The sequence below is a fragment of the Fructilactobacillus sp. X3R2C1 genome, from assembly GCF_059901235.1.
Map to the genome: position 1 here is coordinate 57432 of NZ_JBWXVA010000002.1, position 57671 is coordinate 115102.

Here is a 57671-nt window from a genome sequence, read left to right on the forward strand (position 1 = left end):
TCTACAATGTGCTAAGTTTGGTGAGTCAACTGATAATGCTGAGTTATACGTCACTGATGTGCCTTGTTTGCAGTGTACAAAGATGTTACTTCAGGCCGGGATCATTAAAATCAAGTATTTAAGAAATTATCATAACAGTGAGTATGCTAAAAAGTTATTGGACATGAAACATGTCTCTTTAGAAAAAGTTGATGTTAATCAAAATGATGTTAATAATCTACCGTTTGAATCATTCTTATCCGTCGATAAATAATTAAAAAGAATTTTTTGGTTTTTACATCCATTTTGTGGGTGCTTGGTGCATTCGCATTTTTTGGAAATCACGTAATTGGAATTGTTTTATTAATTTTATGGTTGATTCGTATCTTTCTTTTAAGAATTCCCCGTTTCTTTTCAAAAAGTGTCATCTCACTGCTAATTCCACTGATATTTTTTGGAATTTGGCAAAATCACATTAACCGACAAGTTAGGGTGATACCTAAGACAGAAACGACTTCGACTTGGATAGCTAAGGTCCATCCAGATGAATTACAGCTTCATGGAGATACGTATAGTGGAGTTGTAGAAATTCCCCGGCTAAAACAGCGGGTATTAATTTATGGGTTTGTAAAAAATAAGAGTGAAAAAGATGCTTTGCTTCATCTTAATCACACGAGCGAATTTATTATTGATGGCCAACTTAGTTTGATTGATTCACCACCCAATTTTGCTCAATTTGACTCCAAGAGTTTTAATCGCGCTAAGGGAATTGTGAGTGAAATTAAATGTGATCAAATTAAATACCGTCAGATTTGTAGCAATCAAGGTTTAGGTGATCGGGTTCACGACTTAAGGTTTCAAATGATTAAAACGTGTGATCAATTACCTAAACATCTACGGATGTACGTTTTGGGTATCATTTATGGAAGTCGGAGTAGTGATTTTAGAGAAGAACTGACCGGGGTCCAACGCTTGGGCCTCATCCACTTATTCACAATTTCGGGGATGCACGTTTATTATTTAATTGGTTTGATTACGTGGATTATGACGACTTTGCGATTGAGAAGGGAGCAGGTTAATTCATTCTTAATCATTTTTCTTCCATTTTACTTTGTAATTGCTGGTGCAGGAGCTAGTTTACTTCGGGCAATTATAATGGCCGAAGAACGCTTGGGTCTAGATAAAGTGTATCTTGACATATCTCCCTTAGATATCTGGTCCAGTGCGGTGATGATCAACTTGCTGATTAATCCATTGTTTATTTTTCAGTTTGGGTGTCAGCTTTCATATTTATTATCACTTGGGTTAATCCTGACGAAAAACTGTGGGTTTTTAAAACAAACTATCCTACTTAACTTAATTAGTTTACCGATTATTTTGTATCATATGTATGAATGGCATGCATTATCTTTGTTTGCCAATCTGTTATTTGTCCCTTTCTTTTCAACCTTTATATTTCCGATTGTGTTAATTGGATATTTGCTGTCATTTTTAAAATTTGATTTGATTGTTTCATTAATTGATACAACCTTAAAGACATTTGACCAGCTTTTAAATTTTCTTTCAAGGCTTCCAGGAAATTTGGTGATCGGAAAACTAAACGTATGGATCGTTTTATTAATGGTAATAATTTCTTTACTACTCATTGAAAAAGTAACTATGAAGCGAATGATTCTTTTAGTGTTATTTTTTAGCATTGGTTTTGTGATGATTCATTTTCCAATGAATGGAGAAGTTGATGCATTTGATGTTGGTCAAGGGGATAGTTTTCTTGTTAGAGAGCCATTTAATCGTTCGATTACGTTGATTGACACTGGCGGAAAGCCTAATTTCTTTGGCAAACAGAAGCGGGCCAAAATTTATCAAGCCAATGATACTTCAATCCAATATTTAAAAAGCATTGGGATTTCAAAACTTGATAATGTTTGTTTAAGTCATCAAGATGCTGATCATGTTGGTGATTTGCCGGCCTTCTTAAGTAAAATGAAGGTTGATCGGGTTTATGTTCCGTGGGGGATGACTAATAATCAAAGCTTTTTAAGGCGAATTAGACCGTATCAAGGACAGTTTCAGTTGCTTGATGCCAAGGATGGAAATCGAATTAAAAATTCCCCATTTCAAGTTGTTCATCCGATGAAAAGTGGGTCTGGTGAAAATCAAGATTCCATGGTACTTTTTGGTAAAATTGGCGGTTTGAAGTGGATTTTTATGGGTGATTTGAACCGAGAGGAAGAACTTAAGATTATCCAAAAATATCCTGATTTGCGAGTTGATGTGATCAAGCTAGGTCATCACGGAAGTAGGACTTCATCCGATCCTAGATTTATCAGGGCAATTAATCCTAAAGTTGCTCTGATATCTGCGGGTCGTCATAATCGTTATAATCATCCAAATCAGGAGACTATTGATACAATGAACCAACAACATGTTGCAATTATCAGTACCAAAAAGAATGGTATGATTAGATATAAATTCAAAAATAATAACAAAGTTGGAAAATTTGAAACAAAGTGGAAGGTGGCACGTCGTTGAGTGTCGTAGAACAAGTTAATCAGATTGATAGTGATCCTAAATCAATTTATTTAATCCTTGGAAATGATGATTATTGGATCGATATAATTCAAAAGAAACTAAAGTCTCTGATCCCAAATGATGAACGGACAATGAATTTTGCTACTTACGATATGGAAGAAACATCGCTTTCCGTTGCACTAAATGATGCGATGTCAATTCCTTTTTTTGGGAAAAAACGACTAGTCTTCATTAAGAATCCGTATTTTTTAACCGGTGAAAAAAATAAAAGCAAAACCGTTCATCATTCAGAAGAACTCATAAATTATTTGAAGAATGCTCCTGATGAAACAACTTTAGCTTTTTTTGCTCCATACCAAAAGTTAGATGCTAGAAAAAAGGTTAGTAAGGAGCTTTTAAAACGTGCGGAAGTAATCGACTTAAATCGGTTTTCTGAAAGGGAAATTAAGCACTTAGTGCAAAGTAAGATTAAGAACAGTGGATATTCGATCGATCGAAATGCACTTGAAGAACTTCTTTCTCGAACTTCGGGTAATTTGGCTAGTGTTATGAATGAATTAGATAAACTCTTTTTATACAAAATCAATGATAAAAAAATAACGCTTGATGCGGTCGATTCGTTAGTATCAAAATCGATGGATCAAAACGTTTTTGATTTAATTAATTATTTAATGAGTGGTAAAACAACGCAAGCAATCGAGTTTTATCATGATTTAATTTCTCAGAAGCATGAGCCAATTCAAATCAATGCAATTTTAGTTAGTCAGTTCAGATTATTACTGCAAGTTAAAATTTTAGATTATTTTGGCTATAGTCAGGGGAATTTAGCAAGTTCTTTACGGGTCCATCCGTATCGAGTAAAATTAGCAATCAGGAACAATCGCAAGTATCCTAGAGAATATCTACGAGATGCATATATTAGTTTGGTAGAAATTGAAGAGCAACTGAAAAGTACGAGTATTGATCCAGAATTGTTGTTTGAAATGTTTGCCGTTAAACTAAATCAGAGTATAAAAAAAGAATCCGATTAATCGGATTCTTTTTTAGTTGTCGTTTTTAGCAAGTTTATTTGCTAAATGAGACTTCTTACGATTAGCGTTATTAGCTTTGATAAGACCCTTAGATTTTGCATGGTCAATTGCTGCAACAGCACTGCGGTATACACTATCTAAATCATCGGCACCAGAAGCTTCAGCTTTTTCGAATTTTTTGATTGCACTTCTCATTTCGTTCTTTTGAGATGCGTTTTTCTTTCTAGCTTCTTCGTTAGTTCGCATACGTTCGATAGCAGATTTAATTACTGGCATTAAGTTCACCTCCACCTTGTGAAATAAATTCAATTATTCACATCTTTTGACGTTCCTAATTATACAAAATCCATTGATTAATTGCAATAGCACTAAAAACAAGACTAATTTTTTAATGATAACTTGAATAACGCTTTCTTTTAGGTTATATTAAATAAGTAACTTAATCTTAGTTTTGCGAGTCACTGACGTATTACTCAGATTGAGGGATTAGATTAGAAAGGTGGAATGTAATAATGGCTTTAACTAAAGAACAAAAGAACGATATTATTAAAAAGTTTGCTCAACACGATGGTGACACGGGCTCGACAGAAGTACAAATTGCTGTACTGACTGCTGATATTAATGAAATTAATGGACACATGAAGACCCACAAAAAGGATTTTCATTCACAACGTGGACTTATGAAGAAGATCGGTCACAGAAGAAATCTTCTTGCTTACTTACGTAACAATGATGTACAAAGTTATCGTAAATTAATCAAGGAATTAGGATTACGTCGTTAATCTTGATTTTAATAGGGCGGATTTTTTCCGCTCTTTTTTTATACATAAATAATTTAGTGCTTAATATAAATATGTTACACTGTTAACAGATATCATGAGCGCTTAGAGGCCAAGCTTCGCATAAAATAGTTAATTTTAATCGTAAGTAATTTTTTGAGAGGAACAAGTAATTATGAAAAAGAACATCAAAATCATTCCACTGGGTGGAGTGAGAGAAAATGGCAAGGATCTTTATGCTATTGAAATTAATGATAATAGTATTTTTATTTTGGATTGTGGACTAAAATACCCTCAAAACGAAATGTTAGGAATTGATTTTGTAATCCCAGATTTTTCGTATTTAAGGGATAACGCCGATAAAATTGTCGGGGTCTTTCTTACCCACGGTCACGCAGATGCAATTGGTGCACTTCCATATTTTTTAAGTGAATTTAACGTTCCCGTGTTTGGAACGGAGTTAACGATTGGTTTGGCAAAGTTGGCGGTTGCCGATAATAAGAAGACTAAGAAATTTAATGATTTTCACGTCATTAATAGTAAAAGCGAAATTGTATTTGAGGATGGCACGGTTAGTTTCTTTGATACCACTCATTCAATTCCTGACTCAGTTGGGATCGTGATTAGTACTGAACTCGGAAACATTGTTTATACTGGTGATTTTAAATTTGATCAGACTGCTGCTGACGGGTACAAAACGGATTATTCAGCTCTTACTGATATTGGTAAAGAACACGTGTTGGCACTTTTAAGTGACTCAAGAAATGCTGACAATCCGGAAGAGAGTACTGACGAGAAAGAGATCAGAGACTATCTCTATGAAACCTTTCACTATCAGAAAGGTCGTGTGATCGTTGCCTGTCTTGCTAATAATATTTTAAGAATTCAAGAAGTATTAAATGCTGCGTCTAAGTCAGGTAGGAGAGTTTATCTAACCAGCAAGGGTCTAGAAGAGGTTATTGATACTGCGTTGAAACTTGGCAAGTTAACGTTACCTTCTGACGATTTGTTTATTGAATCTGCAAAAGAGTTAGAGCAAATGAATCCGCATGAAGTTTTGATTCTACAAACCGGTAAGAACGGTGAACCAATGGAATCACTTCAAAGAATGGCCGATAACCGAGACAGAGACGTTGATATTCAGCCAGGTGACCTGGTCTTGATTGCTACCAGTCCATCCCGTGCAATGGACACTCCATGGGCTAAGACTCGCGATATGATCTATAAAGCTGGTGGAGAGGTCATGAGCATTGCTGATGAAAAGAATATTTCAGGGGATGCCAGCAAGCATGATCTTCAACTGCTCCTTAATTTAATTCATCCTGATTACTTAATTCCAATCCAAGGTGAGTATCGATTAATGGAAGCACAAAAAGAGCTAGCTGAGGAAGTTGGGATGAAACCATCACACGTTATTTTACCCGCTAAAGGTGATGTAATTGAGTTTGATGGTGAAAACATGTTTTTGTCAGAAGCTGTCCCAGCTTCTGACACCATGATTGATGGGATTGGTGTCGGAGACATTGGAAACATTGTATTACGAGATCGAAAAGTGTTATCGGAAGATGGTGTCTTCGTGGCAGTTGTTACTATCGACCGTAAGAAGAAAAAAATTATTTCAGAGCCCAAAATCATGGCTCGGGGATTTGTTTACGTTAATTCTGATAAATCCTTGCTTAAAGAAGCAGCTGATATTGTATCTGAAGCAGTCCAGAATAACCTTAATAACAAGGAGTTTGACTGGGGTCATTTAAAACAGGATGTTAGAGAAGACCTTGGACAATTTCTATACAAAAAGACTGGGAGAAGACCAGTGATTCTTCCAGTTATTATGGAAGTCAATCAACACCATAGAAGAAAAAAAGCTAACAATAAAAACGATCAAGAAGACTAAAGAAGTTGAGCCCCGGCTCAATTTTTTTGTTTTCTTATGTGAGGATAATAGATTGAATGATCATCAAAAGGCAAGATTAAAAAAAGCACAAACAGACTTTAGGCAAAAACATTATCAGAAAAGTTCACAGGAATTGTTGGCTTTGTATGATGAAGTTGACGATTACAATGTGATTGATTTGTTGGGACACTCGCTCTTTAATGAAAAAAAGTACGTTGAATCATATCGATTATTAGAAGATAACTTTAATTATTTTGTTGAAAATGACGTTAAATTATTAATAAATATTTACTTAAAAAACCGGAAGTTTATCCCATTACGAATAATTGTTGATTCAATTGATGTATTAGATAAGGATGATGTCAAAAGCAAAATCGAATCTTTAGAGAGAATCAATGACTCTGAGCAAGCTGAATCTAACCGGGCTAACTTGAAGCATTTTATGCACATGGGTGGACAAACGGGAATCAAGCAGCGCGACATAATGGAAAAGGCTGAAGAACTCCCGTATAAGCAATATTTGAAGGGTGCACAGTTTAACCTAGTAGATCCAGACGTCAATCCAGTATGGAGAAATCAGTTACTTAATAATTTAGCTAAGTTAAAGTATGATAAACCAGTTAAATATATTTGGATGGATGGAAAAACGTATACTTTAACACCATCACAGCTTGTTGATGAATTGGATTCTAGTGCGTATCAAGCAATGCAAAAGGAAATTAGGGAACGCTATGGACAAAATGATCCAATTCGTTATCAGCAAATTTCTAACGCGGCCGAATATGATGCTCAGATTTTGTATCCGTTTATTGATGATGTGATTAAGGAACCTGATGAATGGGTAACCGCTATTCATCGGCATATCATTAATCCGAATATGGTAGTGGATGATGAAAAAATGAAATCAATTGATCATTGGTTAGTGAAAATTGATAAAATCATGAATTTATTACTAAAGTAATTTAAGAAATTGTCTATATCTGGTTTACAAATAATTTGTCAGTGGATATAATATGAAAGTGAATTCCCAAAAAGGTGACAATTTTGCCTTTTAGGGGAAATGTAGTATAATTAATAATAAAGAGACGTTGGCGTTTTGCTGATGTTTATCTTACGAAAATGACAGGAGGGTTTCATAAATGGCAAAAGAACATTATGAAAGAACAAAGCCCCACGTTAATATTGGTACTATCGGCCATATTGACCACGGGAAGACTACTTTAACTGCAGCAATCACTAAAGTATTATCAGAAAAAGGCTTGGCTAAGGCTGAAGACTTTGCTGATATCGATGCTGCACCAGAAGAAAAGGAACGTGGTATTACTATTAATACTGCCCACGTTGAATACGAAACTGAAAAGCGTCATTATGCACATATTGACGCCCCAGGACATGCTGACTACGTTAAGAACATGATCACTGGTGCTGCCCAAATGGATGGTGCCATTCTTGTTGTTGCCGCAACTGATGGTCCTATGCCACAAACTCGTGAACACATTTTGCTTGCTAGACAAGTTGGTGTTGACCACATTGTTGTCTTCTTGAACAAGACTGACATGGTTGATGACGACGAGTTGATCGACTTAGTTGAAATGGAAATTCGTGAGTTGCTTTCAGAATATGGTTACAATGGTGACGATGTTCCGGTTGTTCGTGGTTCAGCTTTGAAAGCACTTCAAGGTGACAAAGAACAAGAAGAAAACATCATGAAATTAATGGATGTTGTTGATGAATACATCCCAACTCCAGAACGTGATGACGACAAGCCATTCTTAATGCCTGTTGAAGATGTATTTACCATCACTGGTCGTGGAACTGTTGCTTCTGGTCGTATTGACCGTGGTAGCATCAAAGTCGGCGACGAAGTTGAAATTGTTGGTTTAGTTCCTGACACATTGAAGACTACTGTTACTGGTCTTGAAATGTTCAGAAAGACTCTTGACAAGGGTGAAGCCGGTGACAACATCGGTGCATTACTTCGTGGTATTGATCGTGACCAAGTTGTTCGTGGACAAGTTCTTGCAGCACCTGGTTCAATTCAAACCCACAAGAAGTTCACTGGTCAAGTTTATATCTTAACCAAAGAAGAAGGTGGACGTCATACTCCATTCTTCTCAAACTATCGTCCTCAATTCTACTTCCACACCACTGATGTTACTGGTGTTATCGAATTAGACAAGGGAACTGAAATGGTAATGCCTGGAGACAACGTTACTTTCCACGTTGACTTAACTAAGCCAGTTGCCATTGAAAAGGGTACTAAGTTCACTATTCGTGAAGGTGGACATACCGTTGGTGCCGGTGTTGTTACCGAAATCGATGATTAATTAGTATTTTTATTTAGAGATTGAAGACATTGTCTTCAATCTCTTTTTTTATTGCTATGGCCGTTTTAGCGTCGCTGTTTACTTTTGAGGACGCTTAAGTTAGAATATTATTTGAATACTATTACTTGGAAAAATGTGTAAATATTTTTCATGTTGGAGGAAATGTTATGGCAGATTGGAAGAAAAAAGGTACCAATGATGGGGAATTAACCTTTGAAATTGGTCTTGATAAGATTAAAGAAGGATTAGATCGAGCTTTCAAAAAGAATAAGAAAAATATTAAAGTTCCTGGATTCCGTAAGGGCAAAGTTTCAAGACAAGTATTTAACCAAATGTATGGTGAAGAAGCTTTATACCAAGATGCTTTGAATTTGTTATTACCAGATGCTTACAGTGAAGCAATTAAAGACGCTGGCATTGAACCCGTTGGTCAACCGGACGTTAGTGTTGATTCAATTGAAAAAGGGAAGCCTTGGGTCTTAAAGGCTACTGTTAGCGTTAAACCTGACGTTAAACTTGGTCAATACAAAGGACTAAGCGTTCCAAAGGAAAGCACTCGAGTTTACAAGAAAGACGTTGATGCTAAGATTGATAAAATGCGTCAATCTCAAGCTGAACTTGTTCTAGTTGATCGTCCTGCCAAAAAAGGTGACACTGTTACCATTGATTTTGAGGGATTTGTTGATGGCAAGCCTTTTGAAGGTGGAAAAGCAAATAACTATTCTCTTGAACTTGGTTCAGGATCATTCATTCCAGGATTTGAAGATCAATTGATTGGAAAAAAGGCTGGCGATGATGTCGAAGTAAAAGTTACCTTCCCTAAGGATTATCAAGAAAAGTCACTAGCTGGCAAAGAAGCTACCTTTAAGGTTAAACTCCATGAAGTTAAAGAGAAACAACTTCCTAAGCTTGATGATGACTTTGCTAAAGATGTTGATGAAGATGTTGATACTCTTTCTGAATTGGAAGACAAAGTTAAAAAAGAACTTAAGGAACAAAAAGAATCAGCCGCTCATGATGCCAAGGAAAATACGGCTATTAGTGAAGCAGTAGATAATGCTACTGTTAAAGATATTCCAGAAGTTATGATTAATGATGACGTTCAACGTCAGATGGATCAGTACTTAGCTGGAATGCAGCAGCAGGGTATTAACGCTGAAATGTACTACAAACTCACTGGTACTAAGCCAGAGGACTTAAAGAAGCAATTTGCTGATGGTGCAGATCGTCGAGTTAAAACTAATTTGGTCTTAGAAGCAATTGTTAAAGCTGAAAAGATTGATCCTAGTGAAGAAGACATTCAAAAAGAAGTTAGCAACCTCGCTAAACAATACGGAATGGAAGAAACAGCCGTTCGTAATGCATTATCTGATGACATGTTAAAACATGATATTGGTATTCAAAAAGCCGTTGACATTGTGGTTGACAGTGCTAAAGAAGAACCAAAATCAACTACCAAGAAGGCTTCTGAAAAGAAGGATTCCAGTAAAGAAAATAAGAAATAATTTATACAAGATGGGATCCGCTTGTTAGAGCGGGTCTTTTTTTGTAGAGCAAATTATTTTAAAAGGTTCTATTAGTATGGTATAGTTTCAAATTGCAGGCAACGAGACGAATTAACAACGAATTAACAAAAAGGAGAGATACCATGTATGATGATTCAAATCAAAATGAGACCATTACTTGCTCCTTTTGTGGAAAGTCACAGGACCAAGTAAAAAAAATTGTTGCTGGACCCGGTGTATATATTTGTAATGAATGTATCGATTTGTGTGAACAGATCATGAGTGATGAATTAAACAAGACCAATGCTGAAGACATCAATGTGCTTACCCCAAGTGAAATTGTTAAAAAACTTGATGAGTATGTGATTGGTCAAGATGAAGCCAAAAAAACGCTAGCGGTGGCTGTCTTTAATCATTATATGAGAATTAAGGCTTTGAATGATTCTGAAGATAATGATGAAAGTGAAGATGGTAACCAAGAACGACATGCTTATGATGATGCTCAGATTCAGAAAAGTAATATTGCGATGATTGGACCAACTGGATCGGGGAAGACTTATCTGGCCCAAACACTTGCTAAAATTTTAAACGTTCCCTTTGCAATTGCTGACGCTACGACGTTGACTGAAGCTGGATATGTTGGAGAAGATGTTGAAAATATTCTTTTGAAACTCTTACAGAACGCTGACTATGACGTTGATCGGGCTGAAAAGGGAATCATTTATATTGACGAGATTGATAAAATTGCTAAAAAAGCCGAAAATGTTTCAATCACAAGAGATGTATCTGGTGAAGGTGTCCAACAAGCTCTGTTAAAGATTTTAGAGGGAACTACCGCTAATGTTCCACCAAAGGGTGGTAGAAAGAACCCGAGCCAAGAGTTTATTAAGATTAATACGAAGAATATTCTGTTTATTGTTGGTGGGGCTTTTGATGGAATTCAAGATATTGTTAGACGACGCTTAGGTGATAAGACAATTGGTTTTGGGGTTGATAATCATGAGACCCAAGACGTTGCTGATGAAGATATTATGCAAAAAGTAATTCCTGAAGACCTGATGAATTTTGGATTAATTCCAGAGTTTATCGGTCGTCTTCCAATTTTGACCGCTTTGAATAAGTTAAGTGAAAATGATCTGGTCAAAATTCTGACTCAACCTAAAAATGCGTTAGTAAAACAATACCAAAAGCTTTTATCACTCGAGGGTGTCCAACTTAAATTTGAAGACGCTGCACTTAAGGCCATGGCAAAAAAAGCCATTGCTAGAAATACGGGTGCTCGTGGTCTTCGTTCTATGATTGAAAGTGTGATGAGAGATATTATGTATTCACTTCCAAGTCGTGATGACGTTAAAGAAGTGATTGTTACCCCAGATTCAGTAAATAGTGGTAAAGAACCAAAGATGGTCTTAAAAAGCGAAACAAAGTAATTAAACGGAGATAATAATGGACGTAAATGATGTTGAACTTGTAATGAGTGCAGTTGATCCCAAACAGTATCCCACTACTGGATATCCAGAAATTGGCTTTTTGGGTCGATCTAACGTTGGCAAGTCTTCACTAACGAATGTGTTGATTAACCGGAAGGATTACGCTCATACGTCTGGCCAACCGGGAAAAACTCAAACTTTGAATTTTTATCGCGTTAACGATGAACTCTATTTTGTTGACGTTCCAGGATATGGCTATGCGAAGGTTTCTAAAACAGAACGGGAAAAATGGGCTCAAATGATTGAGACTTATCTAACGCAACGTGAACAGCTCCGGGGAGTGATCAATTTAATTGATGGTAGACACGCCCCGAGTGAGTACGATATTCAGATGCGTGATTGGTTAGAGTATTATGGAATTCCCGTGCTTTATGTAGCGACTAAGGTTGATAAAATTCCTAAAAGTAAGATCAAGAAACAAGAACAGACGTTGCGAAAAGGGCTGGAGCTTGAAGCAGATGAACCGCTGATAATGTTCTCTGCTAAAACCAAGGTCGGAGCAGATCAAATTTGGAACTGGATTGAGCAACAAATTAAGTAATAAAAAATCAGCTGTGAGAACAGCTGATTTTGTGTTTATTTGGTTTTGTCTTGATCTAATATTTTATTCTTTTTTGATTCGCGCTGGTCTTCTTTGTTTTTATGATTCAAAAACTTGGTACGGTTAGGATCTTTCGGATTCTCTTTAGCGAATTTACTGAACATGGCATCAAGATCTTCATTTCTTCTAATTTTTAGTCCCATATCGATCGCTCCTTTAAACTCATCATAGCAAAAAAATCATTTCATGTCAGTTTGTTATACAAACTGTAACTAATTCATTATAATTGTAACAGTAGTATTTATCGGAAAGGAGGGAGTTTATGGCATCTGATTTAATTGAACGAAAGTTAACGTTACTTCCGGATCAACCCGGTTGTTACATTATGAAAGATAAAGATGGCAAAATTATTTATATTGGTAAGGCAAAAAACCTAAAGAATCGAGTTCGCTCTTATTTCAAGAGTACTCAGTATGGGAGACGAGCCAAATTAGTGCGAAACATTGCTGATTTTGAGACAATCATTACTTCAAATGACAAAGAAGCATTTTTACTTGAAATCACTTTGATTCAGAAGCATCGGCCTTATTATAACGTTCGTTTAAAGCAAGGACACAGTGGGTATCCTTACATTAAAATTACTAATGAACGTGATCCCCGAATGTTGATTACTAATACCGTTAAAAATGATGGTGGATATTATTTTGGACCATATCCAAACGTCTATGCTGCAGATGAAACCTTGAATTTCTTACAAAAGATGTATCCACTCAGACGTTGTAATGGGTATCAAAAACGAGCTTGTTTGTACTACCACATGGGACAGTGCTTGGGGGCTTGCTTTAAGAAAGTACCTAAGTCAGAGTACGATGCTCAAATCAAGAAAATCAAGTCATTTTTAAACGGTAGTGTGGGACCTGCTAGACAACTACTGACTAAACGAATGAATACGGCATCAAATAACATGGAGTATGAGCGGGCAGCTGAATTGCGCGATCAACTGCATTACATTGATGCGACCGTTGAGAAACAAAAAATCATTTCACATGATAATACCCCACGAGATGTGTTTAATTTTTATGCTGATAAGGGATGGCTTTCTGTACAAGTTTTCTTTATTCGGCAGGCACGTTTAATGAAACGTGAGAAAAAATTGTTTCCGATTATCAGTACCGCCAATGAAGAGATGACTAGCTATATCGTTCAATTTTATAACGATTCTGATCGGATTCCACCCAAAGAAATTTTGGTACCTAACTCAATCGACCATGATGTTCTTTCGAAGATGATCGGAGTGCCAGTTAGAACCCCTCAACGTGGCCAAAAGAAAGCCCTTTTGGACATGGCAGAGCATAATGCGCGATTGGTTTTAAACGAACAGTTTAAGTTAATGGAAATGGATCGCAAAAAGACTACCGGAGCAATGGATGAGTTGGGTGATGCTTTAGGAATTGGTCATCTCGGACGAATCGAAGCTTTTGATCATTCTCATATTTCAGGTGCTGATTTGGTTTCTGCTATGGTAGTATTTGAAGATGGGAAACCGAATAAAAAGAAGTACCGAAAATATAAGTTAAGAACCGTTGATCATGCCGATGAAGCAGCCAGCACGCGCGAAGTGATTAGAAGGCGCTACACACGTTTATTAAAGGAGCACGCTGAAATGCCAGATTTAATCCTAATGGACGGAGGCGAGATTCAGATGAATGCCGTTACTGATGTTTTGGAAAATGAACTTAATCTGCACATTCCAGTAGCTGGAATGGTGAAAAATGAGAAACATAAGACGGCTGATTTGCTTTACGGAAGTAATGATCATCACGTTAATTTAAATCCGAAAAGCCAGGCCTTTTATCTAGTTCAAAGGGTTCAAGACGAAGTGCATCGCTTTGCAATTAACTATCATCATCAACTCCATAATAAGAATTCGATGACTTCTAGATTAGATAGTATTAGAGGAGTGGGACCCAAAACTAGAAATAAACTTTTGCGAAAATTCGGTTCCACCAAAAACATTGCAGATGCTAGTGTCGAAGACATTCAAGCAGTCGGTATTTCAAAGAAAGTTGCTCAGACGGTAAAATTGACCTTTGAGAACGTTGCACCAGTGGCCAAGATGATGAAAAACTAATATGAAAATGGAGAAATTATGTTTGTAGATCAAGTAAAATTTAAAGTTAAGGCTGGTAAAGGTGGAGACGGAATGGTCGGATTTCGTCGGGAAAAATATGTACCAAATGGTGGACCTTCTGGTGGTGATGGTGGCCATGGTGGTAACGTTGTTTTCAAAGTTGATACTGGAATGTCAACTTTAATGGATTTTAAGTATAAAAAACAATTTAAAGCCAAAAATGGTGGGAATGGTGCTAACAAAAAGATGACGGGTGCAAGTGCACCGGATTTGGTAGTACATGTCCCCGATGGCACCACGATTTATAACTCAGAGACCGGCAAGCCAATTGCGGATTTGACTAAAGCAAACGATGAAGTTGTAGTTGTAAAGGGTGGTCGTGGAGGAAGAGGAAACGTTCATTTTGCCACCCCTAAAAATTCTGCGCCAGAAATTGCTGAAAATGGGGAACCAGGTCAAGAAATGGAGATCGAACTTCAGTTAAGGTTATTAGCTGATGTTGGTTTAGTCGGTTTTCCATCGGCTGGTAAATCCACGTTATTAAGTGCAATTACTTCATCAAAACCAAAAGTAGCTCAATACCACTTTACGACCATTGTTCCTAATCTGGGGATTGTACGAAATCATGATGGAAGTGACTTTGTGATTGCTGATTTGCCTGGACTGATTGAGGGAGCTTCCAAGGGTGTGGGATTAGGTTTTGAATTTTTAAGACACATTCAAAGAACTCGAGTTATCCTTCATGTTGTTGATATGAGTGGAGTTGAGGGACGTGATCCGTATGATGACTATGAAAAAATCAATCATGAACTGGCTAATTTTGATAAAAGTCTTTTGAAACGTCCCCAAATCATCATTGCTTCTAAAATGGATATGCCGGATTCGGCTGAAAATCTTAAGTTGTTTAAACGTGAATTAGCTGAACATAATGACCACGTTAATGGCAAAATTATTCCCATTTCTTCCATTACTCATTCAGGGCTTAATGATCTCATTCGAGAAACGAGTAGTGAACTTGATAAGGCACCAAAGTTTCCAATTGTGGGTGCTAACGAGCTTAATGATTCTAAGGAAGTCATTTACCGTCCCGATGAGGATGAAAAGCCGTTTACTTTGACAAAAGATGAAGATGGAACTTGGGTTCTGTCTGGACATCAGATTGAACGAGTAATTCAAATGGCCAATACTGAACATGAACAAGGTGTGTTAAGATTAGCTCGAAAATTACGTGGAATGGGTGTTGATCAAGCACTACGGGATGCCGGCGCTAAGAATGGCGATCTGGTATCAATTTCGGACTTTACCTTTTCATATGTTGAATAATATAAAAGACGGTACTTGTGGTATCGTCTTTTATTATCCAAAAATAAGCTCATCATTTTTTAAACGATAACCGAATAGTTTTGGAGTTTCAATTGTTTTACAAAAAAGTGATAGATGATCATCAAGTTCTCTTGTCCGGGTATTAAATTGATTCAAGGTTAGTGACCGTTTGTTTTTGCTTGGTACTAATAAAATTTTATTTTGCGAAAATTCAATGTCAAAAACTGGTAAAATAACCTTATTAATTTCAACGTATATTTTATATGAATTATTTAAATCTTCAGATGAGACGTAAAATTCGTTTAATCTCAAAGTTATCACCTAGATTCAGCTTATTATTGCTAATGTGGTATGCTACAATTGTATAGTAATTCTTCACGAGTGTAAAAATTTGAGTGTCAAAAAGGAACGATAGGATATGCAATTAGAGTTTTTTGGAACTGGTGCGGGAGTTCCTGGTAAGTTTCGAAACGTTTCTAGTGTCGCTTTAAGATTGTTGGATGAGATTAATTCCGTGTGGTTGTTTGATGCGGGGGAAGGTACTCAACAACAAATCTTGCGATCAACGTTAAAACCGCGAAAAATTAATAAGATTTTTATTACCCACCTTCATGGTGATCATATCTATGGTCTTCCGGGATTATTATCAAGTCGTTCGTTTCAAGGCGGAGATGATCCGGTTACCATTTATGGCCCCTTTGGAATCAAAAATTACGTTCAGACTAGTTTGCAAGTGACGCAGACTAAGTTAGGGTATAAAATAAAATACGTAGAGCTGGACCAGCCTGGTAAGATTTTTGACGGTAAAAAGTTTACAGTTTATGCGGAAAAGCTTGATCATCAAGTTCAAAGTTGGGGTTTTCGAATTGTTGAACATGATCATCCGGGTGAACTGCTTGTTGATAAATTGCAGGAGGATAATATTCCGTCTGGTCCGCTGTACGGAAAGCTTAAGGAAGGTAAGACGGTTAAACTTAGTGACGGGAGAGTCATTAATGGCAAGGACTACATTGGTAATTCCCAAAAGGGGAGAATTGTTACCATTTTAGGGGATACGAGAAAAGTTGATACCATCAATAATTTAGCGCAAAATGCTGACATTTTAGTTCATGAAAGTACGTTTGGAAAGGGCGAAGCAAAATTAGCTCACAATTACTATCATTCTACGAACATTCAGGCTGCTAATACCGCCAGGGATGCCAACGTAAAACGATTGCTATTAACGCACATTTCTGCAAGGTATACTGCTAAAATGGCTCATGAGTTACAGAGGCAGGCTCAACAAGTTTTTCCAAATACCAAGGTAGTTAAAGATTTTGATTTTATTGATATTCCCTTTAATAAGGGAGAGGAGAATGCCCAATGAAAAAGCAAGTTTCAATGATTTTAAGCATGGTCTTGATTGTGATTGTCGCTATTTTTGTTTTGTTAAATATGGGAAGTGCGGAGATTAATTTTGGTTTTACGACGGTTAAAATGCCGTTAATCTTAGTCTTATTATTGACATTACTAATTGGGGCTTTAATCATGTTCTTATTGTCAATGATCAGTTCATTTAAAAATGGTTCCAAACGGAAAAAAGAAAATCGTGATTCACAGAAAACCATTGATGGATTAAAGGGACAAATTAATGATTTAAATAAACAAATTGATTCTCTAAAGATGCAGTTAAAGAATTCAATTAGTAAACAAAAGGTTAATCAAGATAATCGAAACGTTGAAGATGTAATTAATAAACAGCAAAAGGACAACGAAAAATAGTGAAAAGAGGATCCATATTTGCTTTCTTCAAAGTATAATTGGGAACTAAAACAAAATAATCTTAACCAAGATGCTGTTAATCAACTAGCTAATGATTTGGGACTTGAACCGTTAGTTGTTAGCTTACTGTTTGAACGTGGTTATGATAATGTCGATAAGATTCAACATTACTTAAACCCGGATACTAGTGACTTAAACGATCCCTTTTTAATGCATGATATGCAAAAAGCGGTTGATCGGATTGAGTTGGCAGTTGAAAACGGTGAACAAATTACTGTTTATGGGGATTATGATGCTGACGGGCTTACTAGTACCGCCATTTTATATGAAACGTTAGTTGAGATGGGAGCGGAAGTTCGTTATTATATTCCTAATCGGTTTAAAGATGGATACGGTCCAAATGTGAAGGCCTTTCAAAAAATTATTGATAGTGGAACTTCGTTAATTGTTACTGTTGATAATGGAGTTGCTGGCTTTGATGCAATTGAGGAAGCTAATAAATTGAGTTGTGATGTGATTATTACCGATCATCACGAATTACCAGAAAAGTTGCCAAACGCCTATGCAATCGTTCACGCTCAGTTGGGCGATCCTAAATATCCGTTTCAGTATCTTTCTGGAGCTGGAGTAGCTTTTAAGTTGGCGACGGCATTAATGGATGAAATTCCTCAAGATAAACTAGATTTAGCCGCAATCGGGACGGTTGCTGACTTAGTATCATTAACTGGAGAGAATCGGGCACTCGTTCAGTTTGGATTAAATGTCATTCACTTGACGGTGCGACCTGGATTAAAAGCCCTTATTAAACGATCTGGAATTGATTTGGAAAAAGTTGATGAACAAGACATTGGGTTTAACATTGCTCCTAGATTAAATGCACTTGGACGGATGGGTGACGCCAATATGGGCGTTGATCTGCTTACTACGGTTGACGACGAGCAAGCTAATGAACTAGCTAAGAAGACTGAGCAAAAAAATGATCAGAGGAAGTTACTGGTTAGTTCAATTACGGACGAGGCAATCGCTCAAGCTGATTCACCTGAGAATAAGAAGAGAGAAACCCTTTTAATTGTGGGAAAGGATTGGCATACTGGAGTTTTAGGTATTGCAGCTAGTCGAGTTAAAGATAAATTTCATAAGCCGACGGTTGTTGTCAGTGTTGATGACCAAAATAAGATCGCCAAGGGATCCGGAAGAAGTGTCAAAGGATTTGATCTTTTTAAAGCCTTAGATAGTGAACGTGATCTGATGGATGCATTTGGTGGACATGCGATGGCAGTTGGATTAACGGTTCCAGCTGATAATTTAAAAACACTAGCTGAGCGGTTTGAACGGTCAGCAGCAAAACAGCAGGTTGATTTATCACAAAAGCCAACTTTAAAAATTGATTTTAAAGTTACTCCAGATGAAATTGATCAAAAGTTATTTCAACAAATTCAAACTTTGAGTCCATTTGGGACTGATAATGAATGCCCCCGATTTGACGTTGATCCGATTGCTTTAACTAATATTCAGGCAATTGGGAAAGCCCATGATCACCTTAAATTTCAAGCTGTTGGCAATCATTCACGGATTTCTGCAATTGACTTTGGGATGGGTGATGTTGCTACTGAAGTTTCTAAATTGTCAGCTAATATTAACGTAGCAGCGACCTTGAATGAAAATGAGTGGAAGGGTCGTACTAATCTTCAGTTGATGGTTGATGATCTTAAAGTTGACGGAACCGTTGTTATTGACAAACGGACCACTACCTTAACTAAGTCAATGTTTGTAAATGCGGGAACGTATATTTTCTTTCATCGTAACTTGTATCAACAATTAAAATCATATGTTGGTAAGAAGTCTAAAGCTATGCTTGCTTCGGATGTTAAAAAAGATATTACGAATGGGGTAGTTTATCTTGTTGATTGTCCTGAAACACTTGGTGAATTAAAAGGCGTTGTTAATCATTTCCAAAATCCTGAAATTATATTGTATTTATATAAAAAGAATCATATTTTAAATTTAGGGATGCCAGAACGTTCACAGTATGCTAAACTATTTAAGTTCGTTGAAACTAATAAAAATGTGCAAATTTCAAAGAATGTTGGTGAGGTTGCAAACCATTTGCAGGTTCCAACCAATATTCTGGTTTTCATGTTGCAGGTATTTAATGAACTGGGATTTATCACCATTCGGGATGGAATTTTGAATGGTATCAGTAATCCGAACAAGCAAAGCTTGTCAACTTCTCCCACATACCAATTGCGAGAAGAGCAATTAAAAGTAGAAGATGCTCTTTTTAACGTTTCCCCAAGTGATTTGGTGAAAATAATCAATAAGATTGGGAACTGATAATAAGAAAGGAAGTATTTTTTATGGTCCTTAATTTAAAGGATTATGTAGCAAGTTATCCTAATTTTCCAGAGCCAGGTGTAACTTTTCGAGATATTTCTCCATTACTAGAAAGTGGCGAAGCATATCGTCAAGCTACTGACGAAATTGTTAACTATGCCAAGGGTAAGAACATTGATATGATTGTTGGTCCCGAAGCGCGTGGCTTTATTGTTGGATGTCCCGTTGCATATGAACTTGGAATTGGATTTGCTCCTGCAAGAAAAAAAGGGAAGTTACCTGGTAAAACTGTCAAAGCTACATATGGCTTGGAATACGGTCAGTCATCGCTTTATTTGCATGATGATGCGATTAAACCAGGTCAGAGAGTTCTTGTGACTGATGATTTGCTAGCTACAGGTGGTACCATTGAAGCTACCATTGAGTTAGTCAAAGATCTTGGTGGAGTAGTAGTTGGAACGGCTTTTATTGTCGAATTAATGGACTTAAAGGGTCGCGATAAGATTAAAGACTATGATATTCTCAGTCTGATTAAATATGATTAAGTTTTAAATTAAAAACACTTCTCAAGTTGATTATCGGTTCTTTTATGATTATACTTAAGTGGTGTTAATTTTGGCGAGTTGGCAGAGTGGTAATGCACCGGACTCGAAATCCGGCGAACCGGTTTATAGCCGGCGCGCAGGTTCAAATCCTGTACTCGCCTTTATAAGTAGTATTACAAAACAAAAAGACTACCAAAATTACAAGTTTTGATAGTCTTTTTGTGTTATTGAGCTTTTATAATTCAGATTGCATTCGGATTGCTTTTCCAATGATTTTGCCTGGATTATCTTTATTCAAGATAATCGGTGGGTACTCCTTATTATCAGGAACTAAGACGGTTTGGTCTTTTTGAGTACTAATCCTTTTAAGAGTAGCTTCTTCGTTATCGTTTAATAGGACAGCGGCAATTTCACCATTCTCCACCTCTGGTTGATAATGGATTAAAACGTACGATCCGTTTTGAATGGTAGGAGCCATTGAGTCTCCGTCACATTTTAACCAGAAATTCTCACCACTTGGCAGTCCTTCTTTTAAAGTTGGAAAGTACGCGGTAACGTTCTGTTCAGCAAAGATTGGTTTTCCGCAAGCAATGCTGCCAATGAGAGGAAGATCAATTGTCTCATTAGTTTTTGATTTAGCACTTGTACTATCATTGTGATAGTTAAGTTGATTAGTATTTCCTAATAGGTAATCGATCGACACTCCAAGTACTTTGGCGACTTTTCCAAGGCTTTTTGTACTAGGAGTTTTCTTGTTCCAAGTATAAATATTGTTAATCCCAATCCCAGCCTTCTGGGCCACTAACTGAAGTGACCATCCACGCATTCTTGAAAGTCTCTTTATTCGTTCAATTGTTGTCAAAATTGTTTCTCCTTTTCTGAAATTGGTGGTTAAAAAAGTTATTTCAAATAATAGAGAAAATCATTGACATTTTATTTTATATGATTGATAATTAATTTAGTTAAGTAATTGATCAGTCAGTCCAGAATAATATCAATGGTTAAAAGTATCTAAACTAGTTCCCACGAAGAAAATAGTTTAAATACAGTCCATTATTTTCATCATATTTACATTTTATTCCAAAGGATAGACATAGTCAATAACTTAATTAATAAATTGTGAAAGGAGGGATCAATAATGGCTAACGTTGAATTGGAACGTAATGCTCAAAGAGTATTTAAAAAGATCAAAGTTGCTTTAATTAACAAGGACTTGACTCAAGTTGATATGTCAAAAATTGTTGATGTCTCACCAGTTGAATTAAATCGGGCAATTCATGGTGAGATGAGTCCTAAATCTCAAAGAATTAGAAAGCAAATTTTTAAGTACCTAGATATCAAAGTTTCGTAATCTTCATTTGTTATCCATGTGATAAAAGAGCAGTAAGATAAACTAAATGTATTAATACTACTTGTTTTCACGTTTGTAATTAGTATTAGTATGTGTAGTGATCGTAAGATTTAATAAGGCCTAGATCAGTTGCAGTAGTTGATCTAGGTCTTTGTCGTGTAATTAGTTTATTTGGTCTCATCAACTGACAATTGGTTTACTAATTGGTCAATCTGATTGCGGACGTTTCTAAAAGTTTCAATTACTTCTGATTTGGATCCCTTAAATTGTGCAGGATCTTTAAGTGGCCAGTGAATTTTTGCAACCGATTGTGGGGTAACTGGACACTTATCTTTAGCGTCTCCGCAAAGCGTAACGATTAAATCACACTTAACTAAATAACTTTTATCAATTAGCTTGGATGTGTTGTGAGAAATATCAATTCCACGTTCTTTCATCACCTTAACCGCAACTGGATTTAAACCATGAGTTTTTACTCCCGCACTTTTTATTTGCCAGTTTTGCGGGAAATATTTTTTGGCAAATCCTTCCGCCATTTGGCTTCGGCACGAGTTTCCCGTACACAAAAAATAAATTTTTTTCATTTTAATTCATCCCTTAATAATTTATACGTCATGATACCAAAAGATGATGACTATGGATACTATTAGTAACTTATCTTATCGGTTATTAATTGCTTAACTTATGGGTAGTTCAATCAAATTGTGTGCAAATAATTTATTAAATATTGAACATTTTGTAGTCTCATTAGGTAATTGCGTGGTACTATAAAAATGTTCATAGAGAACGACAATTTAAAAATTGAAGGAGGAAGCAGATATGAAAGTAGCTGTAATTGGATCATCTCATGGTGGATTCGAAGCTGTCAGAGGAGTTTTAAAGGATTTTCCTGATGCTGACATCGAATGGTACGAAAAGGGAGACTTTGTATCTTTTCTATCTTGTGGAATTGAATTATATCTTCAAAACGTCGTAAAAGATGTTAACTCTGTAAGTTATGCAACTCCAGAAGGCATGGAAAAATTAGGTGTAAATGTCCACATTAATACTGAAATCACTGATATTGATCCTGAAGCTCACACATTAACCGCTTTAAACGTTAACGATGGTAAAGAGAGCACTGAAAAATATGATAAATTAATTTTAAGTGTTGGTGCTAATCCATTCCAACTTCCAGTTCCAGGGAAGGAATTAGGTAATATCTACGCAATGCGTGGACGTGATTGGGCCATTAAATTGAAGGAAGCTGAAGTTACTCCAGGTATCAACAACGTCACGGTTGTTGGTTGTGGATACATTGGGATTGAAGCAGCTGAATCATTCGCTAAAGCTGGCAAGCACGTTACCTTGGTTGATACTGGTAAAACCATTCTTCCTACTTACTTGGATCCAGAGTTTACTAAAATTCTTGAAGCTGAGCTTAAAAAGAATGGCGTAAAATTGTCATTGAACCAAAGTGTTAAAGAATACGTTGGTGATGATGATGAAAACGTTTCTTCAGTTATTTCAACTAATGGTGACCAATGGGATGCTGATCTAGTGATTGAAACTGCCGGAATTCGTCCTGCTACCGATTGGCTTAAGGGTAAAGTTGATCTTGACGAAAAGGGCATGATCAAGACCGATGAATATCAAAGAACCAATCAACCTGATATTTTTGCCGTTGGTGATTCTACCGAGGTTACTTTCGCACCCACTGGCAAGAAGCAAATCATTGCTTTAGCTTCTAACGCTAGACGTCAAGGTCGCTCAGCTGCCATGAACCTGAACGATGAGAAGCGTAAGACTACTGAAGTTTCTGGTTCATCAGCACTTCATGTTTTTGATTACAAGTTTGCCTCAACTGGATTTAAGGACGTTACTGCTGAAAAAGCTGGCGTTGACGTTGAATCTGTCTTTGTTGTTGACACTGCGGTTCCTCCGTTTGTTCATGATGATAAGTTGAATGCAGAAGTCTACTTCAAGTTAACTTTTGATCCCAAGACTCGTGAAGTTGAGGGTGCTCAAATCATGTCGAAACGAGATGTAACTGCTAATATCAATACCATTTCATTAGCAATTCAACAACACATGACCGTTGATGACTTGGCATATGCTGACTTCTTCTTCCAACCAGGTTTTGACCGTCCATGGAATATCATGAACGTCGCAGCTCAAAAAGCACAAGATAAGTTAGATCACAAATAAAACCAAAGGGTCCGTTGACTTAATCAACAGACCCTTTTTATTACATACTTTTTGCTACTAGAATATCACCATTTGACAATTTGAACGTTTTATCAAAACCATTTAGATAAATGGTAGTACCTCGTTCTGGAAAATCTTCACTGGTCTTAGGAAGAAATTCAATTTCAAGTGAATGGCCATCTGGAGCCAGATTATCTAAGGTAGTTAATTTCATGACGTACTGATTGTCATCGTTAACTTTAATGGTTTTAGTATCTGAATTTCCAGGTGCTGGAAATGTTAAAGTAATCCGTTTCATATCATCCCTTCTTTCGTAGTTATTATACTACCAATTAATTTTTGGTATTGGTATGAATCTAGTAGTAAGAGAAGTGCTAACATATAAAATAAATCTTAAAGAAAATGGTGAAGCAATAATGAAATTTTATACTTCTGATAATGTGGAATTAGACTATGATGATGAGGGAAATAAAAGCAATCAACCCGTGATGATTCTTACCGGAATTGGGGGCTATAAAGAGATTTGGACCCTTACTGTCCAAAAATTAGTCGAAAGCGGTTTTAGGGTTATTAACGTGGATGCTAGAAATCAGGGGATGTCTGAGCGTACTAGTAAGGATGAACGAATGTCGCGCCATGCGATGGATTTATATGAGATTCAGAATAAACTAAAATTAAAAGAACCAATCTTGCTTGGGAATTCAATGGGAGCAGCAACCATGTTTGCGTACGTTTCTTTGTTTACTGATAAGGGAATTAAGGCCATTGTAGACGTTGATCAGAGTCCTAAGATGATTGCGGATCGGTCATGGCCATACGGATTTAAGGCTTTAGACTGGAGTAATTTTCCTGAATTTTTGAAGCAGCCATTTGGACGTTCGACTTATAGTAAAATTAATGATCTTTTATATAGTAAGATTCAATCGTTAAAACAGAAGTATCCATATGACGCCGACTTAAACTATTCGTTGTTAGTGGATCATGCTTTTCAAGATTGGCGTGACATTTTGAGTGATTTGAAGGTTCCATTGATGATTATAGCGGGAAGAAAATCACCATTTTTTGATTATCACTTTGCAAAAGTTGCAGCTGGGATGGCTCATAATGGTCATTATCAGATTGTTGAAGATGCGGGGCATATTATTATGGCTGAACAGCCAGATGTGTTTAACGATATTTTGTTGAAGTTTGTGAAAATAATATAATAAATCACAATGGTAAGAAATATCATCGTGTGAATTATTAGACTTAACCCTTTAATAGCGGTCTCACTTTAATGAGGTCGTTTTTTATTTGGGTTTGTTAAAGAGTGTTAACTTGGTTGACTTTACGCACTTTGGTTAATATAATCACAATGTAAGCGGATATGAGCAATCGTGTCTGCGTGAAAATAAAAACAATTGGAGGGGTTTACGTGGCTGATAATATTTATTCCATTCATGAAAAGCACACGGGAATGCTAGAAATGGAATCAGAATTTCCTGTAAAAAACCGTGAAGAACTTAGTGAAGCTTACACACCTGGTGTTGCTAAGATTTCCAAGGCCATTGAAAAAGACCCTAGTTTAAAGGACAAGTACACAATGAGTGGAAAGTTGCTTGCTGTTGTTACTGATGGTTCAGCAGTTCTAGGATTAGGTAACATCGGACCGGCTGCAGGGCTTCCGGTTGTTGAAGGGAAGGCTTTGTTATATAAAGACTTGGCAAATGTTAATGCGTTACCAGTTGCCATTGAGCAAGAAGATGCCAATAAAATGGCCACTCACATTAAAAGTATTCAAGATACCTTTGCTGGGATCCATTTGGAGGACATTGCGGCACCAAAATGCTTTGAGTTAGAGGATATCTTGAGTAAAACATTAGATATTCCGGTCTATCATGACGACCAAGAGGGAACTGCTATTGTAGTTTTGGCCGGATTAATCAACGCTAGTAAAGTAGTTGGTAAAGAGTTGAAAGATTTAAAGATCGTCGTCAATGGGGTTGGAGCATCTGGTGTCGCTACTGCCTCGTTGTTGGAGCATGTTGGCATTAAAAATATTACTTTGGTTGATATCGATGGCGTGGTTAAGCCAGATAGTGAGAACTATAACTCATATCAAACTGGACTTGCCCAATCCTTGAACGGAAAAGAAGGACAAACTCTGGATGATGTAATTGATGATCAGGATGTTTTTATCGGTCTGTCAGATGCTAATGTTTTAAGCACTAGTCAAGTTAAAAGAATGGCAAAGGATCCGATCGTCTTTGCGCTTGCTAATCCAGTTCCGGAAATTCTTCCACAAGACGCTAAAGCTGGTGGTGCTAAAGTGATTGCGACTGGATCTAGTAAGTATCCAAACCAAGTTAATAATATTTTGGTTTTCCCAGGTCTGTTCAAAGGACTTTTAAAGAGTGGAATCAAAAAGGTTACATACCAAATTGAGGAAGTCGTTGCTGACGCGTTAGCCAGCATGATTCCTGATCCTACTCCAGATAAAATTGTCCCTGGGGTTTTTGATGAAAATGTTGTTAAAACAGTCACAAATTCAATTATAAAATATAGTGAAAAAGGATAAGAGGTGCAATTATGGCAATATTTATTACATCAATCCAGAGTGTGCTAGCGATTGTAATTATGATTGCAGTTGGTTATGTAACACAAGGACTCGGGTGGTTTAAAGAATCATTTTCCGGTTCAATCTCAAAGATTATTATGAAAGTTGCTTTGCCATGTTCTATTTTTGTGGCGATGCTTAAATATTTTCATCCAGAACAACTAGCTAATTTGTCAACTGGATTAATCTATGTTGTCCTTGCTATCCTTTTAGGCTACGTTATTTCATGGATTGAAGTTAAGTTATTTAGAGTTAAAAAGGGTCGAAGAGGACTGATGATGACCGGTATTAACGGTGCTAATACCGTTTTTATTGGAATGCCCTTAAACGTTGCCTTATTTGGTGAGATATCAGTCCCTTATTTACTTGTTTACTATATTGTAAATACGATCATTATTTGGACTTTAGGTGTTTGGGTAATTGCTGCAGACGATCCAACAGCTAAAGATGGTTCCAAAGCTAAATTTGATTGGCACCATTTGATTCCGGCTCCATTATGGGGATTCATTGTTGCCATTCCATTTTTGTATATTCCATGGCTTCAGGAACATTTATTGGTTAATTTTGTCCAAACAACCTTAACTGATTTGGGGGCACTGGTTACTCCACTTGCATTAATCTATATTGGAATTATGTTGAGATCATTTGGTCTTAGAAACATGCATTTTGATAAAGATGTCATTTTGACTTTAGCAGGCCGTTTCGTGATTTCACCATTAGTCATGGCTGCAATTATTTTTGTTGGGTTCAAGCTCGGAGCATCAATGGTTCCGACCTTCTCCAAGACTTTGATTGTTCAAGCTGCTACGCCTTCACTTGCAGTTCTGCCAATTTTGGCACAAACTTATCATGGTGACGTTAAGTTTGCTACAAACGTGGTTGTATCTACCTCAGTCCTCTTTATCATCGTAATTCCGATTATTATGTTAATCATGGGTTAGTAGAAACGGGAGATTATTGAGGATATGAATATTGAGACTAGAGAAATTAATTTAGAGGTTCCTGACCAATTTAATCAGTGGAGAGATTTTTTGAAATCACTTGGCATCGCCAATTTTTCTGGTGATGAGGTTGATCCCTTAGATTATACCGTTGGACTTTTTGATGGGAATAAATTAGTTGGTACTGGTTCATATTCTGGAAACATTTTGAAGTACATTGGTGTTTGTCATAAGTACACTGAAAATGGGGTTTATTTTAACAAGGTAATTTCGAATCTTTTAACAAGTTTGGGACAACGTGGAGTCTTTCATGTCTTTGTCTTTACAAAGCCAATGTATGCGGAAAGTTTCGAACACGTTGGGTTTAAGGAACTCGTTCAAAGTGATGATGCGGCCTTTTTAGAGACCGGTGATTATAGTATTACTGATTATCTTAAAAGTCTGCCTAAAGTTAATAAAGCTGATAATAATGCCGGGATTGTCATGAATGCTAATCCTTTTACCGATGGTCATAGATATTTGGTTGAAAAAGCGTCAGAAGTTAGTGATAACGTTTACGTATTTGTTGTAAGTACTGATAAATCACTGTTTACGTCACAAGAACGATTAAAACTTGTTCAAGAGGGCGTTTCTGACTTAAAGAATGTGATGGTTGTTCCGGGTGGCGATTACTTAGTAAGTTATGCCACTTTTCCTTCGTATTTTTTGGGTGCGCAAGCAGATAAGGTGCGGTATCAGACAACCATTGATGCATTAATCTTTAAAGATTGGATTGCCAAAGATCTTGGCATTAACGTTCGGTTTCTTGGAACGGAGCCAAATTCCAAAACGACCTCAATCTATAATCAAATTTTAGAAAAGGTTCTCCCGCCTGAAGTCAAAGTTAAAGTTATTAAACGAGATCAGGATGAAGCCGGAAAAGTGATTTCGGCCCGAACGGTTCGGATGGCCATTAAGAATGGTGAGTTAACATCAATTAAAGGGATTGTCCCAAAAACAACTTACGAGTTTATTACCAAACATATGGATTCGTTACAGGAAAGAATTAAGAAGGGAATGAAGATCAATGGGAATTAATAAAACGGCAATGGATGGAACGCTGGAATCTTCTGACATTCAGATCACAGTCAGTAAGGGTACTAACGGAATCCAAATTAATCTTGAATCTGATGTTAAGAAACGGTTTGGTGATGATATTATTGCTACCATTAAGGAAGTTGTTAACAAATTTGAATTAGATAATGTCAATATTAAGGCAGTTGACCAGGGAGCTTTAGATTGCGTAATTAAAGCTCGAACGATTACCGCAATTCAACGGGCCATGGGCGACAGCGAACAACCAGCATGGGAGGCACTATAATGGCTGAAAATGGTGAACGACTCAGAAGAACGATGATGTTTGTTCCAGGTAACAATCCAGGGATGATCAAAGATGCTGGGATCTATGGCGCCGATTCAATCATGTTTGATCTTGAAGACTCAGTTTCGTTAGCGGAAAAAGATTCTGCAAGAAACTTAGTTTATGAGGCTTTAAAAACGGTTGATTATGGTGATGCAGAATTAGTTGTTAGAACTAATGGACTCGACACTGACTTCTTTGAAGCTGACGTCAAAATGATGGTTAAGGCTGGCATCGATGTTATTAGAATTCCTAAAACTGAAAGTGCGGCAATGGTTGAAGAGATGGAGAGTCTAGTTGTTGACGCTGAAAAGGAGTTCAACATTCCAGTTGGAACCACTCATTTAATGGCCGCAATTGAGAGCGCTGAAGGTGTCATGAATGTACTTGAGATTGCTAAAGCCTCTGATCGCATGATTGGGATTGCTTTATCGGCGGAAGATTACACAACGGATTTAAAAACACACCGTTATCCAAATGGCTTGGAACTACAGTTTGCCAGAAATATGATTTTAAATGCTGCTAGAGCAGCTGGTATCGCCGCTTTTGATACGGTTTACACCGATGTTGATAATGTGAAGGGATTCTTGGCAGAAACCGAGTATATTCATGAGTTGGGTTACGACGGAAAATCAGTTATTAATCCACGCCAAATTCCTTTGGTAAACCAAGTTTATGCCCCAAGTGAAGATGAAATTAAGAATGCTGAAAATGTACTTGCTGCGATTGAAAAAGCAAGAAAAGCTGGCTCAGGAGTTATCTCAATGAACGGACAGATGGTTGATAGACCAGTTGCACTTAGAGCTGAGAGAGTTATGAAACTAGCTAAAGCTTCTGGCTTGATTGATAAGGAGGGTCATTACATTGGAAAATAAATTAGGTCGTAATTTACCCGATAAATTAATGAATGAACTGCACTTTAAACCATTTGAAACTACTAAGATTGGTAACCCGGTCTTTCAAAGAACGGCTCCTAAAGTCCAGGTTCAAGATGGACATGATAAATTAAAGGATGATTTAAAGCAGGTTGTTAAAGATAACGTGAGGGATGGGATGACCATCTCATTTCATCACCATTTACGTAATGGTGATTACATCTTTAATCTTGTGATGAAGGCGATCATGGACCTTGGAATTAAAGATCTAACTTTAGCACCTTCTTCACTGACCGGCGTAATGAATGATATGGCAATTAAAGCCATCAAGAATGGAACCGTTACTAACATCACCACATCCGGAATGCGTGGTTCATTGGGTGACGAAGTTTCTCATGGAATTCTTAAAAATCCAGTGATTTTCAGATCCCATGGAGGCCGTGCTCGTGCCATTGAAAACGGTGATATCAAAATCGATGTTGCCTTTTTAGGGGTTCCTAATTCTGACTGTTGTGGTAATGCTAACGGGATGGAAGGTCCAGCCGCATTTGGTTCACTAGGGTATGCGTTAATGGACGCAGCTTATGCTAATAAAGTCGTTTTATTAACTGATAATGTGGTGGACTATCCCAACACCCCTGCCTCAATTCGACAAACACAAGTCGATTATGTCGTTAAGGTGGATAAAGTTGGTGATCCTAATAAAATTGGCTCTGGCGCTACTCGTTTCACTAAGGATCCAAAAGATTTGACCATTGCTAGAGCGGTCAATCAAGTAATTGTTAATTCACCGTACTTTAAAGATGGCTTCTCATTTCAGACTGGCTCTGGTGGAGCTGCCCTTGCCGTTACTCGTTACTTAAGACAAGCAATGCTTGATAATCATCTTCATGCCTCGTTTGGTTTGGGTGGAATTACTAAACCAATGGTTGATTTGCTTGAAGAGGGATTAGTTGATAAGTTAATGGATGTTCAAGACTTTGATAAAGCCGCTGCTGATTCAATGAAGAACAACAAAAACCAACAGGAAATTGATGCGTCATGGTATGCTGATCCTGATAATAAAGGATCAATGGTCGCTCAGTTAGACATTGCGGTCTTAAGTGCCTTGGAAATTGATACTGATTTTAACGTTAATGTGTTAACTGGTTCTGATGGCGTAATTAGAGGAGCGGTTGGTGGACATCAGGATGCTGCTACATCTAAGATGACAATCATCTGTGCTCCACTGGTACGAGGTCGCATTCCAACGGTGGTAGATCATATTAGTACAGCTGTTACTCCAGGGCAATCGATTGATGTCTTAGTAACCGAATTTGGAATCGCCGTTAATCCTAATCGTCCAGACCTGATTAAGCAATTTAAGGATGTTCCGAGTTTGCATGTATACAGCATCCAAGAATTAGCTGAAAAAGCTGAAAAGATCGTCGGCAAAGAAGAACCACTGAAGTATACTGATAAGACGGTTGGATTGGTTGAGTATCGGGATGGAACGATCATTGATTCAATTCGACAAGTAAAAGATTAATTTTAAAGACGGTGCTATCTGTAAGGCAGATGGAGCCGTTTTTTTAAGGAGTTTGATAAGTTGGAAGATAATATTTTTTTAACTGGGAAAGTGCAGGGGATCCCAGCTGTACTTGCTAACAAAGACAGACGGGCACACATACAGGCTCAATTAAAGGAGCAGTATCCAAGGGATACGATTGTGTCAATCAAGTTAAATATTCCGGGTCCCATCAAGAACAACCCACAAATCATGAACTTATTTGATGTTGGCTATAAGCGATTCTTTAAAACGCAGTTGTACAATATGAAAATTATCGATAAAATGGGGTGGAACACTGATGCGGGAAAAGAACGGTTTTTGGTGGTTGATGGTGATGGGCTTGTTTTGAAGAAACGAGCAATTCATTTTGAAGATCATGATCGTTTAGGACGTTTGTTTGATATTGACGTAATGGATCATAATCATTCTCATTACTCCCGGACTGATGTCAAAATGAGACCCAGAAGATGTCTGATTTGTGATCGAAATGCTAAAGAATGCGCTAGGAATCGTACTCATTCCGTGTCTGATTTGCAACGAAAAATTAGCGAGATATATTTTAGGAATGTCGGATATGAATAATGCGGTAATGGATTGGAAAGTTAAAATTTGTCAAAAAAATAAAACCGTTAACGCTGTGATGGAATCAATGTTAGATGAAGTTGTTTCTAATCCAAAACCAGGATTGGTTGATCCAGTTTCTCATAAATCTCATCCTGATATGGATGTCTTTACGTTCATTGACAGCATTATTACAATGCGTCCTTATTTTGAAACCGCTTTTTTACGAGGACAAAATTTTTTAAGTGATGACTTAAGTCAATTATTGAAGTTGATTCGACCTGATGGAATTAAAGCTGAAAAAAACATGTTTAGGGAGACTAACGGTGTCAATACCCATAAGGGTGCAATCTTCGTAATGGGAATTATTGTTGCAGCACTAGGCTATCTTTCTCAGTCCAAAGCTTCCTTTACACTTGGAGATATAATTAATGTAGAAAAAGCTATGACTGCTGGAATCGTTAAATCAGACTTTTCGCAGGTGAGAAGAAAATCTGCTAGCAAATTAACCGCTGGTGAGCACCAATTTTTAGAATATGGGATGACAGGAATTCGTGGAGAAGCCGAGGCTGGATTCAAAACTGTGACAGGTCATGGCTTGCCAGCTTTGGTCGCTTTTAATGGAAATAAAAATGAAAAGATTCTTCGGGCGTTACTTAACATTGTTGCTCATAGTCAAGATAGTAATTTGATTAAACGTGCTGGATCGCCTGAAATCGTTGAAAAGGTACACAGGCAGGTTACTTCAATTTTAAACACTGAAGCTTTTAATTCCGCTCTAATTAAAGAACAACTGGAAAAAATGTGTGAAAACTTTGATAATCAAGATTTAAGCTTAGGTGGTTCAGCTGATTTATTAATTTTAACCATCTTTTTTGGTAAGATAACTGATCATTTTTAAACATGAGTGACGTTTAGAAAATTAAATTGAAAATGGAGTGGTATTAGTGAAAGTTGGAATTGATAAAATTGGCTTTTATACCCCATCTTATTTTATTGATATGGTGGATTTAGCCAAAGCACGTGATGAAGATCCAAACAAGTATTTAATTGGGATCGGGCAAACTCAACAAGCTGTCATTCCCTCCACCCAAGATTCTGTTACGTTGGCAGCCAATGCTTCGAACCAAATTGTAAGTCAAGAAAATCGAGATAAGATTGATTTAATTATTTTTGGATCAGAAAGTGGAATTGATAACTCTAAGTCGGGAGCAATTTATGTTCAAAACCTGTTAAAACTGAGTTCACACGCACGAGCATTTGAAATTAAACAAGCCTGCTATGGAGCAACTGCAGGATTACAGATGGCTAAAGACTATGTTCACTTGCATCCCGATAAGCAGGCTTTAGTGGTTGGATCTGATATTGCTAGATACGGAGTTCAAACTGCTGGCGAGGTTACACAAGGTGGTGGAGCAGTTGCCATGACGGTGTCGAGTAACCCACGTATTATGACTATAAGCGATGATAGTAGTGTTTATTCTCAAGACATTATGGATTTTTGGCGGCCAATCGGAAAGACTGAGGCCCTTGTGGATGGACACTACTCAAATGATATTTATGAAAAATTTTTTAATGAAACCGTTCATGATTATTTAAAAAGACATGGTCTTACTTTTAATGATTTAAAGGCAATTGTTTTTCATTTACCTTACACTAAGATGGGGTTAAAAGCATTACGCCAAGTTCTTCCTGAAATTTCAGTTAGGGAACAGGAGAAATTGTTAAGAGAATTTGAGGCTAGTAGGGTTTACAGTAAACGAGTTGGTAATTTGTATACTGGATCATTATATTTAAGTCTTCTTTCACTTCTGGATAATTCTTCAGATTTAAAGGTAGGAGACCAAGTTGGCGTGTTTAGTTATGGTTCTGGGGCTCAGGGCGAGTTTTATACCGGAATATTACAAGATAACTTTAGAGATCAAAAGCGAAAACAGTTAATGAATGAGCTGTTAGACAGTCGAAAGAAATTATCAATTGAAGAGTATGAACAAATATTCAATGGTTTGCCTAGTCTTTTGGATGATAATTATGAATTGGATCTAAGTAATGATCCTGCTAAATTTGTCTTTTCTGGTGTTAAAGAAGGTAAACGTCAGTATTTAAATCAAGAAAAAAACCATTCACTTTGAAGTGAATGGTTTTTATTTAATGCCGATTCGATATAAACCGACAACTTTACCTAAGATGACTACGTTTTTTAAAATAATTGGTGCCATGTCATCATTTTCGGGTTGGAGTCTGAAATGGTCACTTTCTTTAAAGAATCGTTTGCAGGTGGCTTCGTTTTCGTCGTTCATGGCGATAACAATATCACCATTTTCAGCGGTATTTTGGCGTTTTACAATTACCTGATCACCGTCTAAAATTCCGATATTGATCATACTTGTACCACTAATGGTAAGCATGAAGAGTGAATCAGAACTTCGTTGGAGTTCGGTTGGAATCGGGAAATAATCAGTTGCGTCTTGAACCGCAAGAATTGGTTCTCCGGCAGCAACGGTTCCAAGTAAAGGCATCTCGTCCGGCTTTGATTCTTGAGAAACACCAAGATAGTTCATTCCATCAGAAGTAACTTCAAGGGCACGCGGTTTAGTTGGATCCTTGATGATATAGCCCTTCTTTTCCAGACGAGCGAGATGACCATGGACCGTTGAAGTTGACGATAATCCAACGTGTTCGCCGATTTCTCGAACGGTTGGTGGGTATCCTTGATCACGAACTTGTTTCCAAATGTATTCGAGAATATCATGTTGTTTTGTTTGTGATGCTTGCGACATAAGGCACCTCTGTGCTTTCTAATTGGTTTTTAGCTAAAATAAGAATACCACAAAAACGGAATTTTGCAAACGTTTGTTCGTGTACAAATCCTTGTTTTCACGCTTTATTTCGTGATATTATGATATCAGATGAAGGGAGAGGTTAACATGGCTGAAGATAAAGAATTAGAAAAACTCATTCCAAGAATTAACGAATTATCTAAAAAATCAAAAAACGAAGGTTTATCTGAAGAAGAAAAAGAAGAACAGAAGAAGTTACGAAAAGAGTACTTAGATCGTTTCAAGGCTAATTTTAAAAGTCAGATTGAAATGACTAAGGTCTATGATAAAAAAGGGAACGAAATTACTTCAGACAAAGTCAAGGAATCTCAGCGAAAGAAAAATTTGCGAGACGATTGATTCCAATCTTTTCAAAACCTTGCTAATTGTGTAAAATAATAATAAAAGGCTTGAAGGGAGGTCAATGATTTGTCTACATGGATCTGGATTTTAATAGTGATTTTGGCTTTACTAGCTGGTGCACTAATTGGCTTCTTCGGTGCTCGTAAGTACATGGAAAAGTATTTGAAGGATAATCCACCAATCAACCAGGAACAACTTAAAGCGATGATGCTTCAGATGGGACAAAAGCCATCACAAAAGAAACTTAACCAAATGATGAACGCAATGAAACATCATCAAAATTAAAAAAACGTCGAATTACTTCGACGTTTTTTTATTATGCGGTTTTGATTCATCAATGTACACGTAGTTGGGATTAATTTCATCATCGAGCTTGTCAAAGGCGGCTTGCATTTGATTTTCAATTAATTTTTGATTCTTATCATCCAATCTTTCTTTTTTGTTGATATAAATTGGATCACCAAAGTTAATTGAAACTTTCTGGCGTTTGAAAACTTCTTTGAGGGTCAATGGCCCCTGATAAACAACTGGTACCAGGGGCACTCCAGCTAGTTGGGCAATCAGTGCTGCACCGCCCTTGAGTTTTTTGGAATGCCTAGTACCAGACGGGAACATCATGAGTGATAGATTGGTTTTTCTCAGTGTTCTAACTGGAATTTTAATTGCTGAAATTCCTGGATTTGAACGATCAACCGAAAATACGTTGACGTGCCGCAAAAACCATCCCAGCATTGGATTTTTGAATAGTTCTTTTTTAGCCATGAAACACAACTGTTTAGGGCGAATTACCGTTGCAATTAGAATCATATCAAACCAACTCCGGTGGGGAGCAATTAACACGTAATTTCCGTCTGGGATACGATTCTTGTGCATCACATTCATTGGTCCATTTATAATTCTTAAAATGAATTGGCCAACTGTAAATAAAAACGAGTACCACAAAAGATTTTAAGCTCCTTTTTTTAAGATGTATAATTTAATAGTATATTATTAACGGTAAAAGTGACAAGTTAAATTTAAAAAATGGTGGTGAACTAGGTGAACTTGATTGGTGATGAACGAATTGACCAACTCTACAGTCAGGACATTAAAGTCATTCAAAGTCCAAGTGTGTTTTCATTTTCTTTGGATGCCGTAATGCTTGCTAATTTTGCTCAGCCTAAGATCAATAAGAATAGTCTTTTGGTTGATTTATGTGCTGGTAATGGTGCCGTTGGTTTGTTTTTAAGCAAAAAAACACATGGTAAGATTGCCGAAGTCGAGATTCAATCACGTCTAAGTGATATGGCAACTAGGAGTGTTCAACTGAACGGCTTAGAGGATCAGATATCCGTTTATAATGATGATTTAGCTAATGCTACCACAATTTTTGGCAAAGATGAGGTTGATACTATTACGGTTAACCCTCCGTATTTTTCAAATCTTCCGACTAGTAAAAAAAATCCGAATGAATATTTAGCGATTGCAAGACACGAAGTAAAAACTAATTTGAAAAGCGTTATTAAAACTAGTAGTGAGCTTTTAAAAACTGGTGGGAAACTTTACATGGTTTATCGTCCTGATCGCCTACATGAATTAATGAACTTAATGACTAACTTTCGACTAGCAATGAAGCAAATTCAATTTATTTACCCTAAAGAGGGAAAGAATTCTAACATGATTTTGGTATCTGCAATTAAAGATGGAAAAAATGCTGGTTTAAAAGTCGATTACCCTATTACGGTTTATGACCATGGTAGTTATTCAAAAGAGGTTAAAAAGATGTTGTATGGAAAGTAAAAGTTACTATATGTATGTCTTACTTTGTTGTGACGGGACGTTTTACGGTGGGTTTACCGATGACGTTTATCGTAGATTAGCGGTTCATCAAGCTGGGAAAGGGGCCAAATATACTAAAACTAGGCGACCTTTAAAGCTACTGTACTACGAAAAATTTAATGATAAAAGGAGTGCCATGAAAGCAGAATACGCTTTTAAGCATCAAACTCGGAGAAAAAAAGAATTTTTTCTAATTAGCCATGGAATTGACTCGACTCTTTGGGGTAATTAGTGGTTGGGTGTTATAATTATGGTGAAAAGAAAAGGGGGACTAAGTTATGAAAATCATTGCATATGGAATTAGAGACGATGAACGACCATACTTAGAACAATGGGATAAGGCTCATCCAGACATTGAAGTAAAAGCAGAATCAAAATTATTGGATAATGACACTGTCGACGAAGCAAAGGGATTTGATGGTGTGGTTGCATACCAGCAAAAGCCTTATACTGCTGATATTTTAGACAAATTAGCTAGTTTTGGCATTAAATCACTTTCACTTCGAAACGTTGGGGTGGATAATGTTGATGCTGATGCTGTTAAACGTGATGGCATTAATGTCACTAACGTTCCAGCTTATTCACCAGCTGCTATTGCTGAATTAGCGGTTACAGAAATGATGCGGTTACTTCGTCATACTAAAAAGTTTGAAGATAAGGAACGCCATGGTAACATGACCTGGGCTCCAGATATTGCTGACGAAATGAACAAGCAAACCGTTGGTGTCTATGCTACTGGGAGAATCGGACGCCAAGTTGTTAAAATCCTTCAAGGTTTTGGTGCCAAAGTGATTGCTTATGACCCTTATCCAAACCCTGAGCTCAAAAAAGAGGGAATTTACGTTGATACCCCTGAAGAATTGTATGCAAATTCTGATATTATAACTCTTCATGCCCCAGCATTAAAAGAAAATGATCATATGATTAATGATGATTCAATTGCGCAAATGAAAGATGGAATCAAAATTATCAATGCTGCCCGTGGAAGTTTAATTGATACTGATGCTTTGATTCGTGGCCTTGACAGTGGCAAGATCTCAGGAGCTGCTCTTGATGTGTACGAAAACGAAGTGGGTATTTTCAATGTTGATTTTGGAAGTTTTGATAAGATCCCAGATGACAGACTGAAGAACTTGATGAAACGGGATAATGTTTTAATCACTCCACACATTGCATTTTACACGAAGCCTGCGGTTAAGAACATGGTTCAAATTGCACTCGATTCAAACGTTCAATTGATTAAAAACGGTAAGTCCGATAACTCAGTTGAAGTTAAATAGGAAATCAAAATAAAAAGCGCACTTCATATGAAGTGCGCTTTTTATTTTGATAGAGCCTTTAAAAGATCACAAAGTTCAGTTTGAGAAGTTACTGTTTGGTCAGGAACGAAGTTTGTTTCTGGAACAGACCTTTTGCGGTGATTGAACCAAAAGGCATGCCAACCTGCTCGCTTGGCTGAAATGATGTCACCAGTAAATGAATCGCCAATGTAAGCTACTTCGGATGGGCGGACATCTAATCTATGATTCATAACGGTAAAAATTTTAGGATCCGGTTTTAACATGCCAACTGACTCTGAAGCAATGATGTAATTAGGATCAATGTAATCATCTAATCCAAGGATCTTTAGTTCGTTATTTAAGAATTGACTTGATCCGTTAGCAATAATTCCAATTTTTAAATTATTTGACAATATTTGGATTGTCTTTAAAAGATCGTGATAAGATGAAATTTCTTTAATACAAGTTAGATAGTTTTTCTTAAAATGTTTAATTTCTTCTTTATCCGGATCAAGATCATTAACACCATTTTTGATGTTTTGATAAACTAGTTCATTTTGCTTGTAAGTTCCAGACATTATATTGGAATAAACTAAGGGACTTTGAATTTGAAAATTTTTAAATGAAGTAGCTGAGTCAATAATTGGATGATTAGGGAACGTCTTAAAAAAGGCCTCTTCTGAAACCCGCTTTTGATCATACAATGTGTCGTCGACATCAAATACGACAGCTTTTATCATTTAAACTCCTCCTCAGATACATAGAACCGTAACACATTTTTAATATTATACGCAAGATTTGATTAAATCTCAAAATATTATTGTTATTTACGTTGATATTTTGTATACTAATCCTTGGTGTTAATTACCAATACACACCTAGAAGGTTTTGTAAGGCGGTGCTCATTTGAGTTCCTTGCATAATTCTAGGGAGGAAAAAACTTTTATATGGAGGCTAATTATGGCTGTAGTTACAATGAAACAATTACTTGAGGCTGGTGTTCATTTCGGTCACCAAACTCGTCGTTGGAATCCTAAGATGAAGAAATACATTTTTACTGAACGTAATGGTATTTATATCATCGATTTACAAAAGACGGTTAAGTGCATTGACCGTGCTTACAACTTTATGAAGGATGAAGCAGCAAATGATGCTGTAATTCTTTTTGTTGGTACTAAGAAACAAGCTCAAGATTCAATTGAAGAAGAAGCAAAACGTGCTGGTGTTTACTACGTTAACCATCGTTGGCTAGGTGGTACTCTTACCAACTGGAACACGATTCAAAAACGAATTAAGTACTTGAAGAACCTTAAAAAGATGGCTCAAGATGGCACTTTTGAACGTTTACCGAAGAAGGAAGTTGCTTTGCTTAAGAAGCAAACCGACAAACTTGAAAGATTCTTAGGCGGTATCGAAGATATGCCTAAGATTCCGGATGTAATGTTCATCGTTGATCCACATAAGGAACAAATTGCTTTGCATGAAGCTCAAAAGCTTAATATTCCGGTTGTAGCAATGGTAGATACTAATACTGATCCTGATGGAATTGATTATGTTATTCCTTCTAATGATGATGCAATTCGTGCCATCAGATTGATTACTTCAACAATGGCTGATGCTATTATTGAGGGTAAACAGGGTGAAGATGAAGTTAGCGAAAAAGATTTTGATAAAAATGCTGACCAAAAAGATGAAAAATCCGAAGAAACTAAATAATTAAAGTGATAGGCTGACTTTTGTTTAGACCCTTTTGGCCTAATTTAAGTCAGTTTTTTATTAAAACAAAGGAGATCACAATTATGGCAAAAGTAACTGCTAAACAAGTTAAAGAGTTACGTGACAAGACTAGTGCTGGTATGATGGATGCTAAGAAGGCTTTAGTTGCCGCCGATGGTGATGAAAAGAAAGCCATTGATATTCTTAGAGAAAATGGGGTTGCAAAGGCTGAAAAGAAGAGTGGAAAGGTGGCTGCCAGTGGCCTCACTCGAGTTGCTGTTCATGATAACAAGGCTGCGATCGTTGAAATTAACTCGCAAACGGACTTTGTTGCCAGCAATGATGACTTTAAGGATTTGATTGATGCTGTTGCTGATGCAATTGCTTTAAATCAGCCTAAAGATTTAGATGCAGCAATGAAACTTGAATTAAACGATGGGACCGTCGAAGATGCCATCATTAATACCACCCAAGTTACTGGTGAAAAAATCAAATTGCGTCGTTTCAAGACCTTTAATAAAAATGATGATGATAGTTTTGGCTTTTATCTTCATAATGGTGGAGAAATTGGTGCTTTGGTTGAACTTCAAGGTGGAGATGACAATACTGCTAAGGATGTTGCCATGCATGTTGCTGCTGAAAACCCAGAATTCTTAACTCAAGATGAAATTCCTTCAGATCGGTTGCAGCATGAACGTGAAGTTCTTAAAAAGGAAGCTCTAAGTGAGGGTAAACCTGAAAAGATCGTTGAAAAGATGGTTGATGGGCGTTTAAAGAAATTCTTAGCTCAAATTAGTTTAGCTGATCAACCTTTTGTTAAGGATCCTGATATGTCTGTTCAACAATATGTTGAATCAAATAATGGTAAACTAAAAGGCTTTGTTCGATATGAAGTTGGTGAAGGTATTGAACAAGATACTCAAAGTTTTGCTGATGAAGTTAAACAACAAATGAATCAATAATATTTCAGCAAAAAGTCAGTGTTAAATGCACTGGCTTTTTTGGTATACCTAACTTCAGGGCACTGTTGTTATACGTTAATATATGCTAAAATTATCGTAGTTAATTTATATTGTTGGAGGAAATCTGATGGCAGATTTAAAGTACAAACGGATCGTTTTAAAGTTAAGCGGTGAAGCTCTTGCTGGTGATAAAGGATTTGGAATTAATCCCCCCGTTATCAAGACGATTGCTGAAGAAATTAGAGATGTTTATAACTTAGGGATTCAAATTGCCATCGTTGTCGGTGGTGGAAACATGTGGCGTGGTGAAGCTGGTGAAGAAATGGGAATGGAAAGATCCCAAGCCGATTATATTGGGATGCTTTCGACCATTATGAACGGTTTAGCCTTACAGGATAACCTTGAATCAGTGGATGTTCCGACTAGGCTTCAAACATCGATTGAAATGAAGCAAATTGCAGAACCCTACATTCGGCGTAAAGCAGTTCGCCACTTAGAGAAGGGACGAATTGTGATTTTTTCTGGAGGTACTGGTAATCCGTACTTTTCAACTGATACTACGGCAGTCCTCCGTGCTGCTGAAATTGACGCTGATGCCATTTTAATGGCAAAAAACGGAGTTGACGGAATTTACTCAGCTGATCCTAAAACCGATCCCAATGCTAAAAAGTATGAGAAATTAACGCAAATGGATATCATTAACAAAGGCTTACATGTTATGGATACTACTGCAAGTTCACTTTCGATGGATAATAATATTCCGTTAGTGGTATTCAATTTAAATAAGCCTGGCAATATCAAGAAGGTTGTTCAAGGTGACAAAATTGGAACAATCGTGGAAGGAAAATAATATGCCTAGTTCAAATGAAATTATTGACACAACTAAGTCAAAAATGAAGAAAGCAGAGGAAGCCTTACAGCGGGAACTTGGAAACATCAGAGCTGGTAGTGCTAATGCTAGTTTATTAAGTCCGGTTAGAGTTAACTACTATGGGGCATCAACGCCATTAAATCAGGTAGCTTCAATCTCAATTCCAGAACCGCGTGTAATTTTAATTACACCTTATGATAAGAGTTCGTTAAAGGACATCGAGCATGGTATTTTAGAGGCTGACCTTGGAATTAATCCGATGAACGATGGTGACAATATTCGAATTGTGATCCCACAGTTGACAGAAGATCGTCGAAAAGAAATTGCGAAAAAAGTTAAAGCAACTGGTGAAGAAAGTAAAGTAGCAGTTAGAAATGTTCGTCGTGACGGCATGGACGCTGCCAAACGTGGTAACAAAGATGGTGATTTTACGGATGACGAGTCTCATAATTTGGAGGACAAAATTCAAAAAATCACTGATAAGTCAATTTCTGAAGTGGAAGACATTATCTCGAAAAAGGAAGACGAGATTCTTAATGGTTAATAAAATGGGGAGTTTTTCTAATGGCTGATGATAATGATAACGAAAAAGAAGTAACACCGGGCACACCTGAGTTTGATCACATGGCATTTCGTTTGAAACAGCCAGTTAACGAAGGAAACCTGCGTGCACTGGACTATGATGGTAATCAATTACAGAAAATTCAAGATAGTGTGTACGTGATGCCCGCTTATATTAATGATGACTTTAACTTATTTTTTGTAGTTTCTCCCTTGATCGAAAATGACTGGATTATTGCTTTCTCAAAAGCGACGATTGAGAATGGAAACGAGATTACAGATCTGTCAGAGCCAATCCCAACGGGTGAGGGATTGAATCAACTCGGGGAACAGAGCCCAGAAGACGCTAATAAGATTTTAAAGTATTTTAATACTTTGGTTGACGCAGGTCGTGGAGAATGGAAATTAGTAAAGTAAAAGGATGAGGATTCTCTCATCCTTTATTTATGTAAAAGTATTGAGGTACTCAAATGACTAACGAACTGGATATAAAAAACATTCCTAATCATATTGCAATAATTATGGATGGAAACGGGCGCTGGGCAAAAAAAAGACACTTACCTAGAATTGCTGGCCATAAGCGCGGAATGGAAGTAGTAAAAGATATTACTACCAAAGCAAGTAATCTTGGGGTTAAAGTATTAACGTTATACGCATTCTCTACTGAAAACTGGAAGCGACCCGCAAAGGAAGTTGGCTACTTGATGAGTTTGCCAGCTAAATTTTTTGATGATTTTGTTCCGAGCCTCATTAAACATAATGTTAAGGTTACGACAATTGGTGACATTTCTGGATTACCTAAAAGAACCCAAAAAGCAGTTTATGACGCAATTGGTGATACTAAGGATTGTACCGGGATGGTTTTGAATTTTGCTTTAAATTACGGTGGTCGTGACGAGATTGTGCGTGGCGTTAAGGAAATTGCGCAAAATGTAAAAAGGGGTAATATAAATGTTGATGGAATTTCTGATCAGACAATTTCAGATCATTTGATGACCGCTTTTTTGGGTGAATATTCTGATCCTGATTTATTGATTCGAACTAGTGGTGAAGAACGGATTTCTAATTTTTTGTTATGGCAAATTGCATACAGTGAATTAGAGTTTGTTGATCAGTACTGGCCTGATTTCACACCTGCCGATCTAGAAAAAACAATTATACAATTTCAACAGCGTCACCGTCGATTTGGTGGTTTGGACGCAAAATAGGAGATTTATTATGAAGCAGAGAATTATCACAGCGGTTATTGCTTTGATTATTTTTATACCGATTATCATTGCTGGTGGAATATGGATTGATTTAGCCGCTATCGTGTTAGGTTTGATTGCTCTAGCAGAAATTTTTATTATGAAAAAACGACTTTTAGTGTCTCCAGAGACACTAATTGCGTTTGTTGCGACAATTGCTATGATTATCCCGACAAACTGGTTATCATTTTTACCATTGTGGATTAAGCCTCCATTTGCAATTTACATTTTAATAATGTTATTGATGTTATTTACCGTATTTTCTAAAAATAAGTTCAATTTTGATGACGCTGGAGTCTTTACCTTGGCAATTTTGTACATTGGGTTTGGATTTCATTACTTTATTGAAGCCCGGACTGATGGATTAACAACCCTGTTGTACGCTCTATTTATTGTGTGGTTAACTGATTCTGGTGCCTACTTTTTTGGAAAGGCATTTGGAAAGCACAAATTGGCACCTCATATTTCTCCTAATAAGACTTGGGAGGGATCGATTGGCGGTACAGCACTAGCAGCCATTTTGTGTACAATCTTTGTCTGCTTTTTCCCAATTGATGGGATTGGTACTGTAAGTATGTTCTTTATTACGATTGTTCTTTCCATTTTTGGTCAATTTGGTGATTTAGTTGAGTCAGCTTTAAAGCGTTATTATGGAGTTAAGGATTCCGGCAAGATTTTGCCAGGCCACGGTGGAATATTAGATCGATTCGATAGTTTATTATTTGTTCTACCACTACTACATTTATTTGGAATTGTGTAATATCTGGAAGGGACTGGGTCTTTATTGTTAATTACAATCATTAGTTTCATAATCATTTTTGGAATATTAGTTTTTGTTCATGAATTTGGTCATTTTATCGTGGCTAAAATGTCAGGAATCATGGTCCGTGAATTTTCAATTGGAATGGGTCCCAAGTTGTTTTACTATCGACATAATCACACGACTTATACACTACGATTACTGCCTATTGGTGGATATGTTCGAATGGCTGGAAGTAGTGATGATGAGGATGAAGAAATTCAGCCAGGGACTCCAGTTCGGCTTCAAACTAATAGCAAAGGTGTTGTTACTAGAATTGATTTGAGTAATAAAAGCCAACTGTTTCAAGGAATACCACTAGATGTGTCGGGATCCGATCTAGAAGGGGGTCTCTGGATTGAAGGATACGAAAATGGTGATGATTCTGAGAAAAAAAAGTTTTCTGTTGATCACGATGCTACTATTATTGAAAAAGATGGGATCGAGGTTCAAATCGCGCCGGTTGACGTTCAATTTCAGTCAGCACCCTTGTATAAACGACTTTTGGTAAATTGCGCGGGAATTTTTAACAACGTTGTCTTGGCAATTTTGGCATTTATGCTTTTGTCCTTCATGCAAGGTGGAGTTCCTAATAACTCAAACAAGGTTAACCTGTCGCCACAAGTTTCAATTGCGAAAAAAGCTGGTCTGCAAAATAATAGTAATATTTTGGCTGTTGATGGTCACAAAACCAACACGTGGAATGATATCGGCACGTTGATTCAGAAGCGCCCAGATAAAAAAGTAACTTTAACGGTTAAGCATGATGGAAAAGTTAAAAATATTTCAATGACGACCAAAGCCAAAACCATTCAGAAGCAAAAAGTTGGTATGATTGGAGTTCAGCAGGCGATGGACACTAGTTTTTCAGCTAAGTTGTTTTCTGGATTTACTCGAACCTGGGATATGACAACTGAATTGTTTGGTGTGTTGGGTTCAATGTTTACCCATTTTTCTTTAAATGACTTAGGTGGTCCAGTTGCCATTTTTGCGGAGACGTCTAACGCATCCAAGGGCGGTTTTTTAGGACTGTTGAGCTTTTTAGCATTTTTATCCATTAATTTAGCCATTGTAAATGTGTTACCAATTCCAGCCTTGGATGGTGGTAAAATATTATTAAATATTGTGGAAGCAATTAGAAGAAAACCAGTTTCGGAAAAAACGGAAACGATCATTACGCTCATTGGTTTTGCCATTCTGATAGTATTGATGGTACTGGTAACTTGGAATGATATTGAGCGATACTTTATTCGATAAAACTTTAGGGGTTATAAAATGAAACAGTCAAAATTATTGATACCAACTTTAAAACAAGATCCAGCGGGAGCTGAAGCTCTTAGTCATAAAATGCTAGTTCGATCTGGATTCGTTAGGCAGGTTTCGGCAGGTATGTATGCATATTTACCACTGGCATATCGCGTGCTTGAAAACATCAAAAAAATTGTTCGTGAAGAATTAGATAAAACCGATGCAGCAGAAATGTTGATGCCCACAGTTATTCCAGCTAAATTATGGAAAGATTCGGGTAGATATGACACTTATGGTCCCGAACTATTTAAATTTAAAAATCGACATGATACGGATTTTATTTTGGGTCCTACACATGAAGAAACTTTTACAGATCTAATTAAAAATAATATCAAATCATATAAAAAGCTTCCTTTAATTTTATATCAAATTCAACCTAAGTATCGTGATGAAGATCGGCCACGTTATGGATTGTTGCGTAGTCGAGAGTTTATTATGCTCGATGTCTATTCCTTTTCTGAAGATGATGATGATTTGGATAAGATTTATAAACAAATGGAAGCAGCGTTTCAGAGAATTTTTGACCGGATTGGGTTAAATTATCGGACCATCATTGGTGATTCTGGGTCAATGGGTGGCTCCGATTCAAAAGAATTTTCTGCTCCTGCTGCGGTTGGTGAAGATACGATTGTCTATTCGGATGATAGTGATTATGCTGCTAATCTGGAGATGGCAACGAATATGTTTGTTGATCAAAAGGGACATCAAGAATTAAATGATTTGGAATTAGTTGACACTCCAGATGTTAATAACATTAATCAAGTTAGTAAGTTCTTTGATGTTGAAAAAGATCAGATTATTAAAAGTTTACTTTATATCGTTGATGGTAAGCCAGTAATGATTTTGATTCGGGGAGACCAAAAAATTAATCCAACAAAGGTTAAGAATTATTTTGATGCTGATTCGGCAGAACTTGCTAGCCCAACTGAGGTTTCTAAATACTTAGACGTTAAACCCGGATCGGTTGGACCAATTAATGTTCCAGATGACGTTTCTGTTTATGCTGATCAGTATGTTAAAGGTATTAGTAATGGTGTTACCGGGGCTAACAAAAACGGGAAGCATTATAAAAACGTTAATTACGACCGTGATTACCAAGTAAAAGACTTTGGGGATTTTCATTTAGTTAAAGAAGGAGACATTTCTCCTGATGGTAGCGGAGTATTGAAGTTTACCAAGGGAATTGAAATTGGTCATATTTTCAAATTGGGAACACGATATTCCAAAACATTGGGTGCTGATATTCTCGATCAGAATGGTCGTAATATCCCGGTTGTCATGGGCTCATATGGAATTGGTGTCAGTCGTTTGTTGTCGGCAGTTTCAGAGCAGCAAGCTGATCAAAATGGATTAGTTTGGCCAAAAGAAATTGCTCCATATGATGTTCATGTTATCCCAACGAATGTTAAAAATGATGAGCAATTAGAGATGACATCTTCAATTGAAAAAGAATTGGAATCAAAAGGACTATCTGTTTTGGTTGATGATCGTAAGGAACGTGCCGGGGTTAAGTTTGCTGATTCTGATCTTATTGGAATTCCAATTCGGGTTACAATCGGCAAAAAGGCGGATGAAGGAATTGTAGAAGTTAAAATTCGTAAAACTGGCGAAACGATTGAGACTAAACAAGATGATTTAAGTAATACAATTGATATTTTGTCTAAAGAGATTTAAATTAAAGACCAGGTTTTAACTGGTCTTTTTTAAACTAATGAAAGAGAGGATCAAAGTGAGTTTAAATAAAAAAGAATTATTTAGTAAATTACTTCAGCAAATTAAATTAGAAGATTCAGCTGATCAATCTTACTTTCAAAATGCTGAAATTGACAAAATCGATGTCCATCAGAAATCAAATCGATGGCATTTTCATTTGGTACTACCAGAGATTATGCCTTACGAAAAGTTTATAGAATTTGTTCATCATTTGGGTGTGGCCTTCGATGGGATTGCTAAGGTAGATTTCGAGATTAAAACTAAGAATAGTGGTTTTGATAATCGTAAGCTTGGTGATTATTGGCAATGGGTTGTAAATCACGCTGGAATTACTTCAAATTTAACGCATGAATTATGTAATAATAATTTACCAAAACTGATTGATGACCGAGTTACCTTTCTTGCTGAAAATGAAATCGTCAAAGATTTTTTAAATGGTAATGCTTTGGGACCAATTGAATCAACTTATCAAAGAGTTGGATTTCCTAAATTTTCCATTCATACCATGATTGATACTACAGCATCTCAAGAAAAAATAGATGATTTAAAGAAAAAGAAACAACAACGTGACGTTGAGTTGGCTCAAAAGGCGATGCAGGCTCTAAAGAATTCCTCAGGCAAATCACATCCAAGTAAGCATTCTAAAATGATTGGAAAGAAAATCAAAGATGATGTTGATATTACTAAGATGGTGGACATAACCGAAGAGGAACGTTCCGCCGTGGTTAGTGGATATGTTTTTGATAAAGAAATTCGATCATTACGATCTGGCCGCCAATTGATGATTTTAAAGGTTACTGATTATTCTTCGTCAATTGTTGTTAAAAAATTCTCCAAAAATGATGACGAAGAACAAGAATTTGCATCATTAAATGTAGGAGATTGGGTTAAAGTCCGTGGAAGCATTCAAGAAGATAACTACTCTCATGAATTGACACTTAATGCTTATGATATTAATCCAATTAAACACGAAGAAAGAAAAGATACTGCCCCTGAAAATAAAAAAAGGGTTGAGCTGCACTTACACTCTAACATGAGCCAGATGGACGCTACTAATTCGATTAGTGATTATGTTAGTCGCGCCAAAAAATGGGGTCATCCCGCAATTGCCATTACTGATCACGACGACGTGCAAGCCTTTCCGGATGCCTATCATGCTGCAGTTGATAACGATATTAAAATGATTTATGGAATGGAAGCAAATGTCGTTGATGATGGTGAACCAATTGCTTATAACGATAAACATGTTGCTTTAAAGGATGCTACATACGTTGTCTTTGACGTTGAAACCACTGGTTTATCAGCAATTTACGATAAGGTTATCGAACTTTCAGCTGTAAAGATGCAAAATAACAATGTGATTGAACAGTTTGAAGAGTTCATTGATCCTGGTTTCCCATTGTCTGAACAAACTACCAATTTAACTTCAATTACCAATGATATGGTGGCTGGTTCTAAGTCTGAAGAAGAAGTCTTTAAGTTGTTCCGTGAGTTTTGTGGTGATGCAATCATTGTAGGACATAACGTTACTTTTGATATTGGGTTCATGAATACTGGTTACGAACGCCATGGTATGAGTCGGATTAGTAATCCAATTATTGATACTTTGACGTTGGCACGTTTTCTATATCCTAATTTTAAGAGTTATCGATTAAACACGTTAGCTAAAAAGTTTGACGTTTCATTAGAGCACCATCACCGTGCGATTTATGATGCAGAATCAACTGGTCATTTAAATTATCTTTTTTTAAAAGAGGCTGAAGATAAATATAACATTCAGTATCACAATCAGCTTAATGATCATATGGAGGAACATGATGCTTATAAGCATGCTCGTCCATTCCATGCGATTATCCTGGCGAAAACTCAAGCTGGTTTAAAGAATCTGTTTAAACTGGTGTCACTTGCTCATGTTGATTATTATTATCGGGTTCCTCGAATTCCTAGGAGTCAGCTTAAGAAGTTTCGGGATGGTCTATTGATTGGATCGGCCTGTTCGAGTGGCGAAGTGTTCACAGCGATGATGCAAAAGGGTAAAAAAGAGGCACTGGATAAGGCTAAGTTTTACGATTATCTTGAAGTTCAGCCTCAAGCAGCGTATCAGCCACTAATCGACCAAGGATTAATTAGTGATCGGGGTAAGTTACAAGAAATTATTAGTAATATGTATGAAATTGCCCATGAGCTAGACATTCCGTTAGTAGCAACTGGTGACGCTCACTATCTCGATCCTCATGATTATATTTATCGTAAGATCTTGATTAATTCTCAAGGTGGAGCTAACCCACTGAATCGCCAAGAATTACCCGATCTCCATTTTCGGACCACTGATGAAATGTTGAAAGATTTTAATTTTCTGGGTGAAGATAAAGCTGAAGAAATTGTAGTTGATAATACTAATAAAATTGCTTCCGAAATTGATGATGTAAAACCCTTAAAAGACAAGTTGTATACACCAAAAATGGAGGGTGCTAAGGACGAAATTAGAGATCGAACGATGAATACAGCGCATCGTTTGTATGGCAATCCGCTTCCTGAAATTGTCCAGAAGCGTCTTGATAAGGAACTGAAAAGTATCATTGGAAACGGCTTCTCTGTTATTTATTTAATTGCTCAAAGATTAGTTTCTAAAAGTAACAAGGATGGATATTTAGTAGGTTCTAGGGGCTCAGTTGGATCGAGTTTAGTTGCCACTATGTCTGGAATTACTGAAGTTAATCCACTTCCTCCCCATTATCGTTGTCCTAAATGTCAGTACTCGCAATTTTTCACTAAAGGTGAATATAGTTCTGGATTTGATTTACCACATAAAAAGTGTCCAAAGTGTGGAACAGTTATGGTTGGTGATGGGCACAACATCCCCTTTGAAACTTTCTTAGGATTTAAGGGAAATAAGGTCCCGGATATTGATTTAAACTTTTCTGGAGACTACCAACCAATTGCGCATAATTATACCAAGGTTCTGTTCGGTGAAAAGAATGTATATCGGGCCGGAACGATTGGAACCGTTGCTGATAAAACAGCTTACGGATACGTAAAGGCTTATGAACGGGACACCGGGAAACGTTTTCGAAATGCTGAAATTGATCGACTTTCTAAGGGTGCAACTGGTGTTAAAAGAACTACTGGACAGCATCCGGCAGGAATCATTGTTGTTCCAGATTACATGGATATTTATGATTTCACTCCAATACAATATCCGGCCGAAGATCAAAATGCGGCATGGAAAACGACTCATTTTGACTTTCATTCCATCCATGATAATATTTTAAAAATTGATATTTTGGGACATGATGATCCAACGATGATCAGAATGCTTCAAGATTTATCAGGAGTTGATCCGACAACGATTCCAATGGATGATCCGGGTGTGATGTCATTGTTTGCTAGTCCTAAGATTCTTGGTGTGAGTCCTGAACAAATTTTTTCAAAGACAGGGACACTTGGAATTCCTGAATTTGGGACGCGTTTTGTGCGGGGAATGCTTGAAGAAACTAAACCAAGTAATTTTTCTGAATTATTGCAAATCTCTGGGTTGTCACACGGGACCGATGTTTGGTTAGGAAATGCTGAAGAACTGATTAAGGATGGGACGGCTACCATTGCGAATGTGATTGGATGTCGTGATAATATCATGACCGACTTGATCAACTGGGGATTAGATTCAGAAACTTCATTTCAAGTGATGGAACAAGTCAGACACGGCCGCGGGATTAAAGATGAATGGCAGGATAAGATGACAGACGTGGGTGTGCCACAGTGGTACATTGATTCTTGTTTAAAGATTAAGTATATGTTTCCGCGAGCTCATGCGGCTGCTTATGTGTTAATGGCACTAAGAGTGGCTTACTTTAAAGTCTATTTTCCACTCGTTTACTATGCCGCTTACTTTTCTGTTCGGGCTGATGATTTTGACATTGTGGCTATGAGTCATGGAAAAGAAGCAGTTAAATCAAGCATTAAGGCAATCAACGATAAAGGGACCGAAGCATCCACTAAAGAGAAAAATCTTTTGACTGTTTTGGAAATTGCCAATGAAATGTTGGAGCGGGGCTATGAATTTGAGATGGTCGACATTAATCGCTCGGACGCTTCTGAGTGGTTAATTGATGGTAAAAAATTAATCGCACCATTTCGAGCAATTCCTGGATTAGGTTTAAACGTTGCTAAACAAATCGTGGCGGCTCGAGAAGATAAGCCATTTATTTCAAAGGAAGATCTTGCTAAACGTGGTAAAGTTTCTAAAACCATTATTGAATTTATGACCCAAAATGGAGTCTTAAGTGAATTACCCGATGAAAATCAGTTAAGTCTGTTTGATATCTAGGGCTCTTTGATATTATTTGGGTTATATGGTATAGTTATACCAGTAATAATAAACTCTTCTGATGAGTGAGCAGGGATGCTCGCTCTTTTTATTGGTATTTTTTAGGAGGTAAAGTATTTGAGCGAAGTTATTGATAGAGTTACTAAAACCGTTCAACCGATTTTAGATGATAACAATTTTTACCTTTATGACATTGAGTATGTTCAAGAGGGTGGAAGCTGGTATTTGCGAGTTTATATTGATAAAGACCAAGGAATTAGTTTGGATGACTGTGTTTTGGTTAGTGATCAGTTAAGTGAAAAACTTGATGAATTGGATCCAGATCCATTTGACGAACCATACTTCTTAGAGGTGTCTTCGCCAGGTGCCGAACGGCCATTAAAACGGGAGTCTGATTATCAAAATGCAATTGGTGATTATATCCACGTTTCTTTATATCAAAAACTCAATGGGAAAAAGTCTTTTGAGGGAACCCTCAAAAGTGTTGATGATGATAAATTAACGTTAGCAATTAAAGATAAAACGCGAATTAGTGAACTTGAAATTCCGCGAAAATTAATTTCAAAAGCTAGATTAGCAATTGAATTTTAGTTAGGAGATTAAAATGAGTAAAGAATTAGTAAGTGCGCTTGATCAACTTGAAAAAGAAAAGGGCGTAAAAAAAGAGGTTGTGATCGATGCCTTAGAAGCAGCATTGTCTTCGGCTTACAAACGTAACTTTGATCAGGCTCAGAACGTCGAAGTTAACTTCGACGAAAAAACTGGAAGTATCCATGTATACGCCGTCAAAAAAGTCGTTGATAAAGTGGAAGATCAACGTTTGGAAGTTAGTTTGGATGAAGCTTTAAAGATTAATAAAGGATACGAACTTGGTGACGAAATTAAATTTGAAGTTACACCAAAGAACTTTGGAAGAATTGCTGCCCAAACCGCTAAACAAGTTATTACTCAAAGGGTTCGTGAAGCTGAACGTGAGACCGTTTATGACAAGTACAGTAAGTATCAAGATGAACTTGTAACTGCTGAAGTAGAACGTCAAGATAGTCGTTTTGTGTATATGAACCTTGGTCAAGTTGAGGCCGTGATGGCTAAAAATGATCAGATGCCAAATGAAACTTATCGTCCACAGGACAAGTTAAAAGTGTATGTTACAAACGTTGAAAATTCCTCAAAGGGACCACAAATTTTTGTAAGTCGAACTGCACCTGGAATGCTAAAACGACTCTTTGAACAAGAAGTTCCCGAAATTTATGATGGAACAGTTGAAATTGTCTCGATTGCAAGGGAGGCCGGCGACCGTGCTAAGGTGGCTGTTCGTTCTAATAGTTCTGATATTGATCCAGTGGGAACTAGTGTTGGACCTAGAGGAACCAGAGTGCAAACAATTGTAAATGAACTTGGTGGAGAAAATATGGACATTGTCCAATGGGATGAGAATCCAGCTGAGTACATTGCCAATGCATTGAAACCCGCTGACGTTATTGACGTTATTTTTAAAGATGGAGACGATCGTTCTTGCACCGTTGTTGTTCCAGACGACCAGTTGTCGTTAGCAATTGGGAAACGTGGTCAGAACGCACGGTTAGCCGCTAGACTGACTGGATACAAGATTGACATTAAATCCGAATCAGAAATGGATGGCACTGACGAAAGTGACAGTGAAGATAATCATTCTACTGATGATGTTTCATCAAATGAAGACGAAAACGAGGAATAATTTTTGAGGAGGTACTGTTATGAGAAAAAGAAAAGTGCCAATGCGAAAAGATGTGGTGTCGGGTGAAATGGCACCTAAACGACAATTAGTAAGAATTGTTCGTGATAAAGAGGGTAATGTGTCAGTCGATCCAACTGGGAAAAAATCTGGTCGAGGAGCTTACGTAAAGATTGACGTAACAATTGCCAAAAAAGCCAAGCAGGATAAAATCCTTGATCAAGTTTTTGATGTAACTTTAACAAATGATTTTTATGATGAACTTATTAGTTACGTCGACCATAAGCAGGCTCGACAGGAATTGATTGATAATGACAAATTATAATAAAGTCTTAAACTTATTGGGAATTGCAAGACGAGCTGGTAAAATAATCTCAGGTGAGGGGATTGTCTTGAATGCAATTAAAAAGGGACAGATTAATTACCTGTTTATTGCATCAGACTGTGGTGCAAGTACCAAAAAGAAGTTTCTCGATAAAAGTAAATTCTATGAAGTTCCAGTTAATACTGGTATGCTTAAAGATGATCTTAGCGACGCGATTGGGATGAAACGATCAATCGTAGCGATTAAGGATAAAGGATTTTCGAAAAAATTTAAAGAATTAAAATAATACAAGTAAAGGAGTGTGATTATATGGCCAAAAAAAGAATTTATGAATTAGCCAAAGAGCTTAATATACCTAGTAAACGTGTGATTGACACTGCTAAGTCAAATGGTTTTACGGTTAAAAACCATATGTCATCGCTTGATTCAAATCAGGAGAAGACCGTCCGAGGCGCGCTTAAGAATAGTCAGAAAGCGGCCAGTGGAAGTGAACAACGGCATGCTCCAGCAAAAAAGACTGCTGACTCCCATAACGGAAGTAATGGTCACAATACTTCAAAACATGAAAATGGTCAGAATAACAATCATTTTGGTAGAAGCAATCATTCTAACAATCAACATCGACCAAGTAATTCTGAACATAAACAAGTAAATAAACATCAAAATAATGGGCAAACAAGTAATCAGCGTCCAGAAAATGCTCATAGCAATGGTGTTCATACTAACGGTCAGCACCGGAATCAGAATTCAGGTAATCATTTTAATCACAACAATCATCAAAATAGTCAACATTCGCACACGAATAATAGTCAAAATGCGGCCCATGCGAATAGTAATCGTTCTACAACTGCAAATAGTGCAAGCAAGAAGCCGGTTAATAATACTTCTAAGCCACATAATAACGGAAGTGGAAAATTTGGTGGTAGTTTGAACCGCAACAAAAATAAAAAGGGCAAGAAGCGTAATAAGCGTCGCGATAATCGTTATAATATGTATTCTAAGAATCAACGAATTCGTCAGAATCACAAAAAGAATGCGGCGCCAACCCGTAAGAGTCGTCCATTACCTAAAGTTTTAATCTATCAGGATGGTATGAATGCGCAGGATCTTGGTAAGTTACTGCATCGGGAACCAGCAGAGATTGTTAAAAAATTATTTATGCTGGGAATGATGGTTAATCAGAATCAATCCTTGGATAAGGATGCCATTGAACTTCTTGCCACCGATTATGGGATCGAAGCTAAAGAAAAAGAAAATGTTAATGTATCAGATATTGACAAGTTCTTTAATGAAGAAGAGCATAACACCGATTACCAAGAAAGCCGTCCACCCGTTGTTACCATCATGGGACACGTTGATCATGGTAAAACCACGTTACTAGATTATCTTCGTCATTCACACATTACAGCAGGTGAAGCCGGTGGAATTACTCAAGCTATCGGTGCTTATCAGTTAAAACATGGCGATAAGACCATTACCTTCCTTGATACTCCAGGACATGCTGCTTTTACTGCCATGAGAGCTCGTGGTGCTGACATTACCGATGTGACTGTTTTGGTAGTGGCAGCTGATGATGGTGTTATGCCACAGACTGTTGAAGCAATTGATCATGCTAAAGCAGCGGGAACTCCAATTATTGTTGCAGTTAATAAAATTGATAAGCCGAATGCCAATCCACAACATGTTAAAGAGCAATTGATGAACTATGGATTGGTTCCTGAAGATTTTGGTGGAGATACGATTTTTGTTGATATTTCTGCTAAAAATGGAACTAATGTTGATGAATTGTTAAATATGATCTTACTTCAGTCCGATGTGCTTGAACTTAAGGCTAATCCAAAACAAAATGGAGCTGGCTCAGTCGTTGAAGCAAGATTGGATAAGGGTAAGGGTCCTGTTGCTACCCTTTTGGTTCAACAAGGAACTTTGCACGTTGGGGATCCAATCGTTGTTGGTGACACTTTTGGTCGAGTTCGAACCATGACTAATGAGAACGGGAAAGAAATCAAGAATGCTAAACCATCAACTCCAGTTGAAATTACGGGGTTAAATGATGTTCCTGAAGCCGGTGATCGTTTTGTTGTCTTTAATGACGAAAAGACTGCTCGTGCTGCTGGAGAAGAACGAGCTAAAGAAGCTCAAATCGAAGAACGGAAGCAAAATAACCGTGTTACTCTTGATAACTTGTTTGATTCAATGAAACAAGAAGATATGAAACAGGTTAACGTAATTATTAAAGCTGATGTACAAGGATCAGTGGAAGCCTTAGCTGGAAGCCTCAAAAAAATCGATGTTGAGGGAGTTAAGGTTAACGTTATTCATGCCTCTGTTGGTGCGGTGAACGAAAGTGATGTTGCACTTGCTGAAGCAAGTAATGCCATCATCATTGGTTTTAATGTCCGTCCTACTCCGCAAGCTAAAGCTCAATCTGAAACTGATAAGGTTGATATTCGTCTTTATCAAGTTATCTATAACGCCATTGATGACGTGGAAGCTGCAATGAAAGGCATGCTTGATCCAACTTATGAAGAAGAAGTTACTGGTAATGTCGAAGTAAGACAAATTTATAAAGCTTCTAAAGTTGGAACGATTGCTGGTGGAATGGTTCTTGATGGGTACGTAAAAAGTGATAGCAAAGTTCGTCTGATTAGAGATAATGTTGTGATTTATGATGGAGAGCTTGGTAGTCTAAAGCGTTTTAAAGATGATGTTAAAGAGGTTAAACAAGGCTTCGAGTGTGGTTTGACAATTGAAAACTATAATGATATTAAAGTTGGAGATAAAGTCGAAGCATACCACATGAAAGAAGTCCAACCTAAGTAGATACCGTAAGGAGTGATTGTCATGGCACAATATCGTGTTGGAAGACTACAGCAGGAAATTCAAAAAGAAGTCGACGATATTTTACTTAAGCGTGTTCGTGACCCACGAGTTCAAGGAGTAACTATTACTGGTGTTGAAGTTACTGGTGATTTGCAACAAGCTACGATTTATTACAGTAGTTTATCTGACAAGAAGTCTGAACAAGAAAAGGTGCAAAAGGGATTGGATAAAGCAACTGGTTTAATTCGAGGCGAGTTAGGTCATCGGTTAAGTATCTACGTTACTCCAGAGATTCATTTTGAACGAGATGGATCCATTCAATACGGAAGTAAGATTGATCGTTTGATTGATAATTTAAATAAAAAAAATAAGTAAAAAATTGACTGGAAATATTTATTTCCGGTCTTTTTTGCGTATATGGTACAGGAGTGAGTGAATTGGTCACTGGAATTATCCCTTTGTATAAGCCTAGGGGAATGACGAGCTTTGATTGTGTGAGTAAGATTCGACACATTATTGGACAAAAAAGAGTGGGCCATAGTGGCACACTTGATCCTAATGTAGATGGAGTTTTACCGATTTGTTTGGGCCATGCCACTAAAGTAGTTGATTATTTAATGCAATCAGGGAAGGTTTATAGTGGGTCAATTACGTTAGGTTTTTCCACTACTACCGAGGATTTAGATGGTGAAATTATTGATACTAATTTTGATTTTCAGCCAATCACAGATCAAGAAATTGACGAAGTCTTGAAATCATTTTTGGGGATTTCGACCCAGATTCCTCCCATGTTTTCCGCTGTTAAAGTGAATGGAAGAAGGTTATATGAGTACGCACGTGCTGGTATGAAAGTTGATCGGCCTAAAAGACAAATTAACGTTAGTCAATTTGTTCGTATCAATGCGAGTTCCTACAATCGTGATACTCACACCCAAACCTTTAATTTTGAGGTGAAGTGTGGAAAGGGAACTTATATCAGAACTTTGGCAACTGATTTTGGAAAAAAAGTTGGCATCCCAGCTGTGATGTCAAGTTTAACTCGGACTAAAAGTGGTGGATTTAATCTTTGCGATACAGTAACTTTTAAAGATATTAAAGAAGCCATGAATTCTAATCAAATCAATAAAGTTGTTTTTCCAATTTCACATGCTCTTAAAGATTTTAAGACTATTGTGATTAATAAAGAGCAGTGGAATCGTGTTCAAAATGGCGGTTTTTTAAGTATTGATGAGATCGCTTGTCAAGATGAAGTGATAGTTTTAAAGTATAATAATATTGATCGAGCTTTGTATTATAGAAATGAACAGGAAAATAATTATAAGCCCAAAAAAATGTTTGATTTAGATTAGAGGAAATTATGGAAGTCAATTATTTATCATACCCACTTGATAAGA

General features: G+C 37.0%; 60 protein-coding genes and 1 tRNA gene (2 of these 61 cut by a window edge). 52 read left to right on the plus strand and 9 right to left on the minus strand.

What is annotated here, in order from left to right:
* From AC6UDB_RS02345 to holA, 3 genes are all read left to right on the plus strand, one after another.
* Positions 1 to 253, plus strand: partial view of a ComE operon protein 2 gene (locus AC6UDB_RS02345; RefSeq protein WP_500695550.1) — the 3' portion only. 233 nt of this gene lie to the left of the window's left edge; 253 of the gene's 486 nt are visible here — the last part of the coding sequence; its start codon lies off the left edge, out of view; the stop codon is at positions 251 to 253.
* A 218-nt stretch (positions 254 to 471) separates the two neighbouring features.
* The gene (locus AC6UDB_RS02350) at positions 472 to 2511 is read left to right on the plus strand and encodes a DNA internalization-related competence protein ComEC/Rec2 (protein ID WP_500709064.1); all 2040 of its coding nucleotides are present in this window, start codon (positions 472 to 474) and stop codon (positions 2509 to 2511) included.
* On the plus strand, positions 2508 to 3542 hold the full coding sequence (gene holA / locus AC6UDB_RS02355; protein ID WP_500709065.1) for a DNA polymerase III subunit delta: 1035 nt from the start codon (positions 2508 to 2510) through the stop codon (positions 3540 to 3542). The genes AC6UDB_RS02350 and holA overlap by 4 nt, the downstream gene beginning before the upstream one ends.
* Positions 3543 to 3554: 12 nt before the next feature.
* Here the strand turns inward: holA and rpsT are convergent, their stop codons facing one another.
* Positions 3555 to 3818, minus strand: coding sequence for a 30S ribosomal protein S20 (rpsT, locus tag AC6UDB_RS02360; RefSeq protein WP_500695552.1), 264 nt, complete (start codon positions 3816 to 3818; stop codon positions 3555 to 3557).
* Positions 3819 to 4054: 236 nt separating this feature from the next.
* On the opposite strand from rpsT, the gene rpsO reads away from it, so the two are divergent.
* From rpsO to yihA, 7 genes are all read left to right on the plus strand, one after another.
* The gene (gene rpsO, locus AC6UDB_RS02365) at positions 4055 to 4324 is read left to right on the plus strand and encodes a 30S ribosomal protein S15 (RefSeq protein ID WP_500693894.1); all 270 of its coding nucleotides are present in this window, start codon (positions 4055 to 4057) and stop codon (positions 4322 to 4324) included.
* A gap of 172 nt (positions 4325 to 4496) precedes the next feature.
* Positions 4497 to 6215 carry a ribonuclease J gene (locus AC6UDB_RS02370; protein WP_500693893.1) on the plus strand — a complete coding sequence of 573 codons (1719 nt, stop codon included), beginning with the start codon at positions 4497 to 4499 and terminating at the stop codon, positions 6213 to 6215.
* Between the two features lie 52 nt (positions 6216 to 6267).
* A complete protein-coding gene (locus AC6UDB_RS02375; protein ID WP_500706389.1) occupies positions 6268 to 7176 on the plus strand; it encodes a hypothetical protein in 909 nt (302 codons plus the stop codon).
* 178 nt (positions 7177 to 7354) lie between these two features.
* The gene (gene tuf, locus AC6UDB_RS02380) at positions 7355 to 8542 is read left to right on the plus strand and encodes an elongation factor Tu (RefSeq protein ID WP_500693891.1); all 1188 of its coding nucleotides are present in this window, start codon (positions 7355 to 7357) and stop codon (positions 8540 to 8542) included.
* 167 nt (positions 8543 to 8709) lie between these two features.
* A complete protein-coding gene (gene tig / locus AC6UDB_RS02385) occupies positions 8710 to 10047 on the plus strand; it encodes a trigger factor (protein WP_500706390.1) in 1338 nt (445 codons plus the stop codon).
* Between the two features lie 143 nt (positions 10048 to 10190).
* A complete protein-coding gene (clpX, locus tag AC6UDB_RS02390; RefSeq protein WP_500695556.1) occupies positions 10191 to 11477 on the plus strand; it encodes an ATP-dependent Clp protease ATP-binding subunit ClpX in 1287 nt (428 codons plus the stop codon).
* A gap of 16 nt (positions 11478 to 11493) precedes the next feature.
* Entirely contained in the window at positions 11494 to 12078 is a 585-nt protein-coding gene (gene yihA / locus AC6UDB_RS02395; protein ID WP_500693888.1) for a ribosome biogenesis GTP-binding protein YihA/YsxC, read from the plus strand.
* A 35-nt stretch (positions 12079 to 12113) separates the two neighbouring features.
* Here the strand turns inward: yihA and AC6UDB_RS02400 are convergent, their stop codons facing one another.
* Positions 12114 to 12281, minus strand: a complete 168-nt coding sequence (locus AC6UDB_RS02400; protein WP_500695557.1) for an SPJ_0845 family protein — start codon at positions 12279 to 12281, stop codon at positions 12114 to 12116.
* 119 nt (positions 12282 to 12400) lie between these two features.
* On the opposite strand from AC6UDB_RS02400, the gene uvrC reads away from it, so the two are divergent.
* Positions 12401 to 14209, plus strand: a complete 1809-nt coding sequence (gene uvrC, locus AC6UDB_RS02405) for an excinuclease ABC subunit UvrC (protein ID WP_500699418.1) — start codon at positions 12401 to 12403, stop codon at positions 14207 to 14209.
* A gap of 18 nt (positions 14210 to 14227) precedes the next feature.
* Positions 14228 to 15532: a GTPase ObgE gene (gene obgE / locus AC6UDB_RS02410; protein WP_500709066.1), complete on the plus strand. Its 1305-nt coding sequence runs from the start codon at positions 14228 to 14230 to the stop codon at positions 15530 to 15532.
* Between the two features lie 33 nt (positions 15533 to 15565).
* Here the strand turns inward: obgE and AC6UDB_RS02415 are convergent, their stop codons facing one another.
* On the minus strand, positions 15566 to 15844 hold the full coding sequence (locus AC6UDB_RS02415; RefSeq protein WP_500693884.1) for a hypothetical protein: 279 nt from the start codon (positions 15842 to 15844) through the stop codon (positions 15566 to 15568).
* Positions 15845 to 15950: 106 nt separating this feature from the next.
* Between AC6UDB_RS02415 and rnz the strand changes: the two genes are divergently transcribed.
* The 5 genes from rnz (at position 15951) to AC6UDB_RS02440 (ending at position 20333) form a co-directional block, all read left to right on the plus strand.
* A complete protein-coding gene (gene rnz, locus AC6UDB_RS02420; protein ID WP_500709067.1) occupies positions 15951 to 16898 on the plus strand; it encodes a ribonuclease Z in 948 nt (315 codons plus the stop codon).
* Entirely contained in the window at positions 16895 to 17293 is a 399-nt protein-coding gene (locus AC6UDB_RS02425; RefSeq protein WP_500693882.1) for a LapA family protein, read from the plus strand. The genes rnz and AC6UDB_RS02425 overlap by 4 nt, the downstream gene beginning before the upstream one ends.
* A gap of 18 nt (positions 17294 to 17311) precedes the next feature.
* Entirely contained in the window at positions 17312 to 19627 is a 2316-nt protein-coding gene (gene recJ / locus AC6UDB_RS02430) for a single-stranded-DNA-specific exonuclease RecJ (protein ID WP_500709068.1), read from the plus strand.
* Between the two features lie 23 nt (positions 19628 to 19650).
* On the plus strand, positions 19651 to 20172 hold the full coding sequence (locus AC6UDB_RS02435; RefSeq protein ID WP_500695562.1) for an adenine phosphoribosyltransferase: 522 nt from the start codon (positions 19651 to 19653) through the stop codon (positions 20170 to 20172).
* A gap of 72 nt (positions 20173 to 20244) precedes the next feature.
* Positions 20245 to 20333: transfer RNA gene (locus tag AC6UDB_RS02440), tRNA-Ser, on the plus strand.
* Positions 20334 to 20407: 74 nt separating this feature from the next.
* Here AC6UDB_RS02440 and AC6UDB_RS02445 read toward each other — a convergent pair.
* Positions 20408 to 21034, minus strand: coding sequence for a helix-turn-helix domain-containing protein (locus AC6UDB_RS02445; RefSeq protein ID WP_500709069.1), 627 nt, complete (start codon positions 21032 to 21034; stop codon positions 20408 to 20410).
* A gap of 276 nt (positions 21035 to 21310) precedes the next feature.
* Here AC6UDB_RS02445 and AC6UDB_RS02450 point away from each other — a divergent pair, with 276 nt between their 5' ends.
* Complete coding sequence (locus AC6UDB_RS02450; RefSeq protein WP_500693872.1) at positions 21311 to 21523, plus strand: helix-turn-helix domain-containing protein; 213 nt, start codon at positions 21311 to 21313, stop codon at positions 21521 to 21523.
* A 167-nt stretch (positions 21524 to 21690) separates the two neighbouring features.
* On the opposite strand, the gene arsC is transcribed toward AC6UDB_RS02450, so the two are convergent.
* The gene (gene arsC, locus AC6UDB_RS02455) at positions 21691 to 22107 is read right to left on the minus strand and encodes an arsenate reductase (thioredoxin) (protein ID WP_500709071.1); all 417 of its coding nucleotides are present in this window, start codon (positions 22105 to 22107) and stop codon (positions 21691 to 21693) included.
* 235 nt (positions 22108 to 22342) lie between these two features.
* Here arsC and AC6UDB_RS02460 point away from each other — a divergent pair, with 235 nt between their 5' ends.
* The gene (locus tag AC6UDB_RS02460) at positions 22343 to 23710 is read left to right on the plus strand and encodes an FAD-dependent oxidoreductase (protein ID WP_500693871.1); all 1368 of its coding nucleotides are present in this window, start codon (positions 22343 to 22345) and stop codon (positions 23708 to 23710) included.
* Between the two features lie 40 nt (positions 23711 to 23750).
* On the opposite strand, the gene AC6UDB_RS02465 is transcribed toward AC6UDB_RS02460, so the two are convergent.
* Positions 23751 to 24008 (minus strand): hypothetical protein, encoded by a 258-nt coding sequence (locus tag AC6UDB_RS02465; RefSeq protein WP_500693870.1) that lies wholly within the window; start codon positions 24006 to 24008, stop codon positions 23751 to 23753.
* A gap of 118 nt (positions 24009 to 24126) precedes the next feature.
* On the opposite strand from AC6UDB_RS02465, the gene AC6UDB_RS02470 reads away from it, so the two are divergent.
* The 10 genes from AC6UDB_RS02470 (at position 24127) to AC6UDB_RS02515 (ending at position 33763) form a co-directional block, all read left to right on the plus strand.
* Entirely contained in the window at positions 24127 to 24915 is a 789-nt protein-coding gene (locus AC6UDB_RS02470) for an alpha/beta fold hydrolase (protein WP_500709073.1), read from the plus strand.
* 161 nt (positions 24916 to 25076) lie between these two features.
* Positions 25077 to 26267: an NAD(P)-dependent malic enzyme gene (locus tag AC6UDB_RS02475; RefSeq protein WP_500709074.1), complete on the plus strand. Its 1191-nt coding sequence runs from the start codon at positions 25077 to 25079 to the stop codon at positions 26265 to 26267.
* An 11-nt stretch (positions 26268 to 26278) separates the two neighbouring features.
* Positions 26279 to 27247, plus strand: a complete 969-nt coding sequence (locus tag AC6UDB_RS02480) for an AEC family transporter (RefSeq protein WP_500693867.1) — start codon at positions 26279 to 26281, stop codon at positions 27245 to 27247.
* A 24-nt stretch (positions 27248 to 27271) separates the two neighbouring features.
* The gene (gene citC / locus AC6UDB_RS02485) at positions 27272 to 28324 is read left to right on the plus strand and encodes a [citrate (pro-3S)-lyase] ligase (RefSeq protein WP_500693866.1); all 1053 of its coding nucleotides are present in this window, start codon (positions 27272 to 27274) and stop codon (positions 28322 to 28324) included.
* Entirely contained in the window at positions 28314 to 28607 is a 294-nt protein-coding gene (gene citD / locus AC6UDB_RS02490; RefSeq protein ID WP_500693865.1) for a citrate lyase acyl carrier protein, read from the plus strand. The genes citC and citD overlap by 11 nt, the downstream gene beginning before the upstream one ends.
* Positions 28607 to 29521 (plus strand): citrate (pro-3S)-lyase subunit beta, encoded by a 915-nt coding sequence (gene citE / locus AC6UDB_RS02495; RefSeq protein WP_500699429.1) that lies wholly within the window; start codon positions 28607 to 28609, stop codon positions 29519 to 29521. Before citD ends, citE begins: the two co-directional genes overlap by 1 nt.
* A 28-nt stretch (positions 29522 to 29549) precedes the next feature.
* Positions 29550 to 31049 (plus strand): citrate lyase subunit alpha, encoded by a 1500-nt coding sequence (gene citF, locus AC6UDB_RS02500; protein WP_500707165.1) that lies wholly within the window; start codon positions 29550 to 29552, stop codon positions 31047 to 31049.
* A 60-nt stretch (positions 31050 to 31109) separates the two neighbouring features.
* A complete protein-coding gene (gene citX / locus AC6UDB_RS02505; protein ID WP_500693863.1) occupies positions 31110 to 31652 on the plus strand; it encodes a citrate lyase holo-[acyl-carrier protein] synthase in 543 nt (180 codons plus the stop codon).
* Positions 31645 to 32532 (plus strand): triphosphoribosyl-dephospho-CoA synthase CitG, encoded by an 888-nt coding sequence (gene citG, locus AC6UDB_RS02510; RefSeq protein WP_500695570.1) that lies wholly within the window; start codon positions 31645 to 31647, stop codon positions 32530 to 32532. Before citX ends, citG begins: the two co-directional genes overlap by 8 nt.
* 46 nt (positions 32533 to 32578) lie before the next feature.
* Positions 32579 to 33763 carry a hydroxymethylglutaryl-CoA synthase gene (locus AC6UDB_RS02515; protein ID WP_500695571.1) on the plus strand — a complete coding sequence of 395 codons (1185 nt, stop codon included), beginning with the start codon at positions 32579 to 32581 and terminating at the stop codon, positions 33761 to 33763.
* A gap of 12 nt (positions 33764 to 33775) precedes the next feature.
* On the opposite strand, the gene lexA is transcribed toward AC6UDB_RS02515, so the two are convergent.
* Positions 33776 to 34411 carry a transcriptional repressor LexA gene (gene lexA / locus AC6UDB_RS02520; protein ID WP_500693860.1) on the minus strand — a complete coding sequence of 212 codons (636 nt, stop codon included), beginning with the start codon at positions 34409 to 34411 and terminating at the stop codon, positions 33776 to 33778.
* 147 nt (positions 34412 to 34558) lie between these two features.
* Here lexA and AC6UDB_RS02525 point away from each other — a divergent pair, with 147 nt between their 5' ends.
* A complete protein-coding gene (locus AC6UDB_RS02525) occupies positions 34559 to 34810 on the plus strand; it encodes a DUF896 domain-containing protein (RefSeq protein ID WP_500693859.1) in 252 nt (83 codons plus the stop codon).
* Positions 34811 to 34879: 69 nt separating this feature from the next.
* Positions 34880 to 35098, plus strand: a complete 219-nt coding sequence (locus AC6UDB_RS02530; protein ID WP_500693858.1) for a YneF family protein — start codon at positions 34880 to 34882, stop codon at positions 35096 to 35098.
* A 12-nt stretch (positions 35099 to 35110) separates the two neighbouring features.
* Here AC6UDB_RS02530 and AC6UDB_RS02535 read toward each other — a convergent pair whose 3' ends face one another.
* Complete coding sequence (locus AC6UDB_RS02535; RefSeq protein WP_500693857.1) at positions 35111 to 35755, minus strand: lysophospholipid acyltransferase family protein; 645 nt, start codon at positions 35753 to 35755, stop codon at positions 35111 to 35113.
* A gap of 96 nt (positions 35756 to 35851) precedes the next feature.
* On the opposite strand from AC6UDB_RS02535, the gene AC6UDB_RS02540 reads away from it, so the two are divergent.
* From AC6UDB_RS02540 to AC6UDB_RS02550, 3 genes are read left to right on the plus strand one after another with little or no spacing between them, the layout of a single operon-like run.
* Positions 35852 to 36592: a tRNA1(Val) (adenine(37)-N6)-methyltransferase gene (locus AC6UDB_RS02540; RefSeq protein ID WP_500693856.1), complete on the plus strand. Its 741-nt coding sequence runs from the start codon at positions 35852 to 35854 to the stop codon at positions 36590 to 36592.
* Positions 36582 to 36863 (plus strand): GIY-YIG nuclease family protein, encoded by a 282-nt coding sequence (locus AC6UDB_RS02545; RefSeq protein WP_500693855.1) that lies wholly within the window; start codon positions 36582 to 36584, stop codon positions 36861 to 36863. Before AC6UDB_RS02540 ends, AC6UDB_RS02545 begins: the two co-directional genes overlap by 11 nt.
* Before the next feature lie 46 nt (positions 36864 to 36909).
* Entirely contained in the window at positions 36910 to 37911 is a 1002-nt protein-coding gene (locus tag AC6UDB_RS02550) for a D-2-hydroxyacid dehydrogenase (RefSeq protein ID WP_500693854.1), read from the plus strand.
* A gap of 41 nt (positions 37912 to 37952) precedes the next feature.
* Here AC6UDB_RS02550 and AC6UDB_RS02555 read toward each other — a convergent pair whose 3' ends face one another.
* Positions 37953 to 38651, minus strand: a complete 699-nt coding sequence (locus tag AC6UDB_RS02555) for an HAD family hydrolase (RefSeq protein WP_500709075.1) — start codon at positions 38649 to 38651, stop codon at positions 37953 to 37955.
* Between the two features lie 220 nt (positions 38652 to 38871).
* On the opposite strand from AC6UDB_RS02555, the gene rpsB reads away from it, so the two are divergent.
* The 18 genes from rpsB to ribF form a co-directional block, all read left to right on the plus strand.
* Positions 38872 to 39627 carry a 30S ribosomal protein S2 gene (rpsB, locus tag AC6UDB_RS02560; protein ID WP_500709076.1) on the plus strand — a complete coding sequence of 252 codons (756 nt, stop codon included), beginning with the start codon at positions 38872 to 38874 and terminating at the stop codon, positions 39625 to 39627.
* Between the two features lie 80 nt (positions 39628 to 39707).
* Positions 39708 to 40589, plus strand: a complete 882-nt coding sequence (tsf, locus tag AC6UDB_RS02565; protein WP_500693962.1) for a translation elongation factor Ts — start codon at positions 39708 to 39710, stop codon at positions 40587 to 40589.
* Positions 40590 to 40716: 127 nt separating this feature from the next.
* Positions 40717 to 41439 carry a UMP kinase gene (pyrH, locus tag AC6UDB_RS02570; RefSeq protein ID WP_500695573.1) on the plus strand — a complete coding sequence of 241 codons (723 nt, stop codon included), beginning with the start codon at positions 40717 to 40719 and terminating at the stop codon, positions 41437 to 41439.
* A 1-nt stretch (position 41440) separates the two neighbouring features.
* Positions 41441 to 42004, plus strand: coding sequence for a ribosome recycling factor (gene frr, locus AC6UDB_RS02575; RefSeq protein ID WP_500693850.1), 564 nt, complete (start codon positions 41441 to 41443; stop codon positions 42002 to 42004).
* A gap of 20 nt (positions 42005 to 42024) precedes the next feature.
* Positions 42025 to 42438 (plus strand): hypothetical protein, encoded by a 414-nt coding sequence (locus tag AC6UDB_RS02580; protein WP_500709077.1) that lies wholly within the window; start codon positions 42025 to 42027, stop codon positions 42436 to 42438.
* A 53-nt stretch (positions 42439 to 42491) separates the two neighbouring features.
* Positions 42492 to 43229, plus strand: a complete 738-nt coding sequence (uppS, locus tag AC6UDB_RS02585) for an undecaprenyl pyrophosphate synthase (RefSeq protein ID WP_500709078.1) — start codon at positions 42492 to 42494, stop codon at positions 43227 to 43229.
* Positions 43230 to 43239: 10 nt separating this feature from the next.
* A complete protein-coding gene (locus tag AC6UDB_RS02590) occupies positions 43240 to 44028 on the plus strand; it encodes a phosphatidate cytidylyltransferase (protein ID WP_500709079.1) in 789 nt (262 codons plus the stop codon).
* A 24-nt stretch (positions 44029 to 44052) separates the two neighbouring features.
* Complete coding sequence (gene rseP / locus AC6UDB_RS02595) at positions 44053 to 45324, plus strand: RIP metalloprotease RseP (protein WP_500701138.1); 1272 nt, start codon at positions 44053 to 44055, stop codon at positions 45322 to 45324.
* An 18-nt stretch (positions 45325 to 45342) separates the two neighbouring features.
* Positions 45343 to 47049: a proline--tRNA ligase gene (locus tag AC6UDB_RS02600; protein ID WP_500693845.1), complete on the plus strand. Its 1707-nt coding sequence runs from the start codon at positions 45343 to 45345 to the stop codon at positions 47047 to 47049.
* Between the two features lie 55 nt (positions 47050 to 47104).
* Positions 47105 to 51415 carry a PolC-type DNA polymerase III gene (locus tag AC6UDB_RS02605; RefSeq protein WP_500709080.1) on the plus strand — a complete coding sequence of 1437 codons (4311 nt, stop codon included), beginning with the start codon at positions 47105 to 47107 and terminating at the stop codon, positions 51413 to 51415.
* 117 nt (positions 51416 to 51532) lie between these two features.
* Complete coding sequence (rimP, locus tag AC6UDB_RS02610; RefSeq protein ID WP_500695577.1) at positions 51533 to 52006, plus strand: ribosome maturation factor RimP; 474 nt, start codon at positions 51533 to 51535, stop codon at positions 52004 to 52006.
* A 13-nt stretch (positions 52007 to 52019) separates the two neighbouring features.
* Positions 52020 to 53132, plus strand: a complete 1113-nt coding sequence (nusA, locus tag AC6UDB_RS02615; protein WP_500695578.1) for a transcription termination factor NusA — start codon at positions 52020 to 52022, stop codon at positions 53130 to 53132.
* A gap of 19 nt (positions 53133 to 53151) precedes the next feature.
* Entirely contained in the window at positions 53152 to 53454 is a 303-nt protein-coding gene (gene rnpM, locus AC6UDB_RS02620; protein ID WP_500693841.1) for an RNase P modulator RnpM, read from the plus strand.
* Positions 53441 to 53740, plus strand: a complete 300-nt coding sequence (locus AC6UDB_RS02625; RefSeq protein ID WP_500693840.1) for a L7Ae/L30e/S12e/Gadd45 family ribosomal protein — start codon at positions 53441 to 53443, stop codon at positions 53738 to 53740. The genes rnpM and AC6UDB_RS02625 overlap by 14 nt, the downstream gene beginning before the upstream one ends.
* A gap of 23 nt (positions 53741 to 53763) precedes the next feature.
* On the plus strand, positions 53764 to 56277 hold the full coding sequence (infB, locus tag AC6UDB_RS02630; RefSeq protein WP_500709081.1) for a translation initiation factor IF-2: 2514 nt from the start codon (positions 53764 to 53766) through the stop codon (positions 56275 to 56277).
* A gap of 21 nt (positions 56278 to 56298) precedes the next feature.
* Positions 56299 to 56652, plus strand: a complete 354-nt coding sequence (gene rbfA, locus AC6UDB_RS02635; protein WP_500693838.1) for a 30S ribosome-binding factor RbfA — start codon at positions 56299 to 56301, stop codon at positions 56650 to 56652.
* Between the two features lie 62 nt (positions 56653 to 56714).
* The gene (gene truB / locus AC6UDB_RS02640) at positions 56715 to 57626 is read left to right on the plus strand and encodes a tRNA pseudouridine(55) synthase TruB (RefSeq protein ID WP_500695581.1); all 912 of its coding nucleotides are present in this window, start codon (positions 56715 to 56717) and stop codon (positions 57624 to 57626) included.
* An 8-nt stretch (positions 57627 to 57634) separates the two neighbouring features.
* Positions 57635 to 57671, plus strand: partial view of a riboflavin biosynthesis protein RibF gene (ribF, locus tag AC6UDB_RS02645; RefSeq protein ID WP_500701131.1) — the 5' end (the start) only. Its footprint extends 914 nt past the window's final position; only the first 37 of its 951 coding nucleotides appear in the window; it begins with the start codon at positions 57635 to 57637; the stop codon falls past the right edge of the window.

Coding starts and splice junctions, on each gene's coding strand:
- tig (WP_500706390.1), top strand. CDS start 8,710: ATGGCAGATTGGAAGAAAAAAGGTACCAATGATGGGGAATTAACCTTT.
- AC6UDB_RS02545 (WP_500693855.1), top strand. CDS start 36,582: ATGGAAAGTAAAAGTTACTATATGTATGTCTTACTTTGTTGTGACGGG.
- rnz (WP_500709067.1), top strand. CDS start 15,951: ATGCAATTAGAGTTTTTTGGAACTGGTGCGGGAGTTCCTGGTAAGTTT.
- nusA (WP_500695578.1), top strand. CDS start 52,020: ATGAGTAAAGAATTAGTAAGTGCGCTTGATCAACTTGAAAAAGAAAAG.
- AC6UDB_RS02600 (WP_500693845.1), top strand. CDS start 45,343: ATGAAACAGTCAAAATTATTGATACCAACTTTAAAACAAGATCCAGCG.
- yihA (WP_500693888.1), top strand. CDS start 11,494: ATGGACGTAAATGATGTTGAACTTGTAATGAGTGCAGTTGATCCCAAA.
- lexA (WP_500693860.1), bottom strand. CDS start 34,411: ATGTCGCAAGCATCACAAACAAAACAACATGATATTCTCGAATACATT.
- obgE (WP_500709066.1), top strand. CDS start 14,228: ATGTTTGTAGATCAAGTAAAATTTAAAGTTAAGGCTGGTAAAGGTGGA.
- infB (WP_500709081.1), top strand. CDS start 53,764: ATGGCCAAAAAAAGAATTTATGAATTAGCCAAAGAGCTTAATATACCT.
- AC6UDB_RS02450 (WP_500693872.1), top strand. CDS start 21,311: ATGGCTAACGTTGAATTGGAACGTAATGCTCAAAGAGTATTTAAAAAG.
- AC6UDB_RS02525 (WP_500693859.1), top strand. CDS start 34,559: ATGGCTGAAGATAAAGAATTAGAAAAACTCATTCCAAGAATTAACGAA.
- AC6UDB_RS02550 (WP_500693854.1), top strand. CDS start 36,910: ATGAAAATCATTGCATATGGAATTAGAGACGATGAACGACCATACTTA.
- AC6UDB_RS02465 (WP_500693870.1), bottom strand. CDS start 24,008: ATGAAACGGATTACTTTAACATTTCCAGCACCTGGAAATTCAGATACT.
- citD (WP_500693865.1), top strand. CDS start 28,314: ATGGGAATTAATAAAACGGCAATGGATGGAACGCTGGAATCTTCTGAC.
- AC6UDB_RS02460 (WP_500693871.1), top strand. CDS start 22,343: ATGAAAGTAGCTGTAATTGGATCATCTCATGGTGGATTCGAAGCTGTC.
- tuf (WP_500693891.1), top strand. CDS start 7,355: ATGGCAAAAGAACATTATGAAAGAACAAAGCCCCACGTTAATATTGGT.
- citF (WP_500707165.1), top strand. CDS start 29,550: ATGAATGAACTGCACTTTAAACCATTTGAAACTACTAAGATTGGTAAC.
- arsC (WP_500709071.1), bottom strand. CDS start 22,107: ATGAAAAAAATTTATTTTTTGTGTACGGGAAACTCGTGCCGAAGCCAA.
- AC6UDB_RS02425 (WP_500693882.1), top strand. CDS start 16,895: ATGAAAAAGCAAGTTTCAATGATTTTAAGCATGGTCTTGATTGTGATT.
- AC6UDB_RS02475 (WP_500709074.1), top strand. CDS start 25,077: ATGAGCAATCGTGTCTGCGTGAAAATAAAAACAATTGGAGGGGTTTAC.
- rpsB (WP_500709076.1), top strand. CDS start 38,872: ATGGCTGTAGTTACAATGAAACAATTACTTGAGGCTGGTGTTCATTTC.
- rpsO (WP_500693894.1), top strand. CDS start 4,055: ATGGCTTTAACTAAAGAACAAAAGAACGATATTATTAAAAAGTTTGCT.
- uppS (WP_500709078.1), top strand. CDS start 42,492: ATGACTAACGAACTGGATATAAAAAACATTCCTAATCATATTGCAATA.
- pyrH (WP_500695573.1), top strand. CDS start 40,717: ATGGCAGATTTAAAGTACAAACGGATCGTTTTAAAGTTAAGCGGTGAA.
- rpsT (WP_500695552.1), bottom strand. CDS start 3,818: ATGCCAGTAATTAAATCTGCTATCGAACGTATGCGAACTAACGAAGAA.
- AC6UDB_RS02480 (WP_500693867.1), top strand. CDS start 26,279: ATGGCAATATTTATTACATCAATCCAGAGTGTGCTAGCGATTGTAATT.
- citE (WP_500699429.1), top strand. CDS start 28,607: ATGGCTGAAAATGGTGAACGACTCAGAAGAACGATGATGTTTGTTCCA.
- AC6UDB_RS02370 (WP_500693893.1), top strand. CDS start 4,497: ATGAAAAAGAACATCAAAATCATTCCACTGGGTGGAGTGAGAGAAAAT.
- AC6UDB_RS02400 (WP_500695557.1), bottom strand. CDS start 12,281: ATGGGACTAAAAATTAGAAGAAATGAAGATCTTGATGCCATGTTCAGT.
- rnpM (WP_500693841.1), top strand. CDS start 53,152: ATGAGAAAAAGAAAAGTGCCAATGCGAAAAGATGTGGTGTCGGGTGAA.
- AC6UDB_RS02470 (WP_500709073.1), top strand. CDS start 24,127: ATGAAATTTTATACTTCTGATAATGTGGAATTAGACTATGATGATGAG.
- AC6UDB_RS02625 (WP_500693840.1), top strand. CDS start 53,441: ATGACAAATTATAATAAAGTCTTAAACTTATTGGGAATTGCAAGACGA.
- AC6UDB_RS02435 (WP_500695562.1), top strand. CDS start 19,651: ATGGTCCTTAATTTAAAGGATTATGTAGCAAGTTATCCTAATTTTCCA.
- citG (WP_500695570.1), top strand. CDS start 31,645: ATGAATAATGCGGTAATGGATTGGAAAGTTAAAATTTGTCAAAAAAAT.
- rbfA (WP_500693838.1), top strand. CDS start 56,299: ATGGCACAATATCGTGTTGGAAGACTACAGCAGGAAATTCAAAAAGAA.
- clpX (WP_500695556.1), top strand. CDS start 10,191: ATGTATGATGATTCAAATCAAAATGAGACCATTACTTGCTCCTTTTGT.
- frr (WP_500693850.1), top strand. CDS start 41,441: ATGCCTAGTTCAAATGAAATTATTGACACAACTAAGTCAAAAATGAAG.
- citC (WP_500693866.1), top strand. CDS start 27,272: ATGAATATTGAGACTAGAGAAATTAATTTAGAGGTTCCTGACCAATTT.
- AC6UDB_RS02580 (WP_500709077.1), top strand. CDS start 42,025: ATGGCTGATGATAATGATAACGAAAAAGAAGTAACACCGGGCACACCT.
- AC6UDB_RS02590 (WP_500709079.1), top strand. CDS start 43,240: ATGAAGCAGAGAATTATCACAGCGGTTATTGCTTTGATTATTTTTATA.
- uvrC (WP_500699418.1), top strand. CDS start 12,401: ATGGCATCTGATTTAATTGAACGAAAGTTAACGTTACTTCCGGATCAA.
- AC6UDB_RS02555 (WP_500709075.1), bottom strand. CDS start 38,651: ATGATAAAAGCTGTCGTATTTGATGTCGACGACACATTGTATGATCAA.